Below are 56,545 nucleotides of genomic sequence, written 5' to 3'. Positions count from 1 at the left end.
TTCGCCGTCGCAGATGGCTGCGAAGCCTTCAACGGTGTCCTTGATGGAAACCGTGGAGCCCTCGACGCCGGTGAACTGCTTGGCGGTGTAGGTGTTCTGCGACAGGAACTGCTGGATGCGGCGTGCACGCGACACGACGATCTTGTCTTCCTCGGAGAGTTCATCGACACCGAGGATGGCGATGATGTCCTGGAGTTCCTTGTTCTTCTGCAGGATCTGCTTCACACGGACAGCCGTGTTGTAGTGGTCCTTGCCGATGTACTGGGGATCCAGGATGCGGGAAGTCGACGTCAGCGGGTCAACGGCCGGGTACAGACCACGGGAGGCGATTTCACGGGAAAGTTCCGTGGTCGCGTCGAGGTGTGCGAAGGTCGTGGCCGGAGCCGGGTCGGTGTAGTCATCTGCGGGAACGTAGATGGCCTGCATCGAGGTGATGGAGTGGCCCTTGGTGGAGGTAATGCGCTCCTGCAGGAGGCCCATCTCATCCGCCAGGTTGGGCTGGTAGCCCACGGCCGAAGGCATGCGGCCCAGCAGCGTGGAAACCTCGGAGCCTGCCTGGGTGAAGCGGAAGATGTTGTCGATGAAGAGCAACACGTCCTGGTTCTGCACATCGCGGAAGTACTCCGCCATGGTCAGCGCGGACAGGGCCACGCGCAGGCGCGTTCCCGGCGGCTCATCCATCTGGCCGAATACAAGGGCGGTGTCCTTGAGGACGCCTGCCTCTTCCATTTCCACCCAGAGGTCGTTGCCCTCACGGGTACGCTCGCCAACACCGGCGAACACGGAAGTACCACCGAAGTTGCGGGCAACACGGGTGATCATTTCCTGGATCAGAACGGTCTTGCCCACGCCGGCGCCGCCGAACAGGCCGATCTTTCCACCCTTGATGTACGGGGTGAGGAGGTCGATGACCTTGATGCCGGTCTCCAGCATCTCGGTGGAACCTTCGAGCGAAGCGAAGCTGGGAGCCTTGCGGTGGATGGGCCAGCGTTCGCTGACATCCAGCTCGGACTCGGCAACGTCCAGGGGCTGGCCCAGCACGTTGAAGATGTGGCCCTTGACGCCGTCACCAACGGGAACGGAGATCGGGGCACCGGTGTCAACGACGCCGGTGCCGCGGACCAGGCCGTCGGTTGCCTGCAGCGAGATGGCGCGGATGAGGTTGTCGCCGAGGTGCAGCGCAACTTCGAAGGTAATGGTCTTGGTCTCACCGTTGAGAGTGATCTCGGTGGTGAGGGCGTTATAGATCGACGGGATTGCGTCAGCCGGGAATTCGACGTCGACAACCGGGCCGATTACGCGCGCAATACGGCCGGTTGCACCGGACGTTGCGGCTACGTGTTCGGTAGCAGTGGCAGTCATCTCTCTCACTTCATTCAGTAGATGGCGTGGGGTTAAGTCTATCTGTGGTGTTGCTGGTTCCGCGGAACCGAGGGTCGGGAGGCTACGACGCGAGGGCGTCGGCACCTGCAACAATCTCGGAGAGCTCCTGCGTGATTTCGGCCTGGCGGGCTGTGTTGCGCAGGCGCGTGTACTTCTTGATCAGGTCCGTTGCGTTGTCGCCTGCGGACTTCATCGCCCGCTGGCGGGCTGCAAGCTCGGAAGCTGCCGCCTGCAACATGGCTGCGAAGATACGGGATTCGATGTAGCGCGGCAGCAGGGCGTCAAGGACACGCTCCGTCTCCGGCTCGAACTCGTACAGCGGCAGGAGCTCCGATTCGGAAGCAGCCTGTTCTTCCACTACTTCCAGCGGGAGCAGGCGGATGACCGTCGGCTCCTGGGTAACCATGGACTTGAAGCGGGTGTAGACAACGTGGATTTCGTCCACGCCGCCCTCCTCGAAGTCAGTTGCGAAATCTGACAGCAGCGCCTCGCCGATTTCACGGGCGGTGGCGAACTCTGGAGCGTCGGTTCCTCCGGTCCAGACCCGCGCATATTCGCGGTTCCGGAATTCGAAGTACGCCTGGGCCTTGCGGCCCACGAGGTAGGTCTTGACTTCCTTGCCTTCGTCGTGGAGCAGCTCGAAGAGACCTTCCGCCTGCTTGAGCACACTGGCGGAGTAGGAACCTGCCAGGCCACGGTCCGAGGTAATTACCAGGACGGCGGCACGGCGGATCTGCTCCGGCTCAGTGGTCAGCGGGTGGTCGATTTCGCTTTGGCTGGCGACAGCAGAAACGGCGCGCGTGATCGCGTTCGCGTAAGGCAGTGAAGCTGCTACGCGCGCACGGGCCTTCCCGATGCGCGAGGTAGCGATCAGTTCCATCGCCTTGAAGATCTTGCGCATCGACGTGGTCGAGCTGATCTTCTGGCGGTAGACCCGGATCTGGGCTCCCATACTTATCCTTTCCTAACATTCCGTAGCCGGGTGTGCCGGACCCTGGGGCCCGGCACACCCGGCGATGCGGAACTAGCGCTTCTGCTTGACGATCTTTTCCTGGTCGACTTCGCCCTCGGAGATAGCGTCATGCTCCTCGTGGCCGGCGCCTACCAGGTGGTTGTCACCCTCGCCGAAGAAGCCCTTCTTGAAGTCCACGATTGAGGACTTCAGAGCGGCAACGGTGTCATCGTCCAGTACGTTGGTCTGGGCCAGCGTGGTCAGGATCGAGGACTTGTGGCGGAGGTGCTCCAGGAACTCGGCTTCAAAGCGGCTGATGTCCTCGACCGGGACGTCATCCAGGTAACCGTTGGTGCCGGCCCAGATGGACACAACCTGGTCCTCGACCGGGAACGGCGAGTACTGGCCCTGCTTGAGCAGTTCCATCAGGCGGGCGCCACGGGTCAGCTGCTGGCGGGACGCTGCATCCAGGTCGGATGCGAACATCGCGAACGCCTGCATGTCGCGGTACTGGGCAAGGTCCAGCTTCAAGGTACCGGAGACCTTCTTCATGGACTTCACCTGGGCGGCACCGCCAACGCGGGACACCGAGACACCCACGTCAACAGCGGGGCGCTGGTTGGCGTTGAAGAGGTCCGACTGCAGGAAGATCTGGCCGTCGGTGATGGAGATGACGTTGGTCGGGATGTAGGCGGACACGTCGTTCGCCTTGGTCTCGATCAACGGCAGGCCCGTCATGGAACCGGCACCGAGCTCGTCGGAGAGCTTGGCGCAACGCTCCAGAAGGCGGGAGTGCAGGTAGAAGACATCGCCCGGGTAGGCTTCGCGTCCCGGCGGGCGGCGGAGCAACAGCGACACGGCGCGGTATGCCTCGGCCTGCTTGGACAGGTCATCGAACACGATCAGGACGTGCTTGCCGCCGTACATCCAGTGCTGGCCAATGGCCGAGCCCGCGTACGGTGCCAGGTACTTGAAGCCTGCGGGGTCGGACGCGGGAGAGGCCACAATGGTGGTGTACTCAAGCGCGCCGTTGTCCTCGAGGGTCTGGCGGATGGCGGCGATGGTGGACGCCTTCTGGCCAATGGCGACGTAGATGCAGCGGACCTGCTTGGTGACATCGCCCGAAGCCCAGTTGGCCTTCTGGTTGATGATCGTGTCGATCGCGATGGCGGACTTGCCGGTCTGGCGGTCGCCGATGATCAGCTGGCGCTGGCCGCGGCCGATCGGGATCATCGCGTCGATGGCCTTCAGGCCGGTCTGCATCGGTTCGTGAACCGACTTGCGCTGGGTCACGCCGGGCGCCTGAAGTTCCAGGGCACGGGTGGTCTCAGCCTTGATCTCGCCCAGGTCGTCCATGGGCTGGCCCAAGGGGTCAACCACGCGGCCGAGGAAGGCGTCGCCAACCGGAACGGACAGAACCTGCCCGGTCCGGTGCACTTCCTGGCCTTCCTCGATGCCCTGGAAGTCACCGAGGATAATGACACCGATCTCGCGGACGTCAAGGTTCTGGGCCAGGCCCAGCGTGCCGTCTTCGAAGCGAAGAAGCTCGTTCGCCATGACCGAGGGAAGGCCCTCAACACGGGCGATGCCGTCACCTGCGGTCGTTACACGGCCAACCTCTACGCGCTCTGCGTTTCCGGGTTCGTAGGACGCCGCGAACTCGTTCAACGCATTACGGACGTCGTCGGCGTTGATGGTCAATTCGGCCATCTGCAGTCCCTGCTCTCCTGTTTGTGATCACCGCAAACGGTGACCGGGGTTTCTATCAGTTTGGTTGTGCTTGTCCGGCTAGCCGGCCAGCTGGCGTTGCAGTTCGCCCAGCCGGGAAAGGACGGAAGCGTCGAGCACTTCGTCTCCCACCTGGACGCGGATTCCGCCAATGAGCGACGGGTCAACGTTGACGTTGACCTTCAGTTCCCGCCCGTACAGGGCATTCAGGCCCGCCTGGAGGCGTGACTGCTGCGTCTGCGACAAGGGCCGGGTGACGCTGACCGTTGCAATCCAGCGCTGCTGCCGCTTGGCCGCCAGTTCGGCGAACCGCTCCACAAGCCTGGTGGGCTTGATTCCGCGTGGCTGGCTGACTGCCTGCGTAATGAGGACTTTTGCTTCCTCACTGACGCCGGGCACCAGCCTCTCTGCAAGGGCAGCCTTCGCGGCGGAGCTTGCCTGCGGTTCGGACAGAGCACGTTGTACCTCGTGGTTGGAGGCAACAGCCTGGTTGAAGGAAAACAGGTCGTTTTCCAGCTCCTCCAGGCCAGTGATTCCGGAGGCAGAAACGGCCGACTTGTTTTCAGCAACGGAAATGACCACCGTTGCGGCAAGAGTCTCGAGTGCATCGCCGATGTCACGCGCCGATGCCCAGCGTGAGCTGGCCAGACCGGCCGCGATCTCAGCAGCATCAGCGGAGACTTTTCCGCCAACCAGCTGCCTCACCAGCGCCGACTTTTCGTCACCGCTGCGGGAGGGGTCAGTCAGGGCACGGCGCAAGCCAGCCGAGCTGTCCACCATTCCCAGAATTCCGAAGAGTTCCTTTGCCAGCTGCAGCGACGCCGTGGGAAGCTTCGCTTCCAAAGCGCCAAGGGCTGTTGCCAGCGATTCGCTCGATACGCCTGCCATTACTTAGCTGCACCTGCGTTCTGGGACTCCAGATCTGCCAGGAAGCGGTCCACTACCCGTGCTGCGCGTGCGTCGTCGTCGAGGGACTCGCCCACGATGCGGCCGGCAAGGGTGGTGGCCAGGGTGCCTACCTCAGAGCGCAGGGACACAACGGCCGCCTGGCGCTCGGACTCGATCTGTGCGTGGGCCTGCGCGGTGATGCGGGCAGACTCTGCTGCCGCCTTCTCCTTGAGATCCGCGAGGATCTGGGCACCTTCGGCGCGGGCTTCCTCACGGATGCGGTTGGCTTCGGTGCGGGCGTCGGTCAGCTGCTGCTTGTACTCTTCGAGTGCAGCAGACGCCTCAGCCTGGGCCTTTTCAGCCTTGGCGATGCCGCCTTCGATGGCCTCGGCACGCTCTGCGAAGGTCTTCTCGAACATCGGGACAACAAACTTGACCACGATGAAGAAGAGGATGGCAAAGCCCACGAAGACAACCAGCATTTCCCAGCCATTGGGAACAAGGGGGTTGACGTCGCCTTCAGCGGCGGCTGAGATGATCAGCTGATGCATATTTCACCCGTCCTTATCTACTCGGTTCTGAATGTTCGCTGAAGTTCTGAAGGTTTACTTGAGAACGAAAGCGAAGACCAGGCCCAGGATGGCGAGTGCTTCGGTCAGGGCCAGGCCAAGGAATGCGATCGGCTGCAGGACGCGCTGGGCTTCCGGCTGGCGTGCAACGCCGTTGATGTAGGCAGCGAACACGAGACCCACACCGATACCACCGCCGATAGCCGAGAGGCCATAGCCGATGAGGTTGAGGGAGCCGTTGATGGAGCCTTCCATTTTTTTTCCTTTCAAGATGCCACTTGTGTGGCAGGTTGTTTGGGTTGCTTCATCCCCGCGAGGGGAAGACTGTGGTGTGCCGCCGGAGCGTGCTGCCCGGCCGGCGAGCCTAGTGGCTGTCGGCGTGCAGTGCGCCTTCGATGTAGATCGCGGTCAGCAGCGTAAAGACGTAGGCCTGCAGGACCATGATCAGGGCTTCAAGCATGTACATGGCAATGGCACCGGCAAGAACCAGGATTGAGGTTCCCTTCAGCAGGACGTTCTCCTGCATGATGAGGTACTCGATGCCGGAACCGGCGATCATCACGATCAGGTGGCCGGCGAGCATGGTCGCGAACAGACGGAGGCTGTGCGTGACGGGCCGGACAACGAAGTTGGAGATGATTTCGATCGGAATGACGATCGGCAGGATGTACCACGGCACGCCCGAGGGGACGGTGGCCAGCTTGAAGTACCGCAGGCCGTTCTTCTTGACGCCGATGGCGATCCAGGTGACGTAGACCAGGCCGGCCAGCACATACGCTCCACCCACGTGCGAGAACGTGGGGAGCTGGAACACCGGAATGGCGCCGTAGATGTTGTTGACCAGGATGAAGAAGAACAGGCTGAACAGCAGGGGGACGTACTTGATGAAGTCCCTGCCGCCGATGATGTCCTTGGCAATGCCGTTGCGGACGAAGCCGTACGCGGCTTCGCCGGCGAACTGGAGCTTGCCGGGTACCAGCTGCTGCTTGCGTGCGGCGAGCACGAAGAAGACGGCGATAAAGACGACAGAGAGGAGGACCAGCAGCATCTGCTTGGAGAATCCTTCTGCGGCACCCCACGGCAGGATTGCCGGCAAATGCATTTCGTTAATACCAGGAGGAGTGAACTCTCCTGAATCTTGGGCCGGGAGCGCAAGCGCGATCAACGCGTTTCCTCTCTGCAGTGTCCATCATTGGGCGTTGGGCGGGGTCCGGCAGCCTGACAGCCTGCTGTTCCCCCTGTGAAATTATTTGGCATTATCTTCTCCGTCCTGGGACGGTGCGCTGGGAGCATGGCGCCCATCAGCATTTTTGCGGGAACTGGTGAGGCCATGCATGTGGGAAAGGTAGAAACCTCCGACGGCTCCAAGCAGAGCGCCTGCGAGCACAATCCAGCGCGTTCCCCACAGATAATCCAGTCCCCACCCTATCAAACTCCAGACGATGATTCCGCCAATGATGTAGCTGAATACAGCCATTCCAGCGTTGTAGCCGCCATCGGTGGATGCGTCGGAAGAAGCCGGCGTGGAGCCGTTGGAGCCGCGTTTGCCGTCGCCGGCGCCTGCGGTTTTTTTCGAATCACGCATCGGATGATCCCCTGTCTTCAGGATCGTTGTAGATCTGGAGGCGTGCCCTGCTGAAGCCGTGGATCTCCGCGGCCTGCCACAGGACGACGGCAACGACGGCACCGATGACGAACCAGCGGCCGTGCAGCCATTCCGGAGCCCCGATGACGAACAGGACAACGGCGAAGCCAACTACCTTGATGAAGTAGGTTGCTACGAACATCCCGATCGCACCCGAGGGGTTGCGGCGTCCCACGAAGTGCCCCACCAGCAGGCTGATGCCAAAGAAAAGCATCACCAGCAGGCCACCAAGGAAACTGGACACCGCCCCGGTTGCCCCGTTGAGGATTCCGGCCGGGATTGCGCACACCACAAGTCCGGCCGTCGCGGCAATCGAACTGCGCTTGAGCAGGTTCAGCCAGAGCGAACGGGTGGGACCGGACGTACCAACGGGTCCATTGCCGGAGGCAGGTCCGGACTCGGCGTTGGAGGTCATGCGATCCAATCGTCGGCACCACATGGCAGATCGCCAGGAGGCAGGGGGTGGAGTGGCAGCTTGGGCTGCCCCTAAATTCTACACGAGATAGAAATAATTCAGAACCGCCGTTACGCCGCGGTTTCCCCATTGCCGCGGGACAGGTACGGCCACGCTGTCACCAGTCCCATGACCAGCGTCGCGAAGATGTCCACGGCGAGCACGATGTGCCAGGGGAAGACAGCGAACGCCAGGCCGCCGAAGGAGAGCACGGCGGTCCACAGGTACATCAGGACCACCGCGGTACGGTGCGAATAGCCGATGTCCAGCAATTTATGGTGCAGGTGTCCGCGGTCCGCCGACCAGGGCGAACGCCCGCGGGCCGTCCGCCGGACGACCGCCAGACCGAGGTCCAGCAGCGGCAGGAAGAGGACGGCGAAGGGAAGCAGGATGGGGATAATGGTGGAGATACCGTTGGCACGGTCGTAGAGGCCCGAGGTGATCTGCCCCGTGGACACGACGCCGGCCGAGGCCATGAGGAGCCCAATCAGCATGGCGCCGGAGTCCCCCATGAAGATCTTCGAGGGAAAGAAGTTGTGCGGCAGGAAGCCAAGGCACCCGCCCACCAGCACGGCCGTAATGAGCGTAGCCAGGTCTGAATAGTCCAGCAGGACTGCGTTCCGGTGGACCCAGTAGGCGGTGATGAAGAACGCCGTGCCGCCGATGATGGCCACTCCCGCGGCGAGGCCGTCCAGCCCGTCAATGAAGTTGAAGGCGTTCATGGTGGTTACGATCAGTCCGGCCGTCAGCACTATCCGCAGTGTTCCGTCCTGGAGGTAGATGGGTTCAGGTACCCAGGGGACGATGGTCATCTGGACACCCCAGATGGCCACTGTCAGTCCGGCGGCGCTCTGGCCGATCAGCTTCACCCACCAGCGGATGTCCAGCAGGTCGTCCGCCACGCCCACCAGGACGATGACCGCTGCTCCTGCCAGGACACCCCACGGTGAAAAGTTGTTGCGGTAGATGTCCTTGACGAAGAAGGACTGGCTGGCAACGACCAGCGCCACCATGACGCCCAGGAAGATTGCCACCCCGCCCAGCCTGGACACCGGCGTGGAATGCATGTCGCGGCTGCGGATGGGCAGGTGCAGCTCAAGCCGGTGCCCCACGATGCGGGCGCCCCAGGTGGCCCCGTAGGAGACAATGGCGGCGGTGAGCCCCATGAGCAGGTACATGATCATGGGACGGCAACCGCTTCAAGGGTGGTGGTGCCAAAGCCGCTCGGCCGATGTGGCAGCCGGTTGGGGGTGGGTGGGCTCACGGGCCGGGAATCTGTTCTTCGATAAATGAAACTTCTCCGTCGCCGAGCGCGCAGCAGGCAGTGCGCACAGACGTACGCGCAGCGCCTTACAGGGCTGTATTACAGTGGACTCTAGTCAAAGATACTAGTGCCAACGGCACCATGGCTCCGCGCCACACGGGCGCACAACAGGCGGGGAACTCCCTTGCAGCCATGCTGAAAGGACCCCCATGACCCCCCGCATTGCGGTTGCCGCCGTGACTTTCGACCGGCCGAAGGAACTCTCCGTCCTGTTGGATTCGATCAATGCCCAGAGCCGGCACGTGGACACGATTTGCCTGGTGGACAGCGGCACCACCCCGGCCGCGGATGTGGCAGCGGCGCACCCCAACGTGGACTATGTGCGCTCGGAAGCGAATCTGGGCGGCGCGGGCGGATTTGCGCTTGCCGCGCTCAAGGCCGTCGCCAGCGGTGCCCGCTGGATCTGGATGATGGACGACGACGCCGAGCCGGCAGATCCGGAATGCCTCGCCACGCTGCTTCGTGAGGCTGAGGCACGCGACCTGGAGGCGGTGGTCCCTTTGGTCACGGCGCCCGGCCATCCCGACCGGCTGTCCTTCTTCTTCCGCCTGGACGGCAAGGTCACGCACGACAGGGCCGAGGTGGAGAAACGAGGCTTCCTGCCGGACGACGGCCACTTCTTCAACGGTGCGCTGATCCGCTCCGACGTGTTCTTCAAGGTGGGCCTGCCGGACATGCGCCTGTTCATCCGCGGCGATGAAGTTGATTTCACCATCCGGCTGCGCAAGGCCGGGATCCGCTTTGGCACCGTCACCACCACGGCCATTACGCACCCGCACGCCTTCGGGGAAACGCAGCACGTCTACGGCGCCCGCTGGCACGTGATCGTCCCGGACTCCGCCTTCAAGCGTTTCTACTATTACCGGAACCGGGGCTACCTGATCCGCCGCTACTTCCGGGTGCGCTCGTTCGTGGCCGACGTCGGCGGGTATCTGGGCTACTTTCTGCAGCGCCGCGACCTTTCGGGCTTTCTGGGGTGGGCACATTCGTTCACCACCGGCCTGCGGGGCAAGGGCTTCGCTCCGTTGGAGGACCAGAAGTTCTAGGCGAACCCTGCCGCTGTTTGCCGCGCTCCGCTGCTTCCGGCCCCGGTTACCTGTTCAGGCCCGGTTTTCCGAGCCTCCGGGCGGCCAGGAGCCACAACAGGACCCAGGGCTCCCCCAGCACGCGGTAGGCCACGCGGCGGGGATGCAGGAGCAGGCGCCACGCCCACTCCAGGCCCATCCTGCCCAGCCACCGGGGGGCCAGCTTCTGGACGCCGGCCAGCTGCTCGATGGCGCCGCCCACGGCGCAGTACACGGCAGGCGGCATCTCAGCCAGCCGCCGCTGCAGCACTTCCTCCTGGAGCGGCATGCCCAGGCCAAGCAGGACAAGCTGCGGCTGTTCCCGGTGCAGCCAGGCAACGGCTGCCTCCTCAAGCGCAGGACCCCATCCTTCACCGGGAAAGCCTGACACACGGGCGCCCGGAACGATGTCCTTCAGCCTGCTGACTGCCCCCGCGTTCGCCTCCGCACCCGCACCGATCACGGCAATCCGTTCAAGGCCGCGCACTTGGTCCAGCGCCGGCAGCCAGTCCGTTGAACCCAGCCGGTAATCCATGACGGGGCCTTCGGCGTTGCCGGTCCTCCCCCACAGCCACAGCACGGGTGCGCCGTCCAGGAGCACGACGTCGCTGTCCTCGTAAAGGCGCCGGAATCCGTCGTCGGACAAAGCCAGCGTGACGCTGTGCAGGTTGTGGCCCAGGACGGTACGGGTAGAGCCATCCGCCACGAAGCTGCTCAGTTCCGCCACCAGTTCGGGGACGCGCAACGGTGTGGCGTGGACGTCCAGGACAGGAATCTGCTGGCGGTCCAGCGCCATCAAGGCTGCTGGTTCCCGGCCGGCGTGGTGGATTCCGCGGCCGGGCCGGGCACGGCGGACGACCCTGACGCCTCAGGTGCGGCCCCGCCGTCGTCCTGTACATCGGCTGCGCTTGACTGGCCTGTGCCCGGCTGCCCGGCGCCAGTTGGCTCACCACCAACCTGCTCACCGCCGGCTTCCTCTTCGGCCATGGGGATCTCTCCCAGGCCCAGGACGCCGGGGACGTGCCCGCGGAGCTGGTCCAGGCTCACTGCCCCGTTGCGCACCACGCGCAGGATGGGACCGGTGGCATCCACAATGGTGGACGGCACGCCGGCTTCACCCTCCACGGGGCGCTGGCCGCCCTCCAGGTACACCTCCACGGAATCAGCAAGCTGCTCCCGGGCGGCAGCTGCGGTCTGGGCCGGGGCGTGTCCGGTGCGGTTTGCGGAGGACACGGCAAGCGGGCCGGTCAAAGTCAGCAGTTCCAGGGCCACCTCGTCGGCAGGCATCCGCAGGGCCACGGTCCCCTTGGTTTCGCCCAGGTCCCAGTCCAGGGACGGCTGTGCGTGCAGGATCAGCGTCAGGCCTCCGGGCCAGAAGGCCTCGGCGAGTTTCCGTGCGTCAGCCGAGACCTCGGTGGCCAGGCCGTCCAGGGCGTTGATCCGCGGAATCAGGACGGGCGGCGGCATGGTGCGGCTGCGCCCCTTGGAAACCAGCAGCATGGTGACGGCCTGGGGCGAGAACGCGTCCGCGCCGATCCCGTAGACGGTGTCCGTGGGGAGCACGACGCACTTCTTCTCGCTGATGGCGCGCTGGGCGTGTTCCAGGCCCCGGGCCCGCTCGTCGTCGATGGTGCAGTCATAAGTTGTGGTCACTGGCCCATTCTTTCATTCCGTGCGGAGTCCCCCACGAGCACGGCGCTGGTGGCGCGCTCCTTGCCGTTGAGGTCCAGGTGCGTTGTGATGGCTGTCCAGGTTCCGGTCCTTGCAAGCATGGCGGCGATCCAGCCGGCCTGGACTTCTGCGTGTTCCATGACGAAGTAGCCCCCCGGCCGCAGCAGCCGGGCAGCGGAGGCCGCTGCCGCCGTCGGAAGTTCCATGCCGTCCGCTCCCCCGCCGTACAAAGCTTCCGGCGGATCGTGCAGGGCTACTTCGGGTTCGTTGGGGATGGCTTCGGCGGGGATGTACGGCGGGTTGGAAACCACGACGTCGACGCTTCCGTTAAGCTCCGGGAAGGCGTCGCGCAGGTCGCCCAGGACAAGGTTGACGCCCAGCGGCGCCAGGTTTTTCGCCGCCCAGGCGTGCGCGAACGGGCTGAATTCGACAGCATGCACCTCGGCTCCGGGAAGTTCGGAAGCGAGCGAACCGGCGATGGCACCCGACCCCGTCCCAAGGTCCACCATGCGGGGACTGCGCATGCCGCGGACGTGGTCGATGGCCAGCTGGACCACCGATTCGGTCTCCGGACGGGGAATAAAAACCCCCGGCCCCACGGCCAGCTCCAGGTAGCGGAAATGCGCCACCCCGGTGATGTGCTGCAGCGGGATCCGGCGCGCACGTTCGGCCACCAGCTCGCCATACCCCTGCGGTGCGGGAGTGTCGCCAAGCATCAGGGAGCGTAGGCGTCCCAGCCCGACGTTCAGGAGATGGTCCGCCAGGAGCTCCGCGTCGGCGCGGGGGCTGGGGATCCCGGCTTCAGCCAGCAGTGCGGCAGCCTCACGGACAGCTGCAGCCAGTGTCTGGGTCTGGGCAGGCACCGCGGAGGTGGGCTCGGTCATGGGTGGCAGCTTCCGCTCAGTCGCCGATGGCGTCCAGCCGCGCCTGCTCGTCCATTTCTATCGCCGACTGGATGACCGGTTCCAGGTCACCGTTCATGACCTGGTCCAGGTTGTAGGCCTTGTAGCCGGTGCGGTGGTCGGCGATCCGGTTTTCCGGGTAGTTGTAGGTGCGGATGCGCTCGGAGCGGTCCATGGTGCGGATCTGCGACTTGCGCTGTTCCGAGTTGGCGGCGTCGATCTGCTCCTGCTGGTGTGCCAGGATGCGGGCGCGGAGGACGCGCATGCCGGCCTCACGGTTCTGCAGCTGGGACTTCTCGTTCTGCATCGCCACCACAATGCCGGTGGGAAGGTGCGTGATGCGGACGGCGGAGTCCGTGGTGTTCACGGACTGGCCACCCGGGCCCGAGGACCGGTACACGTCAATTTTGAGGTCGTTCTGGTTGATCTCGAGCTCTTCCGGCTCGTCCACTTCGGGCAGGACCAGCACGCCGGCAGCCGAGGTGTGGATGCGGCCCTGGGACTCGGTCACAGGCACGCGCTGGACGCGGTGCACGCCGCCTTCGAACTTAAGCCGGGCGTAGACGCCCTCAGCGGGATCGTTCGAGTTGCCTTTGACAGCCACCTGGACGTCCTTGTAGCCGCCAAGGTCCGATTCGGTGGCGGAGATGATTTCGGTCTTCCAGCCGCGGGACTCCGCGTACCGGGTGTACATTCGCAGCAGGTCGCCGGCGAACAGGGCAGCCTCGTCGCCACCTTCACCGCCCTTGACCTCGAGGATCACGTTGCGCGCATCGTCCGGATCGCGCGGAATCAGCAGGCGCCGCAGCTTGGCGGCAGCAGTCTCCAGCGCGGCCTCGAGTTCAGGCACCTCGGCAGCAAACTCGGGATCCTCGGCAGCCATCTCCTTGGCGGCAGCAAGGTCATCCCGGATACCTTCCCACTTGTGGTAGGCCTCAACAATGCCATTGAGCTGAGCCGACCGCCGCCCCAGCTTCCGGGCAAGCCGCTGGTCAGCATAAACAGCAGGATCCCCCAGCTGCGCCTGGATGGAGTCATGCTCATCAAGCAGGCCCTGTACGGACTCAAACATCTATAAACCTCTTTCGACTTGTACAAGTCTAGTAATGCGACGCGTTAGGTGGGACGAACGCAGGTCGGGCGGTTTTTTGCCGCCCCGGGAGTGGCATCGGGCCTGCCGGAGCGTGGTGGCCAAAGTCCGTCAGGACGTGGCCACCACGCGTAGGGGCGGGGGCGGCAAAAAACCGAACGACAAAGGGGCGGGGCCGGCAAAATGCGTCGGCCCCGCCCCTGGTGAAACTATTTGTCGTTATCCGACTTCGCACCAAGCGTCGTCTTCTGGACCTGCATGAGGAACTCGACGTTGCTCTGCGTTTCCCGGATCTTGTTGGTGAGCAGTTCAAGGCTCTGCTGGGTCTCGAGTCCGGAAAGGACGCGGCGCAGCTTCCACATGATCTTGACTTCTTCGGGCGAGAGCAGGTTCTCTTCGCGGCGGGTACCGGATGCGTTGACATCCACGGCCGGGAAGATGCGCTTGTCTGCCAACTGGCGGGACAGGCGCAGTTCCATGTTGCCGGTGCCCTTGAACTCTTCGAAGATGACCTCGTCCATCTTGGAGCCGGTCTCGACGAGGGCGGTGGCCAGGATGGTGAGCGAGCCGCCGTTTTCGATGTTGCGGGCGGCACCGAAGAAGCGCTTGGGCGGGTAGAGGGCTGCGGAGTCCACACCACCGGACAAAATGCGGCCGGAGGCCGGTGCTGCCAGGTTGTAGGCGCGGCCCAGGCGGGTCATGGAGTCCAGCAGGACCACCACGTCCATGCCCATTTCCACGAGGCGCTTGGCGCGTTCGATGGAAAGTTCGGCCACGGTGGTGTGGTCATCTGCGGGACGGTCGAAGGTGGAGGCAATGACCTCACCTTTGACGGTGCGCTGCATGTCCGTGACTTCTTCGGGCCGTTCGTCAACCAGCACCATCATGAGGTGGACCTCAGGGTTGTTGGTGGTGATCGCGTTGGCGATGGACTGCAGGATGAGCGTCTTGCCGGCCTTGGGCGGGGAGACGATCAGGCCACGCTGGCCCTTGCCGATCGGGGCGACGAGGTCGATGACGCGGGGGCCGATCTTCTTGGGATCGGTCTCGAGGCGCAGGCGCTCCGACGGGTACAGCGGAACCAGCTTGGCGAATTCGACGCGGTCCTTGAGTTCTTCCGGCGTCTTGCCGTTGACGGACGTGACGCGGACCAGGGCGTTGAACTTCTGGCGGTTGGACTGCTGGCTGCGGTCTTCGCCTTCGCGCGGTGCACGGATTGCGCCTACCACGGCGTCACCCTTGCGCAGGTTGTACTTCTTGACCTGGGCCAGGGAGACGTAGACGTCGTTGGGGCCGGGCAGGTAGCCGGAGGTGCGGATGAACGCGTAGTTCTCGAGGACGTCGAGGATGCCGGCGACCGGCAGCAGCACGTCGTCGTCGGTGACCTCGACGTCGTCCACGTCCGGACCCTGGTTGCGGCCGCGGCGGCGGTCGTTGCGGTCGCGGAAGCGGTCGTTGCGCGAGTTGTCCCGGTCCTGGCCGCCGGAACGGTCGTTGCGGTCATTCCGGTCGCGGCGGTTACGGCGGTTGCGGCGGCTTCCGCCGTCGGCGTCGTCGTTGTCGCGGTTGTCCCGGCCGCCATCGCGCTGGCCGGCTTCGCGGCTGCCGGCGTTGTCGCGGCCGCCATCGGAATCGCGGGTGTTGTCACGGCCGCGGGTGCGTCCGCCTTCACGGCGTTCGGTGCGCTGGCCGGCGTCCCCTGCTTCTGCGGGGGTTTCGGTGCGCTGTTCACCCGAACGCTGTTCGCCCGCACGCTGTTCCGCGGCCGGCTGCTCTGCCGGGGTTTCCACCGGGGCTTCCTGGACGGAGGCGGCAGCGGCTTCGCCGCGGCGGCGGTTGCGGGTGCGCGGCTGGCGGCGCTCGGGGGCGCCTTCGGTTGCCTCGGTGGTTTCCGCGGGGGCAGCCGACGGCGCCTCGACGGTTGCGGCGGCAGGTGCGGCAGCGGTTTCCACGACGGGAGCTTCGGTTGCCGGGGCAACCACGCCGTCACTGACAGCGCGGCGGCTGCGGCCGCGTCCGCGGGCACGGGTGCCTTCAGCGGCAGGAGCTTCTGCGGCAGCGGCCTCCGGAGCGGCTGCGGCAGGAGCCACGCTGCTTTCCGGAGCCTTTTCCGTTGCCTTCGCAGGAGTCTTGACGGTCAGGGTCCCTGCGCGGTGGGCGGAGATGGCCGAAACCAGGTCCCCCTTGCGCATGCGGGAGCCGCCGGAGATGCCGAGCTGGCTGGCGAGGGCCTGCAGCTGGGCGAGCTTCAGGCCGGCGAGGCCGCTGCTCTTGGCGGGTGCGGCCGATGATTCGGCAGCAGAAGTTGTGTGTTCCACAGCTGGCGACAGCTCAGTGGTTTCGGTCACGAAGGATCCTTCCCCCTCGACGGCGTCCAGACTGGGAGCTGGACGCGATGATTTGATCTGGGCTGCAGTTCAGATCTGCAGCCGGATTTCAGCCTTGCCGGTTGGATTTCGGCCAGCAGGGCCGGATACTGATTCACCTTGCGCTGCGCCCACGGCGCAACGCCTGACTGACGCTTCAGGGGCAGTTGGATGCTGCAGATTCCTGCGACAGACCAAGCAGGTGGCACCGGAATACATTCACAGTGGTAGATCAAACAGCAACTGAATGCAGGAGCAGATCAGATAGGCGGAATTACCGCCGGTGCACGTCCACCTTAGCACCTTCAACGTCCACTGCGAGCTTCAGCACGCGCCAGCCAATGTCCGGCGTGTTCTCCGATGTAAAGGCCTCGATGAAGGCCAGTGCATCACTGGCCAGTGCTTCGCCGTTGGCCAGCACCAGGACGGTTGGCCCGGCGCCGGAAACCACTGCTGCATAGCCTGCTTTGCGGAGGGCGCCGATCAGCGCCGCGCTGGGCCGCATGGCTTCCGCCCGGTAGCTCTGGTGCAGGTAGTCCTCGGTGCCCGGCAGGAGAAATTCAGGCTTTTGCGTCAACGCATGGATCAGCAGCGCCGCACGGCCCGAATTCATGGCCGCCGCATGGTGTCCCACTGATGCAGGCAGCAGGGCGCGGGCGGCTTCGGTGGACAGTTCGAAGTCGGGTACCGCCACGATGGGGATGATGGACCCGGCAACGGTGGCAGTGGTGCTGCTGTACTGCTCACTGTCCTGCCATGACAGCGCCAGTCCGCCGAAAATCGCCGGTGCGACGTTGTCCGGGTGGCCTTCCATCTCGCTGGTGAGCTGCAGGATCCAGTCGCGGCCGCGCCGGCTTTCCCCTGGAACCATGGCATTGGCAGCAGACACAGCCGCCACGACCGCCGAGGCGGACGAGCCCAGTCCCCTGCCGTGCGGGTTGACGTTTTCGGCAGTCACCTTCAGGCCGCCGTGGCGGAATCCCAACCGTTCAAAGGCCGCGTCCATGGCCCGTACCACCAGGTGGCTGGCGTCCCGGGGCAGGGTTTCCGCCCCTTCGCCGCGCAGGTCGAAGACGAGTTCGTCCGTGTCCAGGCTTTCCACGGTCAGGGTGTCGTGCAGGGCCAGTGCAAGCCCCAGGCTGTCGTAGCCGGGACCAAGGTTGGCCGTGGTGGCGGGGACGCGGACAGTGACGCGCTGGCCCGGCTCAATCAGTTGCAGTCCGACGGCGGCCTGCGAGGTGGTGTCCAAGGTTATTTTTCTTCCAGTCCCAGCTCAGCAGCTACGGTGACGACGTCGTTGGGGACCTTGACCGGCTGGACATCGCTGCCATCCTCGGTGCGCAGGGCCCACTGGGGATCCTTGAGTCCGTGGCCGGTGACGGTGATGACGATGGTTTTCCCGCTGGGGACCTCGCCGGCCGCGTGCTTCTTGAGCAGTCCCGCGACGCCTGCGGCGGAACCGGGCTCCACGAAGACGCCTTCCTTGGACGACAGCCAGCGGTGGGCGTTCAGGATCTCCTCATCGGTGACGGCCTCGATGAGTCCACCGGACTCGTCACGGGCGCCGACGGCACCGTCCCAGGACGCCGGGTTTCCAATGCGGATGGCAGTGGCGATGGTGTCCGGTTCCGTGATGGGGTGGCCTGCCACGAAGGGGGCGGCACCGGCGGCCTGGAAGCCCCACATCGCGGGTGTCTTGGTGGATACGGCGGGAAGCGTGCCGGCCGTCTCCGATTCGAAGGGAGCGGAGTACTCCTTGTAGCCCTTCCAGTAGGCCGTGATGTTGCCGGCGTTGCCCACGGGCAGAACGTGGATGTCCGGTGCGTCGCCCAGGGAATCGACCACTTCGAAGGCGCCGGTCTTCTGGCCCTGGATGCGGGCGGGATTTACGGAGTTCACCAGGAAGACGGGGTAGGACTCCCCCAGCTTGCGGGCGATGTCCAGGCAGTTGTCGAAGTTGCCGTCCACCTGGAGCAGGGTGGCCCCGTGGGCAATCGCCTGGCTGAGCTTGCCCATGGAGATCTTGCCTTCGGGCACCAGGACCGCACACTTGAGGCCGGCGGCCGTGGCGTAGGCAGCGGCGGACGCGGACGTGTTGCCGGTGGAAGCGCACACAACGGCCTTCGCGCCGGAGGCAACTGCTGCCGTCATCGCCATGGTCATGCCACGGTCCTTGAAGGAGCCGGTGGGGTTCATGCCTTCCACCTTGAGGTAGACCTCCGAACCGGTGAGTTCGGAGAGCTTCTGCGCGTGTACCAGCGGGGTACCGCCCTCACCCAGGGTGATGACCCTGGTGGACTCCGTCACGGGCAGACGGTCAGCGTATTCGCGGATGACACCGCGCCATTGGTGAGCCACTTAGACTCCTTCTACCCGCAAAACGGATGTAACTGAATTGATGACGTCCAGGCCCTTCACGGCCTCGACGGTGGCTGCAAGGGCAGCCTCTGACGCACGGTGGGTGACGATCCGCAGTTCGGCCGACTCCACGTTGGAAGCTGAATCGCGGTGGATGGTCTGCCGCATGATTTCGATGGACACGCCGTGCTCGGCAAAGAGCTGGGCGATCTTAGCCAGGACGCCGGGCTGGTCGGCGACGTCCAGGCCAATGTAGTAACTCGTGGTGGCCGCATCGATGGGCAGCGCGGGAACGTGGCCCGTGGTGGTTTCGGTACGTCCGGGACCGCCCAGGACCAGGCGCCGGGCTGCTGAAACGAGGTCGCCCAGGACGGCGGATGCCGTCGGGGTGCCGCCGGCGCCCTGGCCGTAGAACATCAGCTCACCGGCATTTTCGGCCTCGATGAACACCGCGTTGAATGCGCCCCGGACGGCGGCCAGCGGATGTTCGCGGGGCAGGAGGGTGGGGTGCACGCGGACGGACACGCCTTCCTTGCCGTCAGCGCCGGTCAGTTTCTCCGCGATGGCCAGCAGCTTGATGACGAAGCCGGCGTCCTTTGCGGCGGCTATGTCCGAAGCACTGACGGACGTGATTCCCTCGCAGTGGACATCGTCCAGCGCAAAGCGGGTGTGGAAGGACAGCGACGCGAGGATGGCGGCCTTGGCGGCGGCGTCGTGGCCTTCGACGTCGGCAGTGGGGTCCGCTTCGGCGTAGCCAAGGCGCTGGGCTTCGGCGAGGGCATCGGCGAACTGGGCGCCGGTGGTGTCCATCTGGTCAAGGATGAAGTTGGTGGTGCCGTTGACGATGCCCAGCACCCGGGTGATCCGGTCGCCCGAGAGGCTGTCGCGGATGGGGCGCAGGATCGGGATGGCGCCGGCCACGGCGGCCTCGTAGGACAGCTGGACGCCCGCCCTGTCCGCCTCTTCGTAGAGGGTGGGTCCGTCCTGCGCCAGGAGTGCCTTGTTGCCGGTGACCACGCAGGCGCCGTTGCGCAGCGCGGAGAGGATCAGCGTGCGTGCGGGCTCAATGCCGCCCATCAGCTCGATCACGAGGTCGGCGTCCTTGACGAGAGTTTCGGCGTCGGTGGTGAAAAGCTCCTGCGGCAGGTCCACGTCGCGGGGGGCATTAACGTTGCGCACGGCGATGCCGCTGAGCTGCAGGCGGGCACCGGTGCGGGCAGCGAGGGCGTCGGCGTCCTCAATGAGGATCCGCGCAACCTGGGCTCCAACGTTGCCACAGCCCAGCAGGGCTACTTTCAGCGTTCGCATTTCCGTCATTCAGGCTCCCATGTCGCGGTTCAGCAGATCTTCTTCGGTTTCCCCGCGGACAATCAGCCGGGAAGATCCGTCGCGCACCGCGACAACGCCCGGCCGGGCCAGATAGTTGTAGTTGCTCGAGAGGGCCCAGCAGTAGGCGCCGGTTCCCGGTACAGCAAGCAGATCACCGGCTGCCACGTCCTCGGGCAGATATACATCTCTAACAACTATGTCGCCGCTCTCGCAATGTTTGCCCACTACGCGGGACAACTGCGGGGCGGCGCTGGAGGTGCGGGAGGCCAGGACGGCCGAATAATCCGCGTCGTACAGCACCGGGCGGGCGTTGTCGCTCATGCCGCCGTCCACCGAAACATACCGCCGGGGATACGTAACGTTGTTGCCCGCGTCACCGTCGCCGGACGTGCCGGGTGCGTCCACGCGGACCGTCTTCAGCGTGCCCACTTCGTACAGGGTGAAGGTGGTGCTGCCAACGATGGCGCGTCCCGGTTCGATGGAGATGCGCGGCGCGTCGATGCCAAGCTCGGTGCAGGTGGAGCGCACGACGGCGGCCATCGCGTTGGCGATCTCCGCTGCAGGGCGCGGGGTGTCCACCGGCGTGTAGGCGATCCCGTAGCCGCCGCCGAGGTCCAGTTCCGGCAGGGTGATGGAGTACTTTTCCTGCATGGCGGCAAGGAAGCGCAGCAGCTTCTCCGCGGCCAGCGCAAAGCCGTCCGGCTCGAAAATCTGGGATCCGATGTGGCAGTGCAGGCCCAGCAGCTCGATGCCGGGATGCGCTGATGCAGCTGCCACCGCTTCCTCGGCAGCGGAGATGCCGGCTTCATCGGTGGTGTCGGCAGCCATGGAGAGGCCGAACTTCTGGTCCTCGTGGGCGGTGGCGATGAATTCGTGCGTGTGGGCATGCACGCCGGGGGTGAGCCGCAGCATGACCTTTGCCCGCTCCCCGCGCCCCTGCGCGATCGCGCCGACGCGCACGAGCTCATCCAGGCTGTCCACCACGATCCGCCCCAGGCCCATGTCAAGCGCCCTGTGGATCTCGCCGTCGGACTTGTTGTTGCCGTGCAGGGCGACGTCCGCCCCGGGAATTCCGGCCCGGTAGGCCACGGCGAGTTCCCCGCCCGAGGCCGTGTCCAGCCGCAGCCCTTCTTCCTCCACCCAGCGGACCACCGCCGTGCAGAGGAACGACTTGCCGGCGTAGTAGACATCCACTCCCCCGCAGATATCCGCGAAGGCGTCGTTGAACGCGTCGCTGAATGCCCTGGCCCGGGCACGGAAGTCGTTCTCGCTCATGACGAAAAGCGGGGTCCCGTATTGCCGCTGCAACTCGCTGACGGGGATCCCGCCGATGGCAAGTTCACCATCGGCGTTTCGCGCTGCGTCACCGGCCCACATCGGTTCGTGGAGGGCATTGAGGTCATCCGGAACGGCAAGCCACTCCGGGGCAAGCGGAGAGCCGTGTGCGGCTGTGTGCGTCATGGGTCCTACATCCGTTCCGGCGCGGAAACGCCCAGCAGGTCAAGGCCGTTCGCCAGCACCTGGCTGGTGGCGTCATTAAGCCAGAGCCGGGTGCGGTTGAGGTCCGTGACGGGTTCTTCACCCATGGGGGCGATACGGCAGGCGTCGTACCAGCGGTGGTACGCCCCTGCGATGGCCTCCAGGTGTCGCGCCACGCGGTGCGGTTCGCGCAGTTCAGCAGCCTTGGCCACGATCGACGGGTAGCTGCCCAGGTAGGACAGCAGCTCGTTTTCCGTGGCGTGGTCCAGGAGTGAAGCATCGAAGCTGTCCTGGCCGTCCACCTGGCGTTCGACGCCGGCGGCCACAGCGTTGCGCGCGGCGCCCCGGGAGCGGGCGTGGGCGTACTGGACGTAGAACACAGGGTTCTCGTTGCTGTGCTTCTTCAGCAGTTCCGGATCCAGGGTCAGCGGCGAGTCGGCGGGGAACCGTGCCAGGGAGTAGCGGACTGCATCCTTGCCCAGCCAGTCGATCAGGTCCTTGAGTTCGATAATGTTGCCGGCGCGCTTGGACAGCTTGGCGCCGTTGACGGACACCAACTGGCCGATCAGCACTTCGATGTTCACCTCGGGGTCGTCACCGGCGGCGGCGGCGATGGCCTTGAGCCGGTTGATGTAGCCGTGGTGGTCGGCGCCCAGGAGGTAGATCTTCTCCGTGAAGCCGCGGTCCTTCTTGGACAGGTAGTAGGCAGCGTCCGCGGCGAAGTACGTGGGCTCGCCGTTGGCGCGGATCATGACGCGGTCCTTGTCGTCGCCAAAGTCCGTGGTCCGCAACCAGACCGCACCGCCGTCGTCGAACACGTGGCCCTGCTCGCGAAGGCGCGCCACGGCACTTTCAATGGCGCCGGCGTCGTGCAGTTCCTGCTCCGAGAAGAAGACGTCGAACTCGACGCCGAAGTCCGCCAGGGTGGCCTTGATGTCCTTCATCTGGGCCTCGTAGGCGGCGGCCCGGATGACCGGAAGGGCGGCCACTTCGGTGAGCTCGCGGATGTCCGGGTGCGCGGTGAGCACTTCGTGGCCAAGGTCTGCGATGTACTGACCCGGGTAGCCGCCGTCCGGCACCGGAAGGCCATGCAGGCGGGAGTAGACGGAGTTGGCGAAGGTGTTCATCTGCGAGCCGGCGTCGTTGATGTAGTACTCCGCGGTGACATCCGCGCCCGAAGCGCGCAGCACGCGGGCGATCGAGTCGCCCAGGGCGGCCCAGCGGGTGTGCCCGATGTGCAGCGGCCCGGTGGGGTTGGCGGAGACAAACTCCATGTTGACGGTGCGCCCGGCGAGCGCAGTGTTGGTGCCGTAGTCCTTGCCGGCCTCGACGATGGCCTTGGCCAGGGCACCGGCGGCTGCGGCGTCCACGGTGATGTTCAGGAATCCGGGCCCGGCGATATCCACGGCGGAGACGCCGTCGATGGACTTGAGCCGGCTGCTGAGGACGGCGGCGAATTCGCGCGGGTTGGTGCCGGCCTGCTTGGCGAGCTGGAGGGCGATGTTGGTGGCCCAGTCGCCGTGGTCCCGGTTCTTGGGTCGCTCCACGCGCACCTCAGCCGGAATGGCTGATGCCGCAAGGGCAATATCGCCGGCGGCGACGGCGTCCTTGAGGCAGGCGGATATGGCGAGGGAAAGTTCTTCGGGAGTCACCCCTCTAGCGTACCGGGGGCCAGTGACAGCAAAGAATTTGGGCCGTGCACGCCCCCGGCGGCGTGCAAAAGAAATCTTCCCGGCCGGTTCCGTGAACCATTCGGGCGGATCCGGCGTTGACTAAACCGTAGCCACTGCCGCAAGGGCCTCTCCCCACACAAGGTGGCAGCCCCAAGGAAGTGAACAGCCCACAGAGAAACGAGAGCCTTCATGAGACCCTCCATCCCTAAAAGCCCCGTCACTCCCGGGAGTACTTTTGCCGTGAAAGGCCCTTCTGTTCCCAAAATCCTTCTCCGGAGAAGCCTCTTCGCCGGTATCGCAGGGCTGTCCCTGGCGGGAACCGTGGCGGGCTGCGCGCCGTCCACCGCCGACAGCACCCCCGGCACTGCCGCGGCACCGGGCGCCCCCGCTGCCGGATCCTCCGCCCTGGCCGGCAGCGGGGGCAACTACAAAGACGGAACCTACAATGCGGACGGCAACTACGTCTCGCCCAACGGCACGGAGACGGTGGGTGTGCAGCTGACGCTTGCAGCGGGCAAAGTCACGGACGTGCAGATCACCGAGCACCCGTCCAATCCCAACACCCGCAAATTCCAGGGCCAGTTCGCCGGGGGCATCGCAGCCCAGGTGGTGGGCAGGAACATCGATGAACTCAACGTTTCCAAGGTTTCCGGGTCCTCACTGACCAGCGGAGGGTTCAACCAGGCGCTGGAGAAGATCAAGGCGGAGGCGCACTAGGCGGTGTCCGCGACGGACCGGGAGGACTTTTCGTTCCAGGGGATCGGCACCGGCTGGCACATCAGCACTCCCCTGCCGCTGCCGCATGGCGTGCGGGTGCGCCTTCTGGACCGGGTCGAAAAGTTCGACGGCGACTGGTCCCGTTTCCGCGCCGATTCCCTGGTTGCCGGCTTGGCCCGGCAGGCGGGGCGCCATGTGTTCCCCGACGAAGCCGCTGCCCTGGGCGACTTGTATTGGCGGCTCTACCGGCTGACCGGCGGAGCCATGACACCGCTGATAGGCGGAAGCCTGGAGCGCCTGGGGTATGACGCAGCGTACTCCCTCCGGGCAGCAGGGCCACCGCTCCCGGCGCCGGCCTGGGAATCGGTCCTCACGTGGTCCGGAACGGTCCTGACTGCCGGCGCCCCCTTGGTCCTGGACATTGGTGCCGCCGGCAAGGGCCTGCTGGTGGACCTGCTGGCGCAGGAGCTGGCGGCCGCCGGCGTGGGCGGGTTCGTCATTGATGCCGGCGGGGACCTGCTGGCCCGCGGAACCGGCCCTGTCAGCGTGGGGCTTGAACACCCCTACAACCCGGCCCAGGCGATTGGCGTGGTGGACCTGGAAGGCCGGGCGTTGTGTGCCTCGGCTGCCAACCGGCGTGCCTGGGGCGATGGACTGCACCACGTCCTGGACGGAACCACCGGGCAGCCGGTCCGCACCGCCGTCGCCACCTGGGCACTGGCAGAGACGGCGATGGTTGCCGATGCCCTCGCCACCGCCCTCTTCTTCGTCCCGGGCGACCTCCTCCAGGAGGCGTTCGACTTTTCCTGGCTGACAGTCTTTTCCGACGGCAGCGCAGCCTATTCCGCCGAATTCGAAGGAAAGCTGTTCCCATGAGCCCCGTGGACACACCGCAAACCGGCCCGGCCCCCTCCCTGACGGGCCGGATAGGCACCGCCGTGGGCAGGTTCACCATGTACCGGCTCATCCTTGTGGTCCTGGCTGTACTCGCCGCGTACAGCCTGCTGCTGAATGTGCTGGGCTGGCTGACTTTCGGAATCCCGGAAATGCTGGCACACCTGGCGCTGTGCCTGGGTTTGACCTACGCCGCCAACCGGGCGCTGGCGGCACTGTTCCGGGTCAATCCCCATGCGGAGTCCTCGCTGATCACCGGGCTGCTGCTCTATTTCCTGTTCTGGCCGTCCCTGCAGCCGAGGGACCTGGCAGGGGTGGCGCTGGCGTGCGTGCTGGCGTCGGCGTCCAAATACGCATTGGCGTGGCGCGGACGGCACATATTCAATCCCGCCGCGGCCGGCGCGTTTGCCACCGGTCTCACCGGGCTGAACATCGCCACGTGGTGGGCCGCGACGCCGGCCATGCTCTGGGTGCTGGTCCCGGGCGTGCTGCTGGTCCTGCACCGGACACGCAAGATGCTGATGGCATCCGTGTTCACGGGGGTGGCCACCGCGATCATTACCCTTGAACTGCTTCGCTCGGGGATGACGGCCGGGATGGGAGTCTGGCAGGCCCTCGCCCAGCGTCCGGTGCTCTTCTTTGTGGGCTTCATGCTGACCGAGCCCCTTACGTTGCCACCGCGCCGCCACCAGCAGCTGGCACTTGCAGCCGTGGTTGGGGTGCTCTTCGCGGTGCCGTGGAACCTGGGCATTGTGGCCAACTCCCCGGAGGCTGCGCTGCTGGCGGGCAACCTGCTGGCTTTCCTGGCGGGCCAGCGCGGGGCCGTAAAGCTCCGGTTCGCGGGGACGCGCCCGCTGACGCCCACCACCGCCGAGTTCTCGTTCGAGCCCGCCCGGCCGGTACGTTTCCTCCCCGGACAGTACATGGAGCTGGACCTGCCGCAGGCCAGGCCGGATGGAAAAGGCCGGCGCCGGGTGTTCAGCCTGACCGGCTCCCCCGGCGAGCGCGTGGTGAAGTTTGGCGTCCGGACGGCGGGCCCTTTGTCAGCGGCAAAGGAGTCGCTCCTGGCGCTGCAGCCGGGTGACGAAGTGACAGCCACGGCGGTGGGCGGCGACTTTATCCTGCCGCGGGATCCCCGCCGGCCGGTGCTGCTCATCGCGGCGGGCATCGGCATCACCCCATTTGTGTCCCACCTGTCCTCGGGCGCCTTGCGGGAACGGGACGCTGTGCTCCTGCTCCTGGCCAGGAGCGCTGACGAGGTGGCCTACGCGGAAGAACTCCGGACGTCCGGCATGCGTGTACTGGTGCGGCTGGCGGATGGCTCCGACCCGCCGTCCGGCCTGGCCTCCGCTTCCGCTTTTGCCGCCAGAACCGGTGCGCCCGGCCGGTTGGATGGAAAGGCGCTTGCGGAGCTTGTCCCGGATATCGACCGCCGGGAGGTTTACGTTTCCGGCTCGCCCGCAAGCGTCGCATCCCTCCGCCGCGCGGCCAGGCGGGCCGGGGCACGGAGGGTCCGGACGGACTCTTTCTCGGGCTACTGAGGCTGCTTCGGCGACCACCCCCGGCTGGTCCGGGTGGCGGTTTTCCCTTGCGGGCCACCTTCCTGCTAAGCTCTAGGACGTCCCGCCGGGAACGGCAGGATATCCGGAAATTGCCCTCGTAGCTCAGGGGATAGAGCGTCTGCCTCCGGAGCAGAAGGCCGTAGGTTCGAATCCTACCGAGGGCACACGAATACCCCCGCCGCTTGTTGAAGCGGCGGGGGTTTCTTCGTTCCCGTGCATCCTGCCCCCTGCCGCTCAGGTCCCACGGGAGGCGCCGGCTTAGAAACGCAGGGCTGCCTCGTCAAGGGTTGCGAGGGTCAGGACGGCTTCCTCCACCGTTTCGTGGTCTTCCAGCTCACGCTCAATCCGGCGCAGGGCCACCGCCACCTCGTGCTCCGGGTGGTCCCCCTCCAGATCCACCGCAGCCACCAGGTACAGCTTGCGCGGGCCGACGAATTCCAGGTGCAGGTAGGTGAGCCGGGCGATGTCGCGGTGCTCCAGCACCCGCCGGGCCATGGAGCGCTCGATGTCCGGGGTGACGCCCTGGCCCACCAGGAAGCGCCTGTTGCGGTCGATCAGGACAACCGCGACGACGGCGAGCAACACGCCGACGACGATCGAACCGATCGCGTCCGGCAGCGGCGAGCCGGTGACCTGGTGCAGGAATACGCCCACGAACGCCACCACGAGGCCGATCAGCGCTGCGGCATCCTCGGCGAAGACCGCGCGCAGGGTGGGATCGGAGCTGATCAGGACCTGTTCAAGGGTGTGCCGTTCGAGCTCGTGGGCCGCCTTCCGGGTCTGGCGGAACGCCTGGACGAAGGAGACTCCCTCGAAGACGAAGGCCACGGCAAGGACGACGTACGCCACGGTGAAGTCCGACGCCGGTTCAGGGGCAATGATCTCCTGGATGCCGTGCATGATGGACACCACTGCCCCGGCGGTAAAAAGGCCGAACGCGGCGAACATCGACCAGACATAGGCCTCCCGGCCGTATCCCATCGGGTGGCTCTTGTCCCGGGGCCGGGCAGACCGCCGCTCCGCGAAGAACAGGAACACCTGGTTTCCCGTATCCGCCCAGGAATGCGCTGCCTCCGCGGCCATGGAGGCCGAGCCGGAAAGGACAGCGGCCACCGACTTTGCCGCCGCCACGAGCACATTCGCCACGAAGGCGATGATGACAGTCAGCAGGGTGGAACTGGATTTGGTTCGCTTTTCGGTTTCAGCCATGCGCCTACCGTACCCAGCCCTGCCCGCTCCAGCGCCCGGCGGCTGCTGAATTTGTGGCGGTGGCGTCCCTGTCATTGTCGGTGGCTCCTCTTAGGCTGATTTCACCTAGTTGAGGGGGTACGCCATGCACGTTCAATTCTGTTCAATCATTCCGCCGTACATGCTGCGGCGGCTGGCGCAGCAGGATGCGCCGGAGTTTTCGTCCGCGGCAAGCGCCGCCAGGAAAGCGCTGGGACACGTCGAATCGTTCCAGGCTGCGCGTTCGCAGGCTGTTCCGCCCCTCCCGCCGGGCCTGCGGCCGGAAAAGCCAGGGCCCGTCAACCGCGCCGTCTACGACGCCGCCGGGGACGAAACCCTCCCGGGCAGGCCTGTCCGCGAAGAAGGCGGACCAGCCACCGGCGATGCCGCCACTGACGAGGCCTATGACGGGCTGGGGAACACGCACAGGCTGTATGCCGACGCCTTCGGGCGGGATTCGGTGGACGGCCGCGGGCTGAAGCTGGACGCCACGGTGCACTTTGGCAAGCTGTACGACAACGCCTTCTGGAACGGCAGCCAGATGGTCTTCGGCGATGGCGACGGCGACGTCTTCGAACGCTTCACCAAATCCGTAAGCGTCATCGGGCACGAGCTGGCACACGGGGTCACCCAGTACACGGCGGGGCTTGTGTACCGGAACCAGGCGGGTGCCCTGAACGAATCCATGTCCGACGTCTTCGGCGCGCTCGTTGAGCAGTACGTCAAGAACCAGACCACCGCGCAGGCCAGCTGGCTGATCGGGGAAGGGCTCTTTACGTCCAAGGTCCAGGGGCGGGCCCTGCGGTCCATGAAGGCGCCGGGGACTGCGTACGACGACGACGTGCTGGGCAAGGACCCGCAGCCTGACTCCATGGACTCCTACGTCCGGACCAGCGCGGACAATGGCGGCGTACACATCAACTCCGGCATCCCCAACCGCGCCTTTTACCTGGTCGCGGAGGCATTGGGCGGCTGCGCGTGGGAGGCTCCGGGCCGTATCTGGTACGAGACCCTGACCAACGGTTCCCTGCCGCCCGCCGCCACGTTCACGGTCTTTGCCCGTGCCACGGTCCGCGCTGCCGCCGACCTTTTTGGCCCGGAGTCCCCGGAGCATGACGCCGTTGGGGCGGCGTGGGAGACTGTGAAGGTCAAGGTTTAACCACTGCCCGGCGGCCCGCTCACTGGCTCCCGGGCCGTATGGAAGCCCAGGGGCCAGGCCATGAAGATCAAGGTGGAGCGCACCGGCGGGATCGCGGCGGTCACGCGCGTGTGGACGGTGGACGCCCGGACGGACAGCGACCTCAGCCAGTGGCAGCCCATTGTCGAGGCCTGCCCGTGGGATGCGGTTCCCAGCACGCCACGGGCGGCCGCGGCGGCCTTCGAGGCGCCCCAGCCGGACCGCTTCATGTACTCAATCACCGCAGGGCAGCGCAGGGCTGCCCTGCCCGAGCATGCCCTCACCGGTCCATGGCGCATCCTGGTTGATACCGCGAGGGCCGCCGCGGAGGAAGCCGGCGGACCACTTCCCGGCACGGACACCGACGGGCCCGGCTGAGGACGGCAGGCGGCCGGGAAACGAAGAAGGGGCGGTTCCTTACGGCAGTAGACTGTCTGCAGCCATGACTTTTCATATCTCCTATCCCGCCGAGCTGCCGGTTTCCGAGCGCCGCGAGGACCTGATGGCCGCAATCGCCGCCAACCAGGTGACCATCATCGCCGGCGAGACCGGCTCCGGTAAGACCACACAGATCCCCAAGATGTGCCTGGAACTGGGACTGGGCGAGAAAGGCCTCATCGGGCACACCCAGCCGCGCCGGCTGGCAGCCCGGACGGTGGCGGAGCGCATTGCGGAGGAGCTCGGCGTCGAGATCGGCCAGGAAGTAGGTTTCCAGGTCCGTTTCACGGGCGAGGTCAGCAAGGCGACCAAGGTCAAACTCATGACCGACGGCATCCTGCTCGCCGAGATCCAGCGGGACAAACTGCTGCGCAAGTACAGCACCATCATCATTGACGAGGCGCATGAACGCAGCCTCAACATCGACTTCATCCTGGGCTACCTCAAGCGGATCCTCCCCCAGCGCCCGGACCTGAAGGTCATCATCACCTCGGCCACCATTGATCCCGAACGGTTCGCCAAGCACTTCGGCACCCCGGAGGACCCGGCCCCCATTGTGGAGGTGTCAGGACGGACCTACCCGGTGGAAATCCGCTACCGCCCCCTCTCGCAGCCGAAAGCGGACGAAGAAGACGCCTCGGACGACGAACTTGAGGAAGACCGGGATCCGCTGGACGCCGTCTGCGATGCCGTGGATGAACTTGCCGCCGAGGCCCCGGGGGACATCCTGGTATTTTTCTCCGGCGAGCGCGAAATCCGGGACGCTGCGGAAGCATTGCAGGCCCGCATCCAGTCCAACCGCAGGCTGGCCAACACCGAGATCCTTCCCCTGTTTGCGCGCTTGAGCCTGCAGGAGCAGCACAAGGTGTTCCATCCCGGCAGCAAGCGACGGATCGTGCTGGCCACCAACGTGGCGGAAACGTCGCTGACGGTTCCGGGCATCAAATACGTCATCGATACCGGCACCGCCCGCATTTCCCGGTATTCGCACCGCACCAAGGTCCAGCGCCTGCCCATCGAGCGCGTCTCGCAGGCATCGGCCAACCAGCGTTCGGGCCGCTGCGGCCGCGTGTCCGACGGCATCGCCATCCGGCTGTATTCGGAGGAAGACTTCGAATCCCGGCCCCGGTTCACCGACCCGGAGATCCTGCGGACCAACCTCGCCGCCGTCATCCTCCAGATGACTGCCATGGGCGTTGCAAGGGGGCCCAAGGATGTGGAGGACTTCCCCTTCGTCGAACCGCCGGAAACCCGCGCCATCAACGACGGTGTCACCCTCCTTCGCGAACTTGGCGCCCTGGCTCCCCCGCGCGCCCAAGGTACCGGTGCCAAGCCGGAAGCAGCCGGGGGCAGGGGCGGGCCCCAGGGCGGCGGCCTCACCGCCGTCGGGCAGAAACTCGCCCAGCTGCCCGTGGATCCGCGCCTGGGCCGCATGATCGTCGAAGCGGGAAAACGCGGCTGCGTCCGCGAGGTCATGGTGCTGGCGGCCGCGCTCACCATCCAGGACCCGCGCGAACGGCCCACCGACAAGCAGCAACTTGCCGCGGAAAAGCACAACCGCTTCCGGGACGAAAACTCCGACTTCACCGGCTACCTCAACCTCTGGAACTACCTGCAGGAGAAGCAGCAGGAGCTGTCATCATCGGCCTTCCGCCGGCTGTGCCGCGCGGAGTTTATCAACTACCTGCGGGTGCGGGAATGGCAGGACCTCTTCACCCAGCTGCGCCAGCTCGCCCGTCCGCTGGGGATCACGCTGGACAACAAGCGCCTGGCGGATCCCGTGGGCAACCATGACGGCATCCATATCAGCCTGCTCTCCGGACTCCTGAGCCACATCGGCATCCTGGACGAGCGCAAGCGCGAATACGCCGGCGCCCGGGGCAGCCGCTTCGCGATCTTCCCCGGATCGGCCCTGTTCAAGAAGTCCCCCACCTTTGTCATGGCAGCCGAGCTGGTGGAGACCAGCCGGCTTTGGGCCAGGGTGGCCGCCAAATTCGATCCGGTATGGGCTGAACAGGTGGCCCCGGACCTGGTGAAGCGCAGCTACAGCGAACCCCACTGGTCCACCAAGCAGGGTGCCGTCATGGCCTACGAGAAGGTCACCCTCTACGGCGTTCCGATCATCGCCCAGCGGCGGATCAACTACGGCCGGGTGGATCCGGTGGTTGCCCGTGAGCTGTTCATCCGGCATGCCCTGGTGGAAGGCGACTGGCGCACCCACCACAAGTTCTTCCACCGCAACCGGGCGCTCCTGCACGAGGTGGAGGAACTTGAGGCCCGCATGCGCCGCCGCGACCTGCTGGTGGATGACGAAACCCTGTTCGAGTTCTACGACGCCAGGATCGGCCCGGACGTGGTCTCCGAGCGGCACTTCGACAAGTGGTGGAAGGATGCCCGCCGGGAGAACCCGGACCTCCTGGATTACGACAAGTCGCTGCTCCTCAGCGATGACGCCGACGACCTGGACGTCTCCGCCTACCCGAAGACCTGGCTGCACAAGGGCTTCGAGCTTCCGCTGACGTACGAATTCCATCCGGTGGCACCGGGTTCTGCCCCCGACCCGTCCGACGGCGTCACTGCCGAAGTACCGGTCCTGTTCCTGAACCAGCTCGACGACGCCCCGTTCCGGTGGCTGATCCCCGGCCAGCGGGTGGAGCTGGTGACGGCCCTGATCAAGTCGCTGCCCAAGCAGATCCGGAAGAACTTTGTCCCGGCCCCCGATGTCGCCCGGCAGGCAGTTGCCGTCCTCGAGTCCGACTTCGATCCCGCCACCGACGATCTGGAGCCCTCGCTGGAGCTTGCGCTGCGGCGGATCCGCGGCGCGGTCATCCCGGCCGGCTCCTGGAACTGGGACGCGGTCCCCCCGCACCTGCGCGTCAGTTTCAAAGTGGTGGACAGCAAGGGCAAGGTCCTGGGCGAGGGCAAGGACCTCACCGGGCTCCAGGAGCAGCTGGCCCCCGCCACCCGGCGGGCCATTGCCGAATCGCTTGGCGCCACCCCGGCCTCCACTGCGCCCGGTGCCGCCCCTAACGGGCAGCGCCGGAACGGGAAGGCGTCCGACGGCGGGCCACCGGCCCGTCAGCAGGGCGCCGGGGTGCCGGGAGCCCCGGCCACGGCAGGGTTCGTGGAGCAGGAAGGCCTGACCGAATGGACCTTCGGCACCATCGAGCGCCAGGTGAGCAGCATGGTCAAGGGCCATACAGTTACCGGCTATCCGGCCCTGGTGGACCAGGGCAAGTCGGTGGCCCTGCGCGTGTTCCAGACGGCAGAGGAACAGCTCGACGCCATGCGCGGCGGGGTGATCCGGCTGCTGGCACTGCGCGTTCCGGCGCCGGACCGCTACGTCCTGGAGCACCTGAGCAACACCGAGAAACTCACCTTCAGCCAGAACCCGCACGGCTCGGTGTCGGCCCTGATCGCCGACTGTGCACTGGCGGCCATCGACAAGCTCACGCCACCGGAACTGCCCTGGGACCGCCAGGCCTTTGACGCCCTGTATGAGCTAGTGCGCGCTGAACTGATTGACACCGTCTTCACCGTCACCGCCGTCGTCGAGCGCATCCTGGCCAGCACCCGGCGGATCGAAAAGCAGCTCAAGGGCACCACCAGCCTGGCCCTGATCAGTGCGCTGAACGACGTCAAGAGCCAGCTGGAGCAACTGGTGTATCCGGGTTTTGTGGCACGCACGGGCTACGCCCAGCTCAGCCAGCTCCCGCGGTATCTTGCGGCCATCGAGAAGCGGCTGGAGCGCCTGCCCGGGAACGTGCAGCGGGATGCCCTGAACATGGCAGTGGTGCAGCGGCTCGAGGACGACTACGACGACGCCGTGTCGGCGCTGCTGCCGGGACGGCGTGCCGGACGGGAGTTAACCCAGGTGCGCTGGATGATCGAGGAGCTCCGGGTGAGCCTCTTCGCCGTCGAACTCGGAACTGCCTACTCCGTGTCGGAGAAGCGCATCCGGGCCGTGCTCAACAAGGCACTTGCGCCAGCCTGAACACCTTCGGCTGCTCCGCGCGTCCTGCGTGCCCGGCCGGCAAGGACCGGTCACGCAGCGGAGAGCCGGATGTCAGGCCGCGGGTACGAACTCCCCGTAGCCGGCCGTCCGGAGGCCCTCGCGGAGCTTTTCGGCGTTGGCGTCCAGCACCGCGGGGTCCGGGTTCTGGTCCGCTGAGCCGAAGTCGAAGTCGGCCATGCTTTGCGACGGCCACACGTGCACATGCAGGTGGTTGACCTCGTAGCCGGCCACGATCAGCCCGGCCCGCCGGGCGCCGAAGATGTCCACCTGGACCGCACCGATCCGCCGTGCCACTTCCATGACCCTGGCCAGGGTCTCCGGCGTGGCGTCAGTCCACCGGTCCACTTCTTCGGTGGGGACCACCAGGGTGTGGCCGTCGGCAAGCGGTCCGGTGGTAAGGAACGCCGCGACGTCGTCCTCGCGCCAGACGAACCGGCCGGGAATCTCGCCCTTCAGGATCTTTGTGAACAGGGTGCTCATGCGTCTGCCTCCTCGGCTGCTGCCTGCAGCGTGCTGGTGTCCAGCACGAACCGGTACTTTACGTCTCCAGCGACCATCCGGTCGTAGGCTTCATTCAGCTGTCCGGCGGCCACCATCTCGATATCGGCAACCACGCCGTGCTCAGCGCAGAAGTCGAGCATCTCCTGCGTTTCGGCAATGCTGCCGATCAGTGAGCCTGCATAGGCGATCCTGCGGCGGATCAGGGCACCCGGATTGACCGGCGGCATGGCCTCGGAGGGAAGCCCCAGCTGGAACAGTGCGCCGTCCACGCGCAGGGTGCGGAAGAAGGGGTTCAGGTCGTGCGGGGCCGCCACGGTGTCGATGATGAGGTCGATGGTGCGGTTCGCGGCGGCCATCGAGGCATCGTCGCGGGACAGGACAACCTCATCCGCGCCCAGTTCCAGGGCGGCCGCAACCTTGGATTCGGAGGTGGTGAACACCACCACCTTCGCGCCCATGGCCTTGGCCAGTTTGACGGCCATGTGGCCCAACCCGCCGAGCCCCACGACGCCCACCACGTCGCCTTCCTCGACGTCGAAGTGGCGCAGCGGCGAAAAAGTGGTGACGCCGGCACACAACAGGGGCGCGGCGGCGGCCGGATCCAGCGATTCCGGTACTCGCAGAACGTAGCGTCGGTCCACCACGACGGACGACGAATAACCGCCCTGGGTGATGGCGTCCCCGTTCCGCCGGTCCTTTGCGCCGTAGGTGCCGGTCATCCCGTTTTCGCAGTACTGCTCAAGGCCGTCCAGGCAGCTTTCGCATTCGCGGCAGGAGTCCACCATGCAGCCAACGCCCACGCGGTCGCCCACTGCGAAATCGGTGACGTTCGAACCGGTCCTGCTGACCGTTCCCACGATTTCGTGGCCGGGGACCAGGGGGTATGTCTGGCCGCCCCATTCTCCGCGGGTGGCGTGCACATCGGAGTGGCAGAGCCCGCAGAACTCGATGGCGATTTCCACATCGTCCGGCTTGGGGGCGCGCCTGGTGACCGTCAGCGGCACCAGGCCGCTGGCTCCTGATACGGCGCCGTACGCTGCGGCGCGCACGCCGGCGTCTGCGGCTGCGACTGCGGGGGCCCCGGCGGGTGCGGTTCCGGCGACGGGCGAAATGGGATGGGCAAGGGGCGGTGGTACGGGACGTCCTGGTGTCATAGTGCGACGCTACCCCCGGCTCCGCCGGAGATTCCACCCGGGGACGCACCGTCCCCAGGTTCCGCGCCGGTGGCCACCGGCAGGTCCGGGCGGTTTGACCACTCCGAGAAGGAGCCCGGGTAGAGCGCAGCGGAGAACCCGGCCAGTTCCAGTGCGGCCACCTCATGGGCCGCCGTGACGCCGGAGCCGCAATAGACCGCCACCCGCCGGCCGTCCTGCACGCCCAGGGCTTCGAACCTCCGCCGCAGCTCGGCCGGCGCAAGGAACCGCCCGGCCTGGTCCACGTTCGCAGCGGTGGGGGCGCTGACCGCTCCAGGGATGTGGCCGGCACGGGGGTCCACCGGTTCGATCTCGCCCCGGTACCTCTCCCCCGCCCTCGCGTCGAGCAACAGGCCGCTGTGCGGCCAGGTGGCGGCAGCACCGGCGTCAACCACGGGCATCTGCCCGCTGCCCAGCACAACGTCGCCGGGGACAGGACGGACCGGGCCCGCCTCGAGCGGCAGGCCCGCGGCACGCCAGGCGCCCAGACCGCCGTCGAGCAGGTAGACCTCGCTGACGCCGGCGTCGCGCAGCATCCACCACAGCCTGGCCGCCGCCATGTTCCCGCTGTCATCGTAGGCAACCACGACGTCACCGTTGCGCAGGCCCCACCGGCGGGCCGACTCCTGGAAACGGTCGCGGGACGGCAGCGGGTGCCGCCCCCGGTCAGGAACGGCTGGATCGGCAAGCTCCGTGGCCAGGTCAACGAATACCGCGCCCGGCAGGTGCTCCTCGAGATAGTGGTCCTGGCCATGCGGGTCGCCCAGCACCCACCGCACGTCCAGCAGGACCGTCCGGTGCCCGGCAGCAAGCCTGGCTTCAAGGCCGGGGACGTCAATCAATGGCTTCATGGTGCTCCTTCTGCGGGATCCGGGCCATCTGCTGGCGCAGGCAACGGTCCAACTTTAGACGGGCAGTCCGGCTGCCGCGGGTAGGCTGGTGCGGTGAAGATCGAGGGCAGCACCGGCACTGGCAGCGGCGGAACGGACCGGGACTGGGCGGACCAGGCCATCCGCACCATCACGGCGGAGAACAACCGTTCCGCGGACACCCACCTCTATTCGGTGGCCCTGCCGGAGCACTGGGGCATCCAGCTGTACCTCAAGGACGAGTCCACCCACCGGTCCGGCAGCCTCAAGCACCGGCTGGCCAGGTCGCTGTTCCTGTTCGGCCTGGTCAACGGCTGGATCCGGGAGGACACCACCATCGTCGAGGCCTCCAGCGGAAGCACCGCTGTATCGGAGGCGTACTTCGCCCAGCTGCTGGGGCTGCCCTTCGTCGCTGTCATGGCACGCACCACCAGCCCGGAGAAAATCGCACTGATCGAGAAGTTCGGCGGCTCGTGCCTGCTGGTGGAGAACGCCTCTGACGTCTACGCGGCGGCGGAAGAGGTGGCTGCCACCTGCAACGGGCACTACATGGACCAGTTCACCTATGCGGAGCGGGCCACGGACTGGCGCGGCAACAACAACATCGCCGAATCGATCTTTGGCCAGCTCAGCCTGGAGCCACACCCGGTGCCGGACTGGATCGTGGTGGGGGCCGGCACCGGCGGAACCAGCGCCACGATCGGCCGGTACCTGCGGTATCACAGCCATCCCACCAAGCTGCTGGTGGTGGACCCGGAAAACTCCGCGTTCTACCCCGGCTGGCTTGGGGAAGCAGCCGCGCAACCCACGGGCCTGCCCTCGCGGATCGAAGGCATTGGCCGGGCGCGGATGGAGCCCAGTTTCATTCCCACGGTGATCGACAGGATGGTCCAGGTCCCTGACGCCGCGTCCGTTGCTGCGATGCGCCACCTGCACTCCTTCGCAGGCCTGCACGCCGGCCCGTCCACCGGCACCAACCTGTGGGGCGTCTGGCAGACAATTGCCGGCATGCTGTCGGAGGGACGCCGGGGCAGCATCGTGTCCTTGATGTGCGACGGCGGCGAACGCTATGCGGGCAACTACTGGAACCAGGAGTGGCTGGCTGGCCAGGGGCTGGATCCGGCGCCGTACGAAGCGGTGATTGCGCGCTTCCTGGACACCGGAGAGTGGACCGGCTAGACCTCCACCGACTCGCGCGGTGCCAGGTGCCGGTATTCTGTGCCGTACTTGGCCCCGATCCGCTTGACGTGCCCTTCAACGATTCCCAGGCCGTTGTCGTTGAGCAGCCCGTCGTGGATCTGGAACGCACGCGGCGCCCGCACCCCGATCACGAAGTCCACTACCTCAGCTGACTTGCTCCACGGGGCGTGCAGCGGAACCAGGAGTGTCTGGACCGTGATGCCGTCCGGGATGATGAAGGAGTCCCCCGGGTGGTACACGTTCTGGTCCACCAGGAAGCCGATGTTGGCCACCATGGGTATCTGGGGGTGGATCAGGGCATGCTGGCCACCAAAGCTGCGGATGTCGAAGCCCGCCGCCTGGAACGAGGATCCCGGATCCACCGCGTGGATGCGTTCCGCGGCACCGGCAGCCTCCTGGCGCAGCTGCTGTGCCACGCCCGCGGGAGCGTGGAGCTCAAGGTGCTGGTTGCCCTGGAGGGCGTCCACCACGGCCTTGGTGTCCAAATGGTCAGCGTGTTCGTGCGTCACCAGTACGGCGTGGGCCCCGGACAGCGCCTCCGCTGATTCGGAGAAGGTTCCGGGATCCAGGACCAGGACCCCGCCTTCCTTCTCGAGCCGGACACAGGCATGGGTGTATTTGGTCAGCTTCATAAGCGCCAGCCTAGGGTCCGTTCCGGAACGCTGTCCACGAACGCCGTCCAGGAAGATCCGGCTGGTAATCTTGATGTTTGCCCCCCACGGAAGCGAGTTCGTCCATGCCTACCGGCGTCAAGGCTGATTCCGCCGCCCCGTCCCCGGCTGGAGGCGGCAAGGAACAGCGCGTTACCAAGCAGCGCAAAGCCGTCAGTGCTGCCCTTGACCGGCTGGACGACTTCGTCAGCACCCAGGAGCTCTACCGGATCCTGCAGAACCAGGGCGTGTCGGTGTCGCTTGCCACCGCCTACCGCATCCTGCAGTCACTCGCCGATGAAGGCCTGGTTGACGTGCTGCGCAACGGCGACGGCGAGGCAGTGTACCGGCGCTGCGCGGTGACCGGCCACCATCACCACCTGCTGTGCAGGAACTGCGGAAAGGCCGTGGAGGTGGAAGCCCCCGCCGTGGAGACGTGGGCCGTGCGCACTGCGTCCGAGCATGGGTTCACCGAGGTGGACCACACAGTGGAAATCTTCGGGCTGTGCCCGGACTGCACCGCCCTTAAGGCTGCCGGGAAGCTGTAAGGACCCGCCCGTTGAGGCCACGGGCCTCCCGTACCGAGCCGATGGTACGGCACACCACGTAGATCAGGAACGACAACGTGGTGACATAGGGACTGATGGGGATCCGGCCGCCCAGGGCCAGCAGGATTCCGCCCACCGTGGCCGTCACGGCGAAGACCACGCTGAGCACCACCGCCGCCACCGGCGATGAGGTGACCCGCAGGGCTGCGGCTGCAGGAGTGATGAGCAGGGCGAGGACCAGCAGTGCGCCCACCACCTGGATGGACAGGGCCACGCTGACGCCCAGGACAATCATGAACACAATGCCCAGGCTGCGGACGGGCACTCCCCGCGCCTCGGCGAGTTCCGGGTCAACGCTGGCGAAGTTGAGCGGCCGCCAGACGGCCAGCAGCACGAGCATCACGACGACGGCCGTCCCGGCGAGTGCCTGGAGCTGGACTGTGTCCACGGAAACGATCTGCCCGGTCAGCAGCCCGAACTTGTTCGCCGCGCGGCCTTGGTAAAGCGACAGGAACAGGATGCCGAGTCCCAGCCCGAACGGCATGATGACCCCGATGATGGAGTTCTTGTCCCGTGCGCGCACCCCCATCAAGCCCAGCAGCAGCGCGGCCGCCACCGACCCAACCAGCGAGCCGAAGACCACATCGGCCCCGACCAGGAGCGCAAAAGCGGCGCCTGCAAAGGACAGCTCGGAGATGCCGTGGACAGCGAACGCAAGGTCGCGCTTCATGACGAAAGTGCCCACCAGGCCGCCGAGGAGCCCCAGGATGGCGCCGGCCCAGATGGAGTTCTGTACCAGGACCAACAGTTCGCCGTAGTTGTCGAAATTGAAAATGGCGCCCAGGATACTGTCCGCGTCCATTACGCCACCTCCCCTGCCATCGCGTCCGCCCCGGCATGATGGTGCGTGGTGGCATCGGGCAGGCCGACCACCACGAGCCGGCCGTTGGCGCGGATCACCTCCACATGGCTGCCGTAAAGGTCCGAAAGCACTTCCGTGGTCATTACCTCATCGGGCGCCCCAACCCGGAAACGTCCCCCGGCCAGGTAGAGGACACGGTCCACGTACTCGATGATTGGATTGATTTCGTGGGTCACAAAGACCACAGCACTGTTGTGCTCGCGGCTTTGTTTGCTGATCAGGGCGCTCACTGCCTGCTGGTGGTGCAGGTCCAGCGACAACAGCGGCTCGTCACAGAGCAGGACCTGGGGATCCGTCGCCAGGGCCTGGGCCACCCGGAGCCGTTGCTGCTCGCCGCCGGAGAGCTGGCCCACCGGGACGTTGGCATAGTCGGAGGCACCAACCAGCTCCAGGAGCTGGTCAACCTTTCGGTTTGTCCTGGCCAGTGAGAGCCGGATTCCCCAGCGATGGCCGTCCACTCCCAGCCCCACCAGGTCGCGGGCCCGCATGGGTGTGTCCGGTGCAAAGGATTTCTGTTGGGGTACGTAGCCGATCAGGCTGCTGCCGCGTTCCACGGGCTGCCCGCCAAGCGATGCTTCTCCCGCCTGCAGCTTCTGCAGGCCCAGCAGCACTTTCAGGAAGCTGGTCTTGCCACTGCCGTTGGGACCCAGCACGGCGAAGAACTCACCGGGCCTGATGTCCAGGTCAAGGCCCTCCCAGAGCGTGCGCTGGCCGAACCTGAGGCACGCCCCTTTAAGGCTGACGACCGATTTCACCTGTTTGTCTCCAAAACCTTGCTGATGTTGTTCACATTGTCCGTCATCCACTGCAGGTAGGTCTTGCCTTCGGGCAGGGTCTCGGTGAAGTCCACCACAGGCACGCCCGCGGTTTCAGCCGCCTTCTTCAACGCTTCGGTCTGGGGCCCTTCCGTCTGGGCGTTGTAAGCCAGCAGGCGGACGGCTTTGGACCCGACCAGGTCCGTGGCTTCCTTCAGGACGGCAGGAGGAACATCGGCGCCCTCTTCAATTGCGGCCGTGTACTGCTCAGGCGTCGCGTTCGCCAGCCCGGCATCTTCGAGCAGGTACAGCGGCACCGGCTCCGTGACTGCCACCCGGCCCCCACCCCCGGCGGCTTTCAACGCGTCCAACTGGCTGTGCAGAGACGCCAGGGAGGACTTAAGGGATTCGGCGTTGGCGGAAAACGTGGCCGCAGAGCCGGGGTCCAAGGCGGCAAGCTTGTCCGCTATGCCGTCAGTTATCCGCTCCATCGCAGGCAGGCTGTACCAGACGTGCTCGTTGAGGCCGCCGTGGTCATGACCGTCGTGCCCGCCTGCCGCGTCCGGGGTTGGCGATGGCGCTCCACTGGCAGCTTCTTCCGGATGGGCAAGGCCGGAACCCTCGACGGCGGTCAGCACCGAAGCGCTGTCGAGCTTGCTGCTCTCCACCAGGGTGTGGATGAAGTCGTCGTAGCCGCCACCGTTTTCGATGACGAGCTGGGCCTTGGACACAGCCAGCCGGTCCTGGGCGGTCGCCTCGTAGGAGTGCGGATCCTGCCCGGCGTTATTGATGATGGCCGTCACCTTGACCTTGTCCCCGCCGATCGTGCGGGCAATGTCCCCGTAGACGTTTGTTGAGGCCACGACGTTGATCCCCTGTGCCTGGCCCGCGGTTTGGGACGGCTGGGGGCTGCAGGCACTGAGCAGGAGGCCGACTCCTGCGAGGGCGGCAAGGAAGGAGCTGGCAGCGGCTGGACGGCGCACGGAAAACCTCAGTTCACACAGGATGGGGAGGACAACACTGCCCAGCCTATACCTAAATGCGAATGATTCCTATTTAGATGGGCGCGCTGCTTCGCAGGGCCCGCCCCTGACGCGCCCCTGCGGGCAGCAGGGGCGCGACGGGGTCTCAGCTGCCGTTTGGCTGGCCCAGCCTGCGGATTCCGGTGGCCTGCGTTGCGTCCCTGATTTCGCCGACCAGCTGTTCGATGACGTCCTCAAGGAAGAGCACCCCGCGCGTATTGCCGTCCGGGCCAATCACCCGCGCAAGGTGGGATCCGGTGCGCTGCATGACGGACATGGCCTTTTCGATCTCGTCTCCCAGCGCCAGGTTTGCCAGGGACCGGACCCGGCTTTCGGCGATGGGCAGCTCATAGGCGGACTCCGGTATGGACAGCACGTCCTTTACATGGAGGTAGCCGTAGAGCATGTCGTCCTCGTCCAGCATGGGGAACCGGGAGAAACCAGTACGGCTGACGGCTTTCTCGAACTCCACGGGGGTGGTGGATGCCCCCAGCATGACCAGGTTTCCGATCGGGACCATGATGTCCTCGGCCGTGTGCTCCGAGAACTCGAGCGCACCCGTAATGAGCCCGGCATCATCGTCCACCAAGCCGTGGCGGGTGGACTCCTGGACAATCGACTGCACCTCCTCCAGGGTGAAGGAGGACGTGACCTCGTCCTTGGGCTCGATCCGCATCAGTTTAAGGATGTGGTTGGCCGACCAGTTGAGGACTGAAATCACCGGATGGACCAGCCGCGAGATGAACAGCAGCGGCGGGGCCAGGAACAGTGCTGCCTTGTCCGCCACGGACACCGAGATGTTCTTGGGCACCATCTCGCCGAATGTCACGTGCAGGAAGGTCACCAGCATCAGGGCCACAGCGAAGGCTGCCACGTCAGCCACTTCCGCCGGCAGGCCTACCGTTTCGATGGGGACCGCGAGCAGGTGGTGGATTGCCGGCTCGGCCACCAGCAGGATCAACAGCGAACAGACCGTGATGCCCAGCTGTGCGCATGCCAGCATCAGGGAGACGTTTTCCATGGCACGCAGGGTGGTGTGGGCGCGCTTTGAGCCGGCATCGGCCAGGGGTTCGATCTGGCTGCGGCGCGCGGACATGATGGCGAACTCAGCGGCCACGAAGAAGGCGTTGCCCAGCAGGAGGACACCCAGCCACAGTATTCCGGCCCAGTCACTCATGGCTTGCTCCTGTGGTTGGCATCCTGCGCAGCCGGCTCCGCCGCGGGGTGGAAGCAGATACGGTCGATCCTGCGGCCGTCCATCCGGGTGACGCTGAGTGTCCCGCCGTTGACCGGAACGGTGTCGCCCACGGCCGCAATCCTGCCGAGCTTGCTCATGACATAGCCGCCCACGGTTTCATAGGCTGCTTCGTCCGGAACGCTCAGGCCAGGTATGTGCTCGGACAGCTCATCGGGACGGAGGAGCCCAGGGAAGTACCAGTCACCGGAGGCGCTTTGCAGCAGCCCCGGCCGGACCTTGTCGTGCTCGTCCGCCACCTCGCCCACAATTTCCTCCACCAGGTCTTCCAGGGTGGCAATGCCGGCGGTTCCACCGTATTCATCCAGCACGACGGCCAGCTGCAGGTTTCCCTCCCGGAGCTCGGCCAGCAGGGCATCCAGGTGGATGGTTTCGGGCACGCGCAGCACCTCGGTCATGATGGCGCCCGCTTCGAGGTTCTGCCGGCGTTCCCACGGAACGGCAACGGCCTTCTTGACGTGCACCAGGCCACGGATGTCATCGGCCGAGTCCCCGATGACCGGGAAGCGTGAGTAGCCGGTCCTGCGTGCCGCATCCACGACGTCGGAGACCGGCTGGTCGGCGTCGATCGTCTCCAGCCTGATGCGCGGTGTCATCACGTCCGCCGCTGTCCTCGTGGAGAAGTTCAGGGTGCGGGCAATGAAGTTGGCAGTCCCGGCGTCAAGGGTTCCCATCGCAGCGGACCTGCGGACCAGCGAGGCAAGCTCCGCCGGCGTACGGGCACCTGAAATCTCCTCCTTGGCTTCCAGCCCAAAGACGTGCAGGACCTTGTTGGAAAATCCGTTGAGGACCAGGATGGCCGGTTTGAAGATGGTGGTAAAGACGAGCTGCGGCCCCGCCAGGGCGCGGCCCACGGGAAACGCCAGTGCGATGGCCATGTTTTTCGGCACCAGCTCACCCAGGAGCATGGACAGCAGCGTCGCCACCACCATCGCCAGGATCAGGGAGACGGACTCCACCGCCACGTCGGGAAGTCCGACCGCGCCCAGCGGCGCCTTGAGGAGGCGGCCCACCGAAGGTTCCATGACATAACCGGTGAGCAAAGTGGTCAGCGTGATGCCGAGCTGGCAGCTGGACAGCTGGGTTGACAGTGACTTAAGGCAGGTGAGCAAGGGCACCGCGCCCGTGTCGCCGTCGTCGATTGCGCGCTGCACTGTTGCCTGGTCCAGGGCGATAAGGGAGAATTCGACGGCCACGAAGAACCCGGTGCCGGCGATCAGCAGCAAGCCTGCTGCAAGGAGGAGCCACTCCATTCAGCATCCCGCCCGGAGCGCGGGCTGAGCCGGAAGGGTAGTCGGCCGTGGGGTGGAAAAGCTGTTTCGTCCCGGCGGAGGATGATCGGCGGATACCGACGCCTGGTCCGTGCGGGTAGCGGCAAGCTGGGCCGTGGGCTGGTGATGGGCGCGTTGTCGGGGTTTGCCGGCTCTGGGGGCGGACTGCGCGGCGCTGCTCTTCGAGCTCCGCTGACAGCGCCCAGGCCGGCACCTAGATTTACTGTCCATAAGAATTTCAGTCTACAGGAGCAGCCCCGCGCCGGACGCTGGGCCGGGCGGCCGGAAGTGGCCTGTTGGCCTGCCTGCGCGACCCCCGCACGGGCAGCCGGGCGGCCCCTTGCGGCTGGCCGGCGGCCGCCATATTCGGGCCCTGGTTCGTCACTTCATGATTTGAGTCACCCTTATTGGCAGTTAACACACGATGCTCACTAGACTTGCAAAGGTCCGGGTTCAGAGGACGCAGAGACTGGTTCGAACGTAGTGCTGAAGCACCGGGGGGCCAAAGAGAAATCAAACTCATGGAAGAGGCGTATTTCAAGTGCCAGAGCAGCCAAGCCACCGTCTACCAGAGGAATTTGGCGGAAACGAGTGGCTCGTTGACGAACTGTACGAGCAGTACCAGCAGGATAAAACCGCCGTGGATGCCAAGTGGTGGCCCCTGTTTGAATCCTTCGACTCGGGCAACGGTTCTTCTTCCAATGGAAATTCCGCACAGGCCAACCCTCCCACCCGGGAACTCCCCGTCGTGAAGCAGGCTTCCGCAGCACCGGCACCGTCGCCGGCCGCTGCTGCCCCGGCGCCCGCCGCACCGGCAGCCCCAGCACCCGTTAAGAAGGCCCCTGCCACGGAAGCCCGCGACGGCGGCAAGAAGACAGAGGCCGGCACCGGCTCGCAGCCCATCCCGGCGCAGCTGCCCAAGAACGTCAAGGCACCCACCGCACCCGAGGAAGACGTCGTCTCCGTCCTCCGCGGACCGGCGAAGGCCATCGCCACCAACATGGTCACCAGCCTCCAGGTCCCCACCGCCACCAGCGTCCGTGCCATTCCGGCCAAGCTGCTCATCGACAACCGCGTGGTCATCAACTCAAACCTGGCCCGCGCCCGCGGCGGCAAGGTTTCCTTTACCCACCTCATCGGCTACGCCGTGATCCGCGCCCTGTCCCAGTTCCCCTCCATGAACGTGTACTACGACGAGGTGGATGGCAAGCCTGTTGCAGTCCAGCCGGCGCACGTCAACTTCGGCATCGCCATCGACATGCCCAAGCCCGACGGCACCCGGCTGCTCATGGTCCCGAACATCAAGAAGGCTGAAACCCTCAACTTCGCTGAGTTCTGGCACACGTACGAGGACCTGATCAAGCGGGCCCGCAACGGCAAGCTCACCGCCGAGGACCACCAGGGCACCACCGTGTCCCTGACCAACCCCGGCGGCATCGGCACCGTCCACTCGGTGCCGCGCCTTTCCAAGGGCCAGGCCGCCATCATCGGCGTCGGCGCCCTTGACTACCCCGCAGAGTTCCAGGGCGCCAGCGAAAAGATCATCGCCCAAAACGCCATCAGCAAGGTCCTCACCCTGACCTCGACGTACGACCACCGCGTCATCCAGGGCGCAGGCAGCGGCGAGTTCCTCAAGCTGGTCCACCAGCTGCTGCTGGGCGCGCAGAATTTCTACGACGAGATCTTCGAAGCCCTGCGCATCCCCTACGAGCCCGTCCGCTGGAGCCCGGACCTGCAGGTAGACCCGGCCGACGAGATCAACAAGGTCGCCCGGATCCAGCAGCTGATCCACTCCTTCCGCGTCCGCGGCCACCTCATGGCGGACACCGACCCGCTGGAGTACGTCCAGCGCAAGCACCCGGACCTCGACGTCCTCACCTACGGCCTGACCCTCTGGGACCTGGACCGCGAATGGCCCACCGGCGGCTTCGGCGGCAAGCCGATGCTGAAGTTCCGCGACATCCTGGGCGTCCTGCGCGATGCCTACTGCCGCACCACGGGCATCGAGTACATGCACATCCAGGAGCCTGCCGAGCGCAAGTGGTTCCAGGACCAGCTGGAGCACGCCTACTCCAAGCCCAGCCGCGAGGAACAGCTGCGGATTGTCTCCAAGCTGAACGCCGCCGAGGCCTTTGAGACGTTCCTGCAGACCAAGTTCGTCGGCCAGAAGCGCTTCTCCCTGGAAGGCGGCGAGTCCCTGATCCCGCTGCTTGACGCCATCATGTCCGATGCCGCCGACGACGGCCTGGACGAGGTTGCGATCGGCATGGCCCACCGTGGCCGCCTCAACGTGCTGACGAACATCGCCGGCAAGACCTACGCCCAGGTGTTCCGCGAGTTCGAAGGCACCCAGGATCCGCGCTCTGTGCAGGGCTCCGGTGACGTCAAGTACCACCTGGGGACCGAAGGCACCTTCACCTCCGACAACGGCAAGGAGACCAAGGTCTACCTCGCCGCCAACCCGTCGCACCTGGAAGCCGTGGACTCCGTCCTCGAAGGCATCGTCCGGGCCAAGCAGGACCGGCTGGACCAGGGCGAGTCATTCCCTGTCCTGCCCATTATGGTCCACGGCGACGCGGCCTTCGCCGGCCAGGGCGTGGTGGCGGAGACGCTCAACCTGTCCCAGCTCCGGGGTTACCGCACCGGTGGAACCATCCACATCGTGGTCAACAACCAGGTGGGCTTCACCACCGCCCCGTCGTCGTCGCGCTCGTCCACCTACTCCACGGACGTTGCCAAGATGATCCAGGCGCCCGTGTTCCACGTGAACGGCGACGACCCCGAGGCCGTTGTCCGCATCGGCCAGCTGGCCTATGAGTTCCGGCAGCGCTTCCACAAGGACGTTGTGATCGACATGGTGTGCTACCGCCGCCGGGGCCACAATGAGGGCGATGACCCCTCGATGACCCAGCCGCTGATGTACAACCTCATCGAAGCCAAGCGCTCCGTCCGCAAGCTGTACACCGAGTCACTCATCGGCCGCGGCGACATCACCGAGGAAGAAGCCGAGCAGCTGCTCCGCGACTACCAGGAACGGCTGGAACGGGTCTTTGCCGAGACCCACGCCGCCCAGACCTCGCCTATCCCGATCGTCACCGCCGACTCCGCTGCCGTGTCCGACATCGAACGGCCCAAGGCACAGCAGTCCGATTCCAGCGTCAGCGCACCGGCCTCCACCGCCATCAGCGCCGACACCCTGGCCCGGATCGGCAAGGCACACGTCGAGATCCCCGACGGCTTCACGGTCCACCCCAAGCTCAAGCAGCTTCTGGAGAAGCGCGAACAGATGTCCCGCGAGGGCGGCATCGACTGGGGCTTCGGCGAGATTGCAGCCTTCGGTTCCCTGATCATGGAAGGCGTCCCCGTTCGCCTGGCCGGCCAGGACTCGCGTCGCGGCACCTTCGTGCAGCGCCACGCCGTCTTCCACGACCGTGCCAACGGCAAGGAATGGCTGCCCCTGGGCAACCTCTCCGATGACCAGGCCAAGCTGTGGATCTACGACTCCCTGCTGTCCGAATACGCCGCCATGGGCTTCGAGTACGGCTACTCCGTGGAACGCCCGGACGCCCTTGTCCTGTGGGAGGCCCAGTTCGGTGACTTCGTCAACGGTGCGCAGACCATCATCGACGAATTCATCTCGTCCGCCGAGCAGAAGTGGGGCCAGCGCTCCTCGCTGGTCCTGATGCTCCCGCACGGCTACGAGGGTCAGGGCCCGGACCACTCCTCTGCCAGGATCGAGCGGTTCCTGCAGCTGTGTGCCGAGGACAACATGATCGTGGCCAACCCCACCACGGCGGCCTCGCACTTCCACCTGCTGCGCCGCCAGGCGTACAGCCGCCCGCGCAAGCCGCTGATCATCTTCACGCCCAAGCAGCTCCTGCGCCTGAAGGCCGCCGCGTCGTCCGTTGAGGACTTCACCAACGGCACCTTCCGCCCCGTCATCGGTGACCACGAGCAGCTGCCGGCCACCGCCGTCGAACGTGTGCTCCTGGTGTCCGGCCGCCTGTACTACGATCTCCTGTCCACCCGGCAGAAGACCGGCGACAAGACCACCGCCATCGTCCGCGTGGAGCAGCTCTACCCGCTGCCGCACGCCGAGATCGAAGCGGAACTCGCCAAGTACCCCAACGCCGAAGTGGTGTGGGCCCAGGACGAGCCCGCCAACCAGGGGCCGTGGCCGTTCATGGGATTGCACCTGCCGGAGGCCCTCGACCGCCGCGTCCGCCTGGTGTCCCGGCCGGCATCGGCCTCCACAGCTGCCGGATCCATGAAACGGCACGCTGCGGAGCAGGATGTCCTCCTGAAGCAGGCATTCGCACGGAAGTAAGCAGTAAGGCTGCCCGGCCGGAGTCGAAATACCCGACTCCGGCCGGGCAGTTCTGTTTAATGGATTGACAGCGCCTCCCCGCGCCTCCGCAGCAGCGGCGGCAACGGCGGCAGCGGCCGTAACGAAGTAAACCCGTACCGAAGTAAAGAGGAACGCGTGGAAGACAGGAAGCTGCGGATTGCGGCTGTAGGAGACGAACTGCTGGCCGGACTGGGCGATCCCCGGGCGCTTGGCTGGCTGGGCCGCGTCCTGGCCCGCACTCCCCAGGACGGCATGCTGCTGGAAAGCTATGCCCTCCCCTGCCCGCAGGAAGGTACGGAAGGCCTCGCTGCACGCTGGCTGGACGAAGCCGGGAGGCGGTTCAGCCCGCAGGCGGAGAACCGGCTGGTCATCGGCCTCTCCGGTCGCGACATCGAGTTCGGCCTCTCCACTGCACGGAGCCGGTTGAACCTGGCCAATATCCTGGACTCGGCTTCCCAGAACAGGATCGAAGTATTCGTCGTGGGGCCACCCCCCACCCTGGACCCCGCCCAGAACCGCCGGCTGGACGAACTCAACACTGCCTTCGCGGATGTGACCACGCGCCGCAAGCACCTCTACGTCGACACGTTCTCGCCCCTGCTGAACCACGAACAGTGGCGCCAGGACCTCGCCGCAAACGGTGGAACCCCCGGCCAGGCCGGGTACGGCCTCATGGCCTGGCTGGTACTGCACCGCGGCTGGTTCCAGTGGCTGGGCATGGACGCGCCCCAGTAGCGCCATTCGAGATATATCTTGACCCCGCCACCGGGCGGCGATACGTTGGAGCGACAACGCGATATATCGCCTTCTGGAGGGGACCATGACCGGAGAAAGCTGGACTGTCGCCAGCCCGCAAACCATCGACATCGACGCCGTGACTGCCGTGAAGCTCGGCATGGTCGGGGGCAGGTTTGAGATCATCGAGCACGACGAACCCGCAGTTCGCCTGGAATTCTCCGAGGTCCACGGCGACCCCGTGGCGGTGTCCCTGAACGGCGGCAGGCTGGAAGTCCGGCACCAACTGCACGGCGCGCAGGGCTGGTTCAAAAACCTCATGGAGACCGTCAACCACACCAGCGACAACTCGGCCGTCATTACCGTCCTCGTTCCCCGCGGAGTGGAGGTGGAAGCCGGAACCGTGAGGGGGGAAGGAACCGTCTCAGGTATTTCCGCCCATGTCCGCCTCAATACCGTGTCGGGTTCCGTTACTGCCGACAACACCTCCGGCGAACTGCAGGTCAACACGGTCAGTGGCAGCGTGGCCGTCAGGAACCACCGGGGCGTCCTCACCGCCAAAAGCATCTCCGGTGAGGTCACTGCCTCCGGCCACTTCAGCCATGTACGCACCAACACCGTCAGCGGACACCTCAGCTTCGACCTGCTCGATTACACGCAGGATTTTGGCTCCAACTCCGTCTCGGGAGACCTCACCATCAGCCTGCCGGCTGACGTGGGCATCGACATTGTGGCCAAGTCCGCCGGCGGGGCGGTCATCCTCGACGGCCACCAGTGCCTCCTCACGAACGGCAAAGTGGAGACGATTGCCGGGCCCGATGGGCAACTGATGCTTGTCCGGACCAACTCGGTGTCCGGCAAAACCTCCATCTCGCACGCACCCGCGCCCGTCGACTCCCATGGGGAAGCTGAACGCTGATGCCTCCCGTCTTCGCACACGGTGCGTTGCGCCTCTATCTCCTCTCCCTGCTCGAAAGCGGCCCCAAGCACGGCTACGAGCTCATCAAGGCGCTCAAGGACCGGTTCGGCGGGACTTATTCACCGAGTGCGGGGACCGTCTACCCCAGGCTGGGCAAACTCGAAGAGGACGGCCTGGTGGCCACCGAGCCGGCGGGACGGCGCACCAACTACCGCATCACAGCAGCCGGCCTTGCTGAACTGAACCGGCGCCGGGAGGACCTGGCGGGCGTTGAGAATGACATCGCAGCTTCGGTGCAACGGCTTTCCGGAACCCTCAAGGAGGACATCCGCAGCAGCATGCGGGGGTTCCGCAGCGACCTTGCCGCAGCGGCGGAGGCAGCCCGTGCCGCGGCTGCGTCGGCCACCACCCCGCCGGGAAGCGGCCAGCCGCAGGCGCGCAGGGGGCAGCCGCTCAGGGAGGCAGAACTGCTGCTGCAGGATTTCCGCGACGAGCTTCGCGCGGACCTGCGGCGCCAGGCCACGCACCGGCCCATCAGCCCCGCGACGCTGGAGACCGTGAGGACGGCCCTGGACGAAGCCCGTGCGGCCATCCGTGGCACCCTTCAGCCCTAGCACCCCGCCGTGCCAGCCCTCCCGCAGGTCATCCGCCGTTTCCCGGTTCGCGGGGCGCCAGATCATGTGGGAGACTTGAGGGCAGCTCTTTTGAGTACCAACAGTAAGGAGGCCAGCTATGAGCAAGCGTGCACGCAAGCGTCGTGACCGTAAGCGTGGCGGCGCGAACCACGGGAAGCGCCCCAACACCTAGGCAAATGCCAGGGACTACGGTTCAAGTGAAGGACCCCGCAAGCCACTCGGCTTACGGGGTCCTTTGCTGTCTTCGGCCCTGACGGGGCGAACCGCGTCCTGTACCTACGCCTCCACGGGACGGATCGCGTGGATCCGGTCCAGGATGGCGTTCTTCAGATTGTCCGGCGCAGACTCCGTGCAGGACCGCTTGACCATGTTGCGAATGACGCACTCGAGGTCATACTGCTCCGTGCACTCGGGGCAGTCATCAAGGTGGTTCTTGATTTCCGTAATATCCTCACGGGTCAGTGCCCCGTCAAGGTACTCGTAGATGCGTTGCATCCGGGTATCGTCGCAGTCGCCCAATCCCTGGCAGTCGCTCATTTCCTGTTCTCCTGTGCTTTGCTTCCTGCCGCATCCGACGCATTTGCGGCCGTTTTGAATCCCCGCTCGGCGGCGTATTCCGCGAGCATGTCCCGCAACATTCGCCGGCCGCGGTGGAGCCGGGACATCACGGTGCCGATGGGCGTGTTCATGATGTCTGAGATTTCCTTGTAGGCGAAGCCCTCCACGTCAGCGAAATAGACCGCCAGGCGGAACTCCTCCGGAATGTCCTGCAGCGCCCTCTTGACGTCGGAATCCGGAAGGTGGTCCAGGGCTTCAGCCTCTGCCGAACGCAGTCCGCTTGACGTGTGCGATTCCGCCCGGGCCAGCTGCCAGTCCTCGATGCTGTCCGAGTTCGACTGCAGTGGCTCGCGCTGCCGCTTGCGGTACAGGTTGATGTACGTGTTGGTCAGGATCCGGTAGAGCCAGGCTTTGAGGTTTGTGCCCGGCTTGTACTGGTGGAAGGCCGAGAAAGCTTTCGTGTAAGCCTCCTGGACCAGGTCCTCCGCGTCCGACGGGTTCCGTGCCATACGCATGGCCGCGGAGTACAGCTGGTCGACATACTGCATGGCGTCCCGCTCAAAGCGAAGCCGGCGTTGCTCCACGCTCTCGGTGGCAACGTCCACGGTGCTCTCCTCAGCGTCCGCTTCAACGGCCAGTGGACCGGCATCTGCCTGTCCGGCAGGCAGGGGCGCTGCGCCTGCCCTGCCGTTCGCTTCGCCGGGAGAAGCCTCATACATGGCCGCGACGGCCGGATCCAGGGTGCTCATTGCCTTCAAGTCTACTGTCAGGCGCCCCGCAAGGGGCATGCCGTACTCCGGCGGCTCGGCGGCCAGTTTGTCCACTGCCACCGGTCCTGCCTGTCTGGTCCCGTCCAACACCTTCCGCAAGGCCCAACTCCGCTCTGTATCGGGTGAATGATCGCCGGGCCCGTCCCGCGGACCCGACAGCCATAACCGTCTTCCACGGGCAAATATTCCCCAAAAGTGCAAGACTAGGACCGACTCCGCCGCTCGCCGCGGCTCGTCCATCCAGGAGGAAATCCATGTCCTTTGTCCGCACGCTCGCCCGGCCCATGCTCGCTTCCAGTTTCGTTCTTGCCGGACTGGATAAGCTCAAGAACTCCGACGACACTGCACAGCAGCTCTCCCCCCTGCTGCGCAAGGCTGCGGCCTCGCTGCCCTTCCAGACGAGCGAGAAGACCCTGGCCCGCGTCATCGGCGGAACCCAGGTGGGAGCCGGCGTCCTGTTCGGCCTTGGCAAATTCTCCCGGCTCTCCGCCGGCCTGCTCACCGTGGTCTCCCTCCTGAACACCTTCGTTGAGTGGCGCAGCGCGGACATCAGCAGCAAGGAAGGGCGCGAAGGCCGCAGGAACCAGCTGCTCAAGAACCTCTCCCTCAGTGGCGGCGCCCTGCTCGCATCCGTGGACACTGCAGGCAAGCCCGGCCTCGCCTGGCGCGCCGAACACCTGGCCGCCGACGCGCGCCGCAACGCTTCGCACCTGGCCGCCGACGCCCGCAGGACCACCACCAAGAAGCTGAACAAGGCGGACAAGGCCGTACGCCGCGCCGTCGAGCACGCCGCGGGAGCCTAAGCACGAATGACCGCAGCAGCTGCCACCCGGGACGCATCCGGAACACCCGTCCAGCACTGGGCCGCACCTTTCGCAGCCCGGCCCGTCAATGCCACCGTAACCGTCCCCGGCTCGAAGTCCCTGACCAACAGGTACCTGGTCCTCGCGGCCCTCGCGGACGGACCGTCCCGGCTCCGGGCCCCCCTGCACTCCAGGGACTCCGCGCTCATGATCGAGGCGCTCAGGCAGCTCGGCGCCACCATCACCGAAGTGCCCGGGGACGGCTCCTTTGGACCTGACCTGGAGGTTGTTCCGCTCCCGGCGGCAGCCGCGCCGTCCGCCACCAGGATCGACTGTGGGCTTGCCGGCACCGTCATGCGGTTCGTCCCGCCGCTCGCGGCGCTCCGCAACGGAGCCAGCGTGTTCGACGGCGATCCGCATGCCCGGAAGCGTCCCATGGGGACCATCATCGAAGCCCTCAAAGCCCTGGGCGTGGCCGTTTCCGCCGAAGACGGCAGCGCCCCGTCGTCGCTCCCGTTCGTGGTGGAAGGCACCGGCGCAGTCCGGGGCGGCCACCTGGTGATCGATGCCAGCGCCTCGTCGCAGTTCGTCTCCGCCCTCCTGCTGGTGGGAGCAAGGTTCGACGAGGGCCTGCACCTTGAGCACGTGGGCAAGCCGGTGCCGAGCCTGGACCACATCAACATGACGGTGGCTGTCCTGCGCGGCGCCGCCGTGTCAGTGGACGACTCGGTCCCCAACCACTGGGTGGTGGCGCCGGGACCCATCCGCGCCTTCGACCAAAGGATTGAACAGGACCTGTCCAACGCCGGGCCCTTCCTGGCGGCGGCCCTGGCGTCACGGGGCACGGTCCGCATCCCCAACTGGCCCACGGAAACCCAGCAGGTGGGCGACCTCTGGCGCGGCATCCTGACCCGGATGGGAGCCACCGTCACCCTGGAAGACGGCCTCCTCACCGTCACCGGCGGCCCGGAGATCAAGGGCGGCGACTTCGCGGACACCAGCGAACTGGCCCCCACGGTGGCGGCGCTCTGTGCCCTGGCCTCCGGCCCATCCCGGCTTACCGGGATCGCACACCTCAGGGGACATGAGACCGACCGGCTGGCGGCCCTGGTCGCGGAAATCAACCGGCTCGGCGGCGACGCCGAGGAAACCAGCGACGGCCTGGTCATCCGGCCCGCCCGGCTGCACGCCGGCGTCGTCCACAGCTACGCCGACCACCGCATGGCCACTGCCGGGGCGATCCTTGGCCTCGCGGTGGACGGCGTCCAGGTGGAGGACATCGCCACCACAGCCAAGACCATGCCCGACTTCCCGCAGCTCTGGGCAAGCATGCTGGCCCAGGATGCGGCCGGGGCGCCGGGGCCGGAAGGGCGCGGCAGTGGCGCGGAGCACTGATTCCTGGGACGAATCAGACGTCCGGATCCGCCCCAGCAAGAAAGGCTCCCGGCCCCGGACCAAGGACCGGCCCAGCCACGACGATGCCGTGACCGGTCGGATCATCACGGTGGACCGCGGACGGTACACGGCAGTGGTGGGCGAAGACTCGGACAACGAGCGCGTTGTCATCGCAGCGCGGGCCCGCGAACTGCGCCGCTCGCCCGTGGTGGCCGGCGACTTCGTCTCGCTCGTGGGGGACGTGTCCGGGGCCCCGGACACGCTTGCCCGACTGGTAAAGATCCAGGACCGCCATACCCTCCTGCGCCGCAGCGCCGACGACACCGACCCCGTTGAGCGGGCCGTCGTGGCCAACGCCGACCAACTGGTGATTGTGGTGGCTGCCGCCAACCCGGAGCCGCGAACCGGGTTCATCGATCGCGCCCTGGTGGCTGCCTACGACGCCGGAATCGAGCCGATCCTGCTGGTCACCAAGGCCGACGTCAAGGACCCTGCGGAGTTGCTGTCCAACTACACCCACCTGGACTTCCCGGTGATCATCAGCCGGACTGCGGATGCTCGAGCCTCGGGGATCGACGCAAGGTCCGACGACGGCCTCTCGGCAAGGCTGGACAGCGCTGCGGTCGCCGCCCTGCGCGACCACCTCGACGGCAAGGTCACCGTAATGCTGGGGCACTCCGGCGTGGGCAAGTCCACCATGGTGAACGCGCTGACCGGTGCCGAGCGGGCCACAGGTGGAGTAAACGCGGTCACCGGGCGCGGCCGCCACACGTCGTCGTCAGCCCTGGCCCTGCGCCTGGCAGACGCGCCGGCCGGCAGCTGGATCATTGACACCCCCGGCATCCGTTCCTTCGGACTGGCACACGTGGACCCGGACCGGATCCTGCGCTCCTTCCCCGACCTCTCCCCCGGCATCGAAAACTGTGAACGCGGCTGCAAGCACACTGTAAACGCGGTGAACTGCGGCCTGGACGACTGGGTGGCAGGCGGGCACGCAGGTCCCACCGGCCCGGCACGCCTGGCATCGCTCCGGCGGCTGCTCGGCGCTGACCCCCGCATGGAAGCACAGGAAACCAAAGAGCTCGGCAGCGTCAACTGACGCGTTCTCCCGGCAGAAACGTCCGCAGACGGTAGTTTGTAACCATGATCCAACCCGCTTCGAGCTACAACGATGACCTGCGCCTGGCCCATGTCCTGGCCGACTCCGTGGATGACCAGACCATGGGCCGCTTCAAGGCCCTGGACCTCCACGTTGAGACCAAGCCGGACCTGACGCCCGTCACCGACGCCGACAAGGCAGCCGAGGAGGCCATCCGCGGCCAGCTCTCCCGCTCCCGGCCACGCGATGCCGTCCTGGGCGAGGAATTCGGCAGCACCGGGCACGGTTCACGGCGCTGGATCATCGATCCCATTGACGGGACGAAAAACTTTGTCCGGGGCGTCCCGGTCTGGGCCACGCTGATCGCCCTGGTGGACGAAGGCGAGCCCGTGGTGGGCGTCGTCAGCGCCCCGGCCCTCGGCAAGCGCTGGTGGGCGGCAAAGGGCATGGGCGCGTACATGGGCCGGTCCCTGGCAGCTGCTACCCGGCTGCGCGTCTCGAACGTGTCCAGCCTCTCCGACGCCTCCCTCTCCTACTCCAGCCTGACCGGCTGGAAGGAACGCGGAAACCTCGACGAATTCCTTGGGCTGACCGAGGACGTCTGGCGGACCCGGGCCTACGGCGATTTCTGGTCGTACTGCATGGTGGCAGAGGGCTCCGTGGACATCGCCTGCGAACCGGAGCTCAACCTCTACGACATGGCTGCGCTGGTGCCGATCGTCGTTGAGGCGGGCGGCCGGTTCACCTCCCTCGAAGGCGAGGACGGACCGTTCGGCGGGAACGCGCTGGCCACCAACTCGATCCTGCACTCAGAAGTGCTGCACCGCCTCAACCCGTACCTGGACGACCTGCTGTAACTGCCACGATTTGCCCCCTTAAACGAACATTGCGACGCCGGACACCTCCAGACGGGGGTGTCCGGCGTCGTTTATTCGATATTGCGTAACAAAGCCCTTAACAATTGCCGCGGCTTCAATCCTGGCCGCCCCATGTCCTACGCTTTTATGCAGGTCACGAGTGCCAGCGCAAAACCCCGGTTTGCTGGCCGGCAACCCTCCATTCGCGGCGGGGTGCCCCGGGTGACGACCAGGCCGGTCCGGAGTGGATGCGGCAAGCGCGGATTCCCTATGCCGGAGTCCTGTATTCAAGTGAGGTCTCTGTGACAACTGCCACCGTCTCCCCCCACCCCGCCATTGCCGAAGGCCGCATTGCCGGCGATCGCCACGCCGTTGCCGGCCGTCCCCTTGCTGCCGTCACCGGCGCCGAAATCCAGGCACCGCTGATTTCCGGCGGCCACATCCGGTACGCGAACCTTGACTACGGCGCATCCGCTCCGGCGCTCTCCGTGGTCTCCGCCTACCTGAACGAGATCCTGCCCTACTACGCGAGCGTCCACCGGGGGGCCGGCTACGCGTCCCAGATCAGCACGTCCGTTTACGAGAATGCACGCAGCATTGTCCGGGACTTCGTGGGCGGCCGGCCGGACGATTCGGTCATCTTCACCCGCAACACCACCGATTCGCTGAACCTCCTGGCCGGCTGCCTGCCTGCCACCAACGGCCGGCATGACGGCGAAGTCCTCTACCTGGACATCGAACACCATGCCAACCTCCTGCCGTGGCAGGGGGTTCCGCACCGCAGCATCGTTGCCGCCGACACGGTGGCGGGCACCCTGGACGCCGTCCGGACCGAACTGGAGCAGGGCGGAGTCAGCCTGCTGGCGGTCACCGGCGCCTCCAACGTCACCGGCGAGATTCTTCCCATCCGGGCCCTGGCCGCGCTGGCCCACCAGCACGGTGCCCGGATCGTGGTGGACGCGGCCCAGCTCGCTCCGCACCGCCGGGTGGACATCAGCGCGGACGGCGTCGACTACCTCGCCTTTTCCGGCCACAAGCTGTACGCGCCGTTCGGCGCGGGTGTCCTGGTGGGACGTCCCGACTGGCTGGACACCGGCGTCCCGCACCTCGCCGGCGGCGGGGCGGTCAAGGAAGCACGGCTCGACGGCGTCAGCTGGGCCACCGGGCCGGCCCGCCATGAGGGGGGCTCGCCGAACGTCCTTGGCGCCGCCACCCTGGCCCGCGCCACCCAGGTCATCGCCGAACTCGACCAGGACCGGTGGCATGCCCACGAGTCAGCGATCAGGTCTTTCCTGGTGGAGGGCCTGCAGGACATCGACGGCGTCACCGTCCACC

At 66.1% G+C, this 56,545-nt stretch carries 51 protein-coding genes, 1 tRNA gene and 1 riboswitch (2 of these 53 cut by a window edge); of the genes, 20 read left to right on the top strand and 32 right to left on the bottom strand.

Features of this window, described 5'->3' with window-relative positions; translation table 11 throughout:
- The 10 genes from atpD to ACWRN3_RS06030 form a co-directional block, all read right to left on the bottom strand.
- A protein-coding gene (atpD, locus tag ACWRN3_RS06075; RefSeq protein ID WP_255172584.1) for a F0F1 ATP synthase subunit beta crosses the window boundary here: on the bottom strand, nt 1–1,362 show its 5' portion. 93 nt of this gene lie to the left of the window's left edge; the window shows 1,362 of its 1,455 coding nt (coding positions 1–1,362); the start codon lies at nt 1,360–1,362; its stop codon lies off the left edge, out of view.
- 82 nt (nt 1,363–1,444) lie between these two features.
- On the bottom strand, nt 1,445–2,335 hold the full coding sequence (locus ACWRN3_RS06070) for a F0F1 ATP synthase subunit gamma (protein WP_255172585.1): 891 nt from the start codon (nt 2,333–2,335) through the stop codon (nt 1,445–1,447).
- A gap of 72 nt (nt 2,336–2,407) precedes the next feature.
- Nucleotides 2,408–4,045, bottom strand: coding sequence for a F0F1 ATP synthase subunit alpha (gene atpA / locus ACWRN3_RS06065; protein WP_141160059.1), 1,638 nt, complete (start codon nt 4,043–4,045; stop codon nt 2,408–2,410).
- Nucleotides 4,046–4,123: 78 nt separating this feature from the next.
- Nucleotides 4,124–4,951 carry a F0F1 ATP synthase subunit delta gene (locus ACWRN3_RS06060; RefSeq protein ID WP_324642296.1) on the bottom strand — a complete coding sequence of 276 codons (828 nt, stop codon included), beginning with the start codon at nt 4,949–4,951 and terminating at the stop codon, nt 4,124–4,126.
- Nucleotides 4,951–5,502: a F0F1 ATP synthase subunit B gene (locus tag ACWRN3_RS06055; RefSeq protein ID WP_175316623.1), complete on the bottom strand. Its 552-nt coding sequence runs from the start codon at nt 5,500–5,502 to the stop codon at nt 4,951–4,953. The genes ACWRN3_RS06060 and ACWRN3_RS06055 overlap by 1 nt, the downstream gene beginning before the upstream one ends.
- Nucleotides 5,503–5,556: 54 nt before the next feature.
- The gene (atpE, locus tag ACWRN3_RS06050; RefSeq protein ID WP_003804776.1) at nt 5,557–5,775 is read right to left on the bottom strand and encodes an ATP synthase F0 subunit C; all 219 of its coding nucleotides are present in this window, start codon (nt 5,773–5,775) and stop codon (nt 5,557–5,559) included.
- A 109-nt stretch (nt 5,776–5,884) separates the two neighbouring features.
- Nucleotides 5,885–6,685: a F0F1 ATP synthase subunit A gene (atpB, locus tag ACWRN3_RS06045; protein WP_159631646.1), complete on the bottom strand. Its 801-nt coding sequence runs from the start codon at nt 6,683–6,685 to the stop codon at nt 5,885–5,887.
- A gap of 81 nt (nt 6,686–6,766) precedes the next feature.
- Nucleotides 6,767–7,105 carry an AtpZ/AtpI family protein gene (locus ACWRN3_RS06040; protein WP_476740123.1) on the bottom strand — a complete coding sequence of 113 codons (339 nt, stop codon included), beginning with the start codon at nt 7,103–7,105 and terminating at the stop codon, nt 6,767–6,769.
- The gene (locus ACWRN3_RS06035; protein ID WP_255172588.1) at nt 7,098–7,580 is read right to left on the bottom strand and encodes a Cg1360 family ATP-synthase-associated protein; all 483 of its coding nucleotides are present in this window, start codon (nt 7,578–7,580) and stop codon (nt 7,098–7,100) included. The genes ACWRN3_RS06040 and ACWRN3_RS06035 overlap by 8 nt, the downstream gene beginning before the upstream one ends.
- Nucleotides 7,581–7,690: 110 nt before the next feature.
- Nucleotides 7,691–8,803, bottom strand: a complete 1,113-nt coding sequence (locus ACWRN3_RS06030) for an MraY family glycosyltransferase (RefSeq protein WP_255172589.1) — start codon at nt 8,801–8,803, stop codon at nt 7,691–7,693.
- Nucleotides 8,804–9,092: 289 nt separating this feature from the next.
- Between ACWRN3_RS06030 and ACWRN3_RS06025 the strand changes: the two genes are divergently transcribed.
- Nucleotides 9,093–9,989 (top strand): glycosyltransferase, encoded by an 897-nt coding sequence (locus tag ACWRN3_RS06025; RefSeq protein WP_476740122.1) that lies wholly within the window; start codon nt 9,093–9,095, stop codon nt 9,987–9,989.
- Between the two features lie 46 nt (nt 9,990–10,035).
- Here the strand turns inward: ACWRN3_RS06025 and ACWRN3_RS06020 are convergent, their stop codons facing one another.
- The 10 genes from ACWRN3_RS06020 to argS form a co-directional block, all read right to left on the bottom strand.
- Nucleotides 10,036–10,803, bottom strand: coding sequence for a WecB/TagA/CpsF family glycosyltransferase (locus tag ACWRN3_RS06020; RefSeq protein WP_476740121.1), 768 nt, complete (start codon nt 10,801–10,803; stop codon nt 10,036–10,038).
- Nucleotides 10,803–11,660 carry an L-threonylcarbamoyladenylate synthase gene (locus tag ACWRN3_RS06015; RefSeq protein ID WP_476740120.1) on the bottom strand — a complete coding sequence of 286 codons (858 nt, stop codon included), beginning with the start codon at nt 11,658–11,660 and terminating at the stop codon, nt 10,803–10,805. The genes ACWRN3_RS06020 and ACWRN3_RS06015 overlap by 1 nt, the downstream gene beginning before the upstream one ends.
- On the bottom strand, nt 11,657–12,562 hold the full coding sequence (gene prmC / locus ACWRN3_RS06010; protein WP_476740119.1) for a peptide chain release factor N(5)-glutamine methyltransferase: 906 nt from the start codon (nt 12,560–12,562) through the stop codon (nt 11,657–11,659). Before prmC ends, ACWRN3_RS06015 begins: the two co-directional genes overlap by 4 nt.
- A gap of 16 nt (nt 12,563–12,578) precedes the next feature.
- The gene (prfA, locus tag ACWRN3_RS06005; RefSeq protein ID WP_159631638.1) at nt 12,579–13,652 is read right to left on the bottom strand and encodes a peptide chain release factor 1; all 1,074 of its coding nucleotides are present in this window, start codon (nt 13,650–13,652) and stop codon (nt 12,579–12,581) included.
- Between the two features lie 227 nt (nt 13,653–13,879).
- The gene (rho, locus tag ACWRN3_RS06000) at nt 13,880–16,018 is read right to left on the bottom strand and encodes a transcription termination factor Rho (RefSeq protein WP_324642305.1); all 2,139 of its coding nucleotides are present in this window, start codon (nt 16,016–16,018) and stop codon (nt 13,880–13,882) included.
- A gap of 292 nt (nt 16,019–16,310) precedes the next feature.
- Entirely contained in the window at nt 16,311–17,285 is a 975-nt protein-coding gene (gene thrB / locus ACWRN3_RS05995; protein ID WP_476740118.1) for a homoserine kinase, read from the bottom strand.
- Between the two features lie 2 nt (nt 17,286–17,287).
- Nucleotides 17,288–18,394, bottom strand: coding sequence for a threonine synthase (gene thrC, locus ACWRN3_RS05990; protein ID WP_324642307.1), 1,107 nt, complete (start codon nt 18,392–18,394; stop codon nt 17,288–17,290).
- Complete coding sequence (locus tag ACWRN3_RS05985; protein WP_324642308.1) at nt 18,395–19,711, bottom strand: homoserine dehydrogenase; 1,317 nt, start codon at nt 19,709–19,711, stop codon at nt 18,395–18,397.
- Nucleotides 19,712–21,184 carry a diaminopimelate decarboxylase gene (gene lysA, locus ACWRN3_RS05980; protein WP_476740117.1) on the bottom strand — a complete coding sequence of 491 codons (1,473 nt, stop codon included), beginning with the start codon at nt 21,182–21,184 and terminating at the stop codon, nt 19,712–19,714.
- Between the two features lie 5 nt (nt 21,185–21,189).
- Complete coding sequence (gene argS / locus ACWRN3_RS05975) at nt 21,190–22,854, bottom strand: arginine--tRNA ligase (protein ID WP_476740116.1); 1,665 nt, start codon at nt 22,852–22,854, stop codon at nt 21,190–21,192.
- A gap of 324 nt (nt 22,855–23,178) precedes the next feature.
- Here argS and ACWRN3_RS05970 point away from each other — a divergent pair, with 324 nt between their 5' ends.
- The 4 genes from ACWRN3_RS05970 (at nt 23,179) to ACWRN3_RS05955 (ending at nt 26,212) form a co-directional block, all read left to right on the top strand.
- On the top strand, nt 23,179–23,592 hold the full coding sequence (locus tag ACWRN3_RS05970) for an FMN-binding protein (protein WP_324645284.1): 414 nt from the start codon (nt 23,179–23,181) through the stop codon (nt 23,590–23,592).
- Nucleotides 23,593–23,595: 3 nt separating this feature from the next.
- Nucleotides 23,596–24,468, top strand: a complete 873-nt coding sequence (locus ACWRN3_RS05965; RefSeq protein ID WP_476740115.1) for an FAD:protein FMN transferase — start codon at nt 23,596–23,598, stop codon at nt 24,466–24,468.
- A complete protein-coding gene (locus ACWRN3_RS05960) occupies nt 24,465–26,027 on the top strand; it encodes a ferredoxin--NADP reductase (RefSeq protein ID WP_476740114.1) in 1,563 nt (520 codons plus the stop codon). The genes ACWRN3_RS05965 and ACWRN3_RS05960 overlap by 4 nt, the downstream gene beginning before the upstream one ends.
- 112 nt (nt 26,028–26,139) lie before the next feature.
- Nucleotides 26,140–26,212: transfer RNA gene (locus ACWRN3_RS05955), tRNA-Arg, on the top strand.
- Between the two features lie 94 nt (nt 26,213–26,306).
- Here the strand turns inward: ACWRN3_RS05955 and ACWRN3_RS05950 are convergent.
- A complete protein-coding gene (locus ACWRN3_RS05950; RefSeq protein WP_255172597.1) occupies nt 26,307–27,257 on the bottom strand; it encodes a cation diffusion facilitator family transporter in 951 nt (316 codons plus the stop codon).
- A gap of 124 nt (nt 27,258–27,381) precedes the next feature.
- Between ACWRN3_RS05950 and ACWRN3_RS05945 the strand changes: the two genes are divergently transcribed.
- The 3 genes from ACWRN3_RS05945 to hrpA all read left to right on the top strand — a co-directional run bounded on the left by ACWRN3_RS05945 (nt 27,382) and on the right by hrpA (nt 32,884).
- Nucleotides 27,382–28,434, top strand: a complete 1,053-nt coding sequence (locus tag ACWRN3_RS05945) for a M4 family metallopeptidase (RefSeq protein WP_476740113.1) — start codon at nt 27,382–27,384, stop codon at nt 28,432–28,434.
- 60 nt (nt 28,435–28,494) lie between these two features.
- A complete protein-coding gene (locus tag ACWRN3_RS05940; protein ID WP_476740112.1) occupies nt 28,495–28,830 on the top strand; it encodes a protealysin inhibitor emfourin in 336 nt (111 codons plus the stop codon).
- Between the two features lie 64 nt (nt 28,831–28,894).
- The gene (hrpA, locus tag ACWRN3_RS05935) at nt 28,895–32,884 is read left to right on the top strand and encodes an ATP-dependent RNA helicase HrpA (RefSeq protein ID WP_324642316.1); all 3,990 of its coding nucleotides are present in this window, start codon (nt 28,895–28,897) and stop codon (nt 32,882–32,884) included.
- Nucleotides 32,885–32,956: 72 nt separating this feature from the next.
- Here hrpA and ACWRN3_RS05930 read toward each other — a convergent pair whose 3' ends face one another.
- The 3 genes from ACWRN3_RS05930 to ACWRN3_RS05920 are packed head-to-tail and all read right to left on the bottom strand — an operon-like array spanning nt 32,957 to nt 35,450.
- Nucleotides 32,957–33,385: an HIT family protein gene (locus tag ACWRN3_RS05930; RefSeq protein ID WP_324642317.1), complete on the bottom strand. Its 429-nt coding sequence runs from the start codon at nt 33,383–33,385 to the stop codon at nt 32,957–32,959.
- Entirely contained in the window at nt 33,382–34,560 is a 1,179-nt protein-coding gene (locus tag ACWRN3_RS05925) for an NAD(P)-dependent alcohol dehydrogenase (protein ID WP_476740111.1), read from the bottom strand. Before ACWRN3_RS05925 ends, ACWRN3_RS05930 begins: the two co-directional genes overlap by 4 nt.
- Nucleotides 34,557–35,450, bottom strand: coding sequence for a sulfurtransferase (locus ACWRN3_RS05920; protein ID WP_324642319.1), 894 nt, complete (start codon nt 35,448–35,450; stop codon nt 34,557–34,559). The genes ACWRN3_RS05925 and ACWRN3_RS05920 overlap by 4 nt, the downstream gene beginning before the upstream one ends.
- Before the next feature lie 93 nt (nt 35,451–35,543).
- On the opposite strand from ACWRN3_RS05920, the gene ACWRN3_RS05915 reads away from it, so the two are divergent.
- Entirely contained in the window at nt 35,544–36,647 is a 1,104-nt protein-coding gene (locus ACWRN3_RS05915) for a PLP-dependent cysteine synthase family protein (protein ID WP_476740110.1), read from the top strand.
- Here ACWRN3_RS05915 and ACWRN3_RS05910 read toward each other — a convergent pair.
- Nucleotides 36,644–37,300 carry an MBL fold metallo-hydrolase gene (locus ACWRN3_RS05910; RefSeq protein ID WP_476740109.1) on the bottom strand — a complete coding sequence of 219 codons (657 nt, stop codon included), beginning with the start codon at nt 37,298–37,300 and terminating at the stop codon, nt 36,644–36,646. The two genes, ACWRN3_RS05915 and ACWRN3_RS05910, sit on opposite strands and share 4 nt — an antisense overlap.
- A 104-nt stretch (nt 37,301–37,404) precedes the next feature.
- Between ACWRN3_RS05910 and ACWRN3_RS05905 the strand changes: the two genes are divergently transcribed.
- Entirely contained in the window at nt 37,405–37,866 is a 462-nt protein-coding gene (locus ACWRN3_RS05905) for a Fur family transcriptional regulator (RefSeq protein ID WP_159631620.1), read from the top strand.
- Here the strand turns inward: ACWRN3_RS05905 and ACWRN3_RS05900 are convergent.
- From ACWRN3_RS05900 to ACWRN3_RS05880, 5 genes are all read right to left on the bottom strand, one after another.
- Nucleotides 37,844–38,728 (bottom strand): metal ABC transporter permease, encoded by an 885-nt coding sequence (locus ACWRN3_RS05900; RefSeq protein WP_255172605.1) that lies wholly within the window; start codon nt 38,726–38,728, stop codon nt 37,844–37,846. The genes ACWRN3_RS05905 and ACWRN3_RS05900 overlap by 23 nt on opposite strands.
- Nucleotides 38,728–39,543 carry a metal ABC transporter ATP-binding protein gene (locus tag ACWRN3_RS05895; protein ID WP_476740108.1) on the bottom strand — a complete coding sequence of 272 codons (816 nt, stop codon included), beginning with the start codon at nt 39,541–39,543 and terminating at the stop codon, nt 38,728–38,730. Before ACWRN3_RS05895 ends, ACWRN3_RS05900 begins: the two co-directional genes overlap by 1 nt.
- Entirely contained in the window at nt 39,540–40,526 is a 987-nt protein-coding gene (locus ACWRN3_RS05890) for a metal ABC transporter solute-binding protein, Zn/Mn family (RefSeq protein WP_476740107.1), read from the bottom strand. Before ACWRN3_RS05890 ends, ACWRN3_RS05895 begins: the two co-directional genes overlap by 4 nt.
- 145 nt (nt 40,527–40,671) lie before the next feature.
- Entirely contained in the window at nt 40,672–41,742 is a 1,071-nt protein-coding gene (locus ACWRN3_RS05885) for a hemolysin family protein (protein WP_476740106.1), read from the bottom strand.
- Nucleotides 41,739–43,073: a hemolysin family protein gene (locus ACWRN3_RS05880; RefSeq protein ID WP_324642325.1), complete on the bottom strand. Its 1,335-nt coding sequence runs from the start codon at nt 43,071–43,073 to the stop codon at nt 41,739–41,741. Before ACWRN3_RS05880 ends, ACWRN3_RS05885 begins: the two co-directional genes overlap by 4 nt.
- Nucleotides 43,074–43,632: 559 nt before the next feature.
- Here ACWRN3_RS05880 and ACWRN3_RS05875 point away from each other — a divergent pair.
- The 5 genes from ACWRN3_RS05875 (at nt 43,633) to ACWRN3_RS05855 (ending at nt 49,900) form a co-directional block, all read left to right on the top strand.
- Complete coding sequence (locus tag ACWRN3_RS05875; protein WP_476740105.1) at nt 43,633–47,418, top strand: multifunctional oxoglutarate decarboxylase/oxoglutarate dehydrogenase thiamine pyrophosphate-binding subunit/dihydrolipoyllysine-residue succinyltransferase subunit; 3,786 nt, start codon at nt 43,633–43,635, stop codon at nt 47,416–47,418.
- A gap of 156 nt (nt 47,419–47,574) precedes the next feature.
- Nucleotides 47,575–48,174, top strand: coding sequence for a GDSL-type esterase/lipase family protein (locus tag ACWRN3_RS05870; protein ID WP_141160025.1), 600 nt, complete (start codon nt 47,575–47,577; stop codon nt 48,172–48,174).
- Nucleotides 48,175–48,259: 85 nt separating this feature from the next.
- Entirely contained in the window at nt 48,260–49,093 is an 834-nt protein-coding gene (locus ACWRN3_RS05865; protein ID WP_476740104.1) for a DUF4097 family beta strand repeat-containing protein, read from the top strand.
- Entirely contained in the window at nt 49,093–49,707 is a 615-nt protein-coding gene (locus tag ACWRN3_RS05860; protein ID WP_324642328.1) for a PadR family transcriptional regulator, read from the top strand. The genes ACWRN3_RS05865 and ACWRN3_RS05860 overlap by 1 nt, the downstream gene beginning before the upstream one ends.
- Before the next feature lie 118 nt (nt 49,708–49,825).
- Entirely contained in the window at nt 49,826–49,900 is a 75-nt protein-coding gene (locus ACWRN3_RS05855; RefSeq protein WP_369299106.1) for a 50S ribosomal protein bL37, read from the top strand.
- A 104-nt stretch (nt 49,901–50,004) separates the two neighbouring features.
- On the opposite strand, the gene rsrA is transcribed toward ACWRN3_RS05855, so the two are convergent.
- Both rsrA and ACWRN3_RS05845 read right to left on the bottom strand, forming a co-directional pair.
- Complete coding sequence (gene rsrA / locus ACWRN3_RS05850; protein WP_056334975.1) at nt 50,005–50,265, bottom strand: mycothiol system anti-sigma-R factor; 261 nt, start codon at nt 50,263–50,265, stop codon at nt 50,005–50,007.
- Entirely contained in the window at nt 50,262–51,074 is an 813-nt protein-coding gene (locus ACWRN3_RS05845) for a sigma-70 family RNA polymerase sigma factor (protein ID WP_476740189.1), read from the bottom strand. The genes rsrA and ACWRN3_RS05845 overlap by 4 nt, the downstream gene beginning before the upstream one ends.
- A 236-nt stretch (nt 51,075–51,310) precedes the next feature.
- Here ACWRN3_RS05845 and ACWRN3_RS05840 point away from each other — a divergent pair, with 236 nt between their 5' ends.
- From ACWRN3_RS05840 to ACWRN3_RS05820, 5 genes are all read left to right on the top strand, one after another.
- The gene (locus tag ACWRN3_RS05840) at nt 51,311–51,859 is read left to right on the top strand and encodes a DoxX family protein (RefSeq protein WP_255172613.1); all 549 of its coding nucleotides are present in this window, start codon (nt 51,311–51,313) and stop codon (nt 51,857–51,859) included.
- A 6-nt stretch (nt 51,860–51,865) separates the two neighbouring features.
- Nucleotides 51,866–53,254, top strand: coding sequence for a 3-phosphoshikimate 1-carboxyvinyltransferase (aroA, locus tag ACWRN3_RS05835; RefSeq protein ID WP_476740103.1), 1,389 nt, complete (start codon nt 51,866–51,868; stop codon nt 53,252–53,254).
- The gene (rsgA, locus tag ACWRN3_RS05830; protein WP_324642331.1) at nt 53,238–54,353 is read left to right on the top strand and encodes a ribosome small subunit-dependent GTPase A; all 1,116 of its coding nucleotides are present in this window, start codon (nt 53,238–53,240) and stop codon (nt 54,351–54,353) included. Before aroA ends, rsgA begins: the two co-directional genes overlap by 17 nt.
- Nucleotides 54,354–54,397: 44 nt before the next feature.
- Nucleotides 54,398–55,210 (top strand): histidinol-phosphatase, encoded by an 813-nt coding sequence (hisN, locus tag ACWRN3_RS05825; protein WP_255172615.1) that lies wholly within the window; start codon nt 54,398–54,400, stop codon nt 55,208–55,210.
- Nucleotides 55,211–55,362: 152 nt separating this feature from the next.
- Nucleotides 55,363–55,476: riboswitch (SAM riboswitch) on the top strand.
- Between the two features lie 36 nt (nt 55,477–55,512).
- Nucleotides 55,513–56,545 carry the 5' portion of an aminotransferase class V-fold PLP-dependent enzyme gene (locus tag ACWRN3_RS05820; RefSeq protein ID WP_476740102.1) on the top strand. It continues 386 nt past the right edge of the window, so 1,033 of the gene's 1,419 nt are visible here — the first part of the coding sequence; its start codon is at nt 55,513–55,515; its stop codon lies off the right edge, out of view.

It is taken from the genome of Pseudarthrobacter sp. rb (assembly GCF_056389225.1).
This window is presented reverse-complemented; position numbering and strand designations above follow the sequence as displayed.

Coding starts and splice junctions, on each gene's coding strand:
- ACWRN3_RS06070 (WP_255172585.1), bottom strand. CDS start 2,335: ATGGGAGCCCAGATCCGGGTCTACCGCCAGAAGATCAGCTCGACCACG.
- atpA (WP_141160059.1), bottom strand. CDS start 4,045: ATGGCCGAATTGACCATCAACGCCGACGACGTCCGTAATGCGTTGAAC.
- ACWRN3_RS06060 (WP_324642296.1), bottom strand. CDS start 4,951: ATGGCAGGCGTATCGAGCGAATCGCTGGCAACAGCCCTTGGCGCTTTG.
- ACWRN3_RS06055 (WP_175316623.1), bottom strand. CDS start 5,502: ATGCATCAGCTGATCATCTCAGCCGCCGCTGAAGGCGACGTCAACCCC.
- atpE (WP_003804776.1), bottom strand. CDS start 5,775: ATGGAAGGCTCCATCAACGGCTCCCTCAACCTCATCGGCTATGGCCTC.
- ACWRN3_RS06040 (WP_476740123.1), bottom strand. CDS start 7,105: ATGCGTGATTCGAAAAAAACCGCAGGCGCCGGCGACGGCAAACGCGGC.
- ACWRN3_RS06035 (WP_255172588.1), bottom strand. CDS start 7,580: ATGACCTCCAACGCCGAGTCCGGACCTGCCTCCGGCAATGGACCCGTT.
- ACWRN3_RS06030 (WP_255172589.1), bottom strand. CDS start 8,803: ATGATCATGTACCTGCTCATGGGGCTCACCGCCGCCATTGTCTCCTAC.
- ACWRN3_RS06025 (WP_476740122.1), top strand. CDS start 9,093: ATGACCCCCCGCATTGCGGTTGCCGCCGTGACTTTCGACCGGCCGAAG.
- ACWRN3_RS06020 (WP_476740121.1), bottom strand. CDS start 10,803: ATGGCGCTGGACCGCCAGCAGATTCCTGTCCTGGACGTCCACGCCACA.
- prmC (WP_476740119.1), bottom strand. CDS start 12,562: ATGACCGAGCCCACCTCCGCGGTGCCTGCCCAGACCCAGACACTGGCT.
- prfA (WP_159631638.1), bottom strand. CDS start 13,652: ATGTTTGAGTCCGTACAGGGCCTGCTTGATGAGCATGACTCCATCCAG.
- ACWRN3_RS05985 (WP_324642308.1), bottom strand. CDS start 19,711: ATGACGGAAATGCGAACGCTGAAAGTAGCCCTGCTGGGCTGTGGCAAC.
- lysA (WP_476740117.1), bottom strand. CDS start 21,184: ATGACGCACACAGCCGCACACGGCTCTCCGCTTGCCCCGGAGTGGCTT.
- ACWRN3_RS05960 (WP_476740114.1), top strand. CDS start 24,465: ATGAGCCCCGTGGACACACCGCAAACCGGCCCGGCCCCCTCCCTGACG.
- ACWRN3_RS05950 (WP_255172597.1), bottom strand. CDS start 27,257: ATGGCTGAAACCGAAAAGCGAACCAAATCCAGTTCCACCCTGCTGACT.
- ACWRN3_RS05945 (WP_476740113.1), top strand. CDS start 27,382: ATGCACGTTCAATTCTGTTCAATCATTCCGCCGTACATGCTGCGGCGG.
- ACWRN3_RS05940 (WP_476740112.1), top strand. CDS start 28,495: ATGAAGATCAAGGTGGAGCGCACCGGCGGGATCGCGGCGGTCACGCGC.
- hrpA (WP_324642316.1), top strand. CDS start 28,895: ATGACTTTTCATATCTCCTATCCCGCCGAGCTGCCGGTTTCCGAGCGC.
- ACWRN3_RS05930 (WP_324642317.1), bottom strand. CDS start 33,385: ATGAGCACCCTGTTCACAAAGATCCTGAAGGGCGAGATTCCCGGCCGG.
- ACWRN3_RS05925 (WP_476740111.1), bottom strand. CDS start 34,560: ATGACACCAGGACGTCCCGTACCACCGCCCCTTGCCCATCCCATTTCG.
- ACWRN3_RS05920 (WP_324642319.1), bottom strand. CDS start 35,450: ATGAAGCCATTGATTGACGTCCCCGGCCTTGAAGCCAGGCTTGCTGCC.
- ACWRN3_RS05910 (WP_476740109.1), bottom strand. CDS start 37,300: ATGAAGCTGACCAAATACACCCATGCCTGTGTCCGGCTCGAGAAGGAA.
- ACWRN3_RS05905 (WP_159631620.1), top strand. CDS start 37,405: ATGCCTACCGGCGTCAAGGCTGATTCCGCCGCCCCGTCCCCGGCTGGA.
- ACWRN3_RS05900 (WP_255172605.1), bottom strand. CDS start 38,728: ATGGACGCGGACAGTATCCTGGGCGCCATTTTCAATTTCGACAACTAC.
- ACWRN3_RS05885 (WP_476740106.1), bottom strand. CDS start 41,742: ATGAGTGACTGGGCCGGAATACTGTGGCTGGGTGTCCTCCTGCTGGGC.
- ACWRN3_RS05880 (WP_324642325.1), bottom strand. CDS start 43,073: ATGGAGTGGCTCCTCCTTGCAGCAGGCTTGCTGCTGATCGCCGGCACC.
- ACWRN3_RS05865 (WP_476740104.1), top strand. CDS start 48,260: ATGACCGGAGAAAGCTGGACTGTCGCCAGCCCGCAAACCATCGACATC.
- ACWRN3_RS05860 (WP_324642328.1), top strand. CDS start 49,093: ATGCCTCCCGTCTTCGCACACGGTGCGTTGCGCCTCTATCTCCTCTCC.
- rsrA (WP_056334975.1), bottom strand. CDS start 50,265: ATGAGCGACTGCCAGGGATTGGGCGACTGCGACGATACCCGGATGCAA.
- ACWRN3_RS05845 (WP_476740189.1), bottom strand. CDS start 51,074: ATGCCCCTTGCGGGGCGCCTGACAGTAGACTTGAAGGCAATGAGCACC.
- ACWRN3_RS05840 (WP_255172613.1), top strand. CDS start 51,311: ATGTCCTTTGTCCGCACGCTCGCCCGGCCCATGCTCGCTTCCAGTTTC.
- aroA (WP_476740103.1), top strand. CDS start 51,866: ATGACCGCAGCAGCTGCCACCCGGGACGCATCCGGAACACCCGTCCAG.
- hisN (WP_255172615.1), top strand. CDS start 54,398: ATGATCCAACCCGCTTCGAGCTACAACGATGACCTGCGCCTGGCCCAT.